This window comes from Streptomyces sp. NPDC018947 (assembly GCF_044390505.1).
In the GTDB taxonomy this organism is placed as follows: Bacteria; Actinomycetota; Actinomycetes; order Streptomycetales; family Streptomycetaceae; genus Streptomyces.
This window is the reverse complement of record NZ_JBIRZD010000011.1, coordinates 221804-273033: the sequence shown is the minus strand read 5'-3', so window position 1 is coordinate 273033 and position 51230 is coordinate 221804. Positions and strand designations below refer to the sequence as shown.

At 73.9% G+C, this 51230-nt stretch carries 37 protein-coding genes and 1 pseudogene (1 of these 38 cut by a window edge); 14 read left to right on the top strand and 24 right to left on the bottom strand.

Going from position 1 to position 51230, the window contains the following annotated elements; all coding sequences use genetic code 11:
* Positions 1-140: 140 nt before the first annotated feature.
* The 5 genes from sucD to ACH499_RS22335 form a co-directional block, all read right to left on the bottom strand.
* On the bottom strand, positions 141-1025 hold the full coding sequence (gene sucD / locus ACH499_RS22355) for a succinate--CoA ligase subunit alpha (protein WP_356197944.1): 885 nt from the start codon (positions 1023-1025) through the stop codon (positions 141-143).
* A gap of 28 nt (positions 1026-1053) precedes the next feature.
* Positions 1054-2235: an ADP-forming succinate--CoA ligase subunit beta gene (sucC, locus tag ACH499_RS22350; protein ID WP_356197942.1), complete on the bottom strand. Its 1182-nt coding sequence runs from the start codon at positions 2233-2235 to the stop codon at positions 1054-1056.
* Positions 2236-2598: 363 nt separating this feature from the next.
* Complete coding sequence (locus tag ACH499_RS22345; RefSeq protein WP_356197939.1) at positions 2599-3768, bottom strand: VWA domain-containing protein; 1170 nt, start codon at positions 3766-3768, stop codon at positions 2599-2601.
* Positions 3765-6122 carry a DUF5682 family protein gene (locus ACH499_RS22340; RefSeq protein ID WP_399017788.1) on the bottom strand — a complete coding sequence of 786 codons (2358 nt, stop codon included), beginning with the start codon at positions 6120-6122 and terminating at the stop codon, positions 3765-3767. Before ACH499_RS22340 ends, ACH499_RS22345 begins: the two co-directional genes overlap by 4 nt.
* A gap of 115 nt (positions 6123-6237) precedes the next feature.
* Positions 6238-7377, bottom strand: a complete 1140-nt coding sequence (locus ACH499_RS22335) for an AAA family ATPase (protein ID WP_356197933.1) — start codon at positions 7375-7377, stop codon at positions 6238-6240.
* Between the two features lie 131 nt (positions 7378-7508).
* On the opposite strand from ACH499_RS22335, the gene ACH499_RS22330 reads away from it, so the two are divergent.
* Entirely contained in the window at positions 7509-8870 is a 1362-nt protein-coding gene (locus tag ACH499_RS22330) for an SWIM zinc finger family protein (RefSeq protein ID WP_399017785.1), read from the top strand.
* Between the two features lie 23 nt (positions 8871-8893).
* Complete coding sequence (locus ACH499_RS22325) at positions 8894-10558, top strand: DUF5691 domain-containing protein (RefSeq protein ID WP_399017783.1); 1665 nt, start codon at positions 8894-8896, stop codon at positions 10556-10558.
* A 150-nt stretch (positions 10559-10708) separates the two neighbouring features.
* On the opposite strand, the gene ACH499_RS22320 is transcribed toward ACH499_RS22325, so the two are convergent.
* A complete protein-coding gene (locus ACH499_RS22320) occupies positions 10709-11125 on the bottom strand; it encodes a cobalamin B12-binding domain-containing protein (protein WP_356197924.1) in 417 nt (138 codons plus the stop codon).
* Between the two features lie 424 nt (positions 11126-11549).
* Between ACH499_RS22320 and ACH499_RS22315 the strand changes: the two genes are divergently transcribed.
* Both ACH499_RS22315 and ACH499_RS22310 read left to right on the top strand, forming a co-directional pair.
* Complete coding sequence (locus ACH499_RS22315; protein ID WP_399017781.1) at positions 11550-12539, top strand: esterase/lipase family protein; 990 nt, start codon at positions 11550-11552, stop codon at positions 12537-12539.
* 251 nt (positions 12540-12790) lie between these two features.
* Positions 12791-14422 carry a M23 family metallopeptidase gene (locus tag ACH499_RS22310; protein WP_399017779.1) on the top strand — a complete coding sequence of 544 codons (1632 nt, stop codon included), beginning with the start codon at positions 12791-12793 and terminating at the stop codon, positions 14420-14422.
* A 58-nt stretch (positions 14423-14480) separates the two neighbouring features.
* On the opposite strand, the gene pcrA is transcribed toward ACH499_RS22310, so the two are convergent.
* Positions 14481-16967, bottom strand: a complete 2487-nt coding sequence (pcrA, locus tag ACH499_RS22305) for a DNA helicase PcrA (RefSeq protein WP_399017777.1) — start codon at positions 16965-16967, stop codon at positions 14481-14483.
* A 145-nt stretch (positions 16968-17112) separates the two neighbouring features.
* On the opposite strand from pcrA, the pseudogene ACH499_RS22300 reads away from it, so the two are divergent.
* Positions 17113-17292, top strand: a pseudogene (locus ACH499_RS22300) (C40 family peptidase); the annotation flags it as partial.
* Between the two features lie 26 nt (positions 17293-17318).
* Positions 17319-18326, top strand: a complete 1008-nt coding sequence (locus ACH499_RS22295; protein WP_399017775.1) for a tellurite resistance/C4-dicarboxylate transporter family protein — start codon at positions 17319-17321, stop codon at positions 18324-18326.
* Here the strand turns inward: ACH499_RS22295 and ACH499_RS22290 are convergent.
* Positions 18304-18657: a hypothetical protein gene (locus ACH499_RS22290; protein WP_356197910.1), complete on the bottom strand. Its 354-nt coding sequence runs from the start codon at positions 18655-18657 to the stop codon at positions 18304-18306. The genes ACH499_RS22295 and ACH499_RS22290 overlap by 23 nt on opposite strands.
* Positions 18658-19001: 344 nt before the next feature.
* Here ACH499_RS22290 and ACH499_RS22285 point away from each other — a divergent pair, with 344 nt between their 5' ends.
* Positions 19002-20051 (top strand): NlpC/P60 family protein, encoded by a 1050-nt coding sequence (locus tag ACH499_RS22285; RefSeq protein ID WP_399017773.1) that lies wholly within the window; start codon positions 19002-19004, stop codon positions 20049-20051.
* A 51-nt stretch (positions 20052-20102) separates the two neighbouring features.
* Here ACH499_RS22285 and ACH499_RS22280 read toward each other — a convergent pair whose 3' ends face one another.
* Positions 20103-20819 (bottom strand): response regulator transcription factor, encoded by a 717-nt coding sequence (locus ACH499_RS22280; protein ID WP_356197905.1) that lies wholly within the window; start codon positions 20817-20819, stop codon positions 20103-20105.
* Positions 20816-22108, bottom strand: a complete 1293-nt coding sequence (locus tag ACH499_RS22275; RefSeq protein ID WP_356197902.1) for a PspC domain-containing protein — start codon at positions 22106-22108, stop codon at positions 20816-20818. The genes ACH499_RS22280 and ACH499_RS22275 overlap by 4 nt, the downstream gene beginning before the upstream one ends.
* A 180-nt stretch (positions 22109-22288) precedes the next feature.
* Here ACH499_RS22275 and ACH499_RS22270 point away from each other — a divergent pair, with 180 nt between their 5' ends.
* Positions 22289-23686 (top strand): PspC domain-containing protein, encoded by a 1398-nt coding sequence (locus ACH499_RS22270; protein ID WP_399017770.1) that lies wholly within the window; start codon positions 22289-22291, stop codon positions 23684-23686.
* Complete coding sequence (locus tag ACH499_RS22265) at positions 23673-23933, top strand: hypothetical protein (RefSeq protein ID WP_399017768.1); 261 nt, start codon at positions 23673-23675, stop codon at positions 23931-23933. The genes ACH499_RS22270 and ACH499_RS22265 overlap by 14 nt, the downstream gene beginning before the upstream one ends.
* A 61-nt stretch (positions 23934-23994) precedes the next feature.
* Here ACH499_RS22265 and ACH499_RS22260 read toward each other — a convergent pair whose 3' ends face one another.
* Both ACH499_RS22260 and ACH499_RS22255 read right to left on the bottom strand, forming a co-directional pair.
* Complete coding sequence (locus tag ACH499_RS22260) at positions 23995-24525, bottom strand: DoxX family protein (RefSeq protein ID WP_399017766.1); 531 nt, start codon at positions 24523-24525, stop codon at positions 23995-23997.
* A 119-nt stretch (positions 24526-24644) separates the two neighbouring features.
* A complete protein-coding gene (locus tag ACH499_RS22255) occupies positions 24645-25940 on the bottom strand; it encodes a hypothetical protein (protein WP_356197895.1) in 1296 nt (431 codons plus the stop codon).
* Between the two features lie 192 nt (positions 25941-26132).
* On the opposite strand from ACH499_RS22255, the gene ACH499_RS22250 reads away from it, so the two are divergent.
* Positions 26133-27065 carry a DUF4429 domain-containing protein gene (locus ACH499_RS22250; protein WP_356197893.1) on the top strand — a complete coding sequence of 311 codons (933 nt, stop codon included), beginning with the start codon at positions 26133-26135 and terminating at the stop codon, positions 27063-27065.
* Positions 27066-27110: 45 nt separating this feature from the next.
* Positions 27111-27599 carry a pyridoxamine 5'-phosphate oxidase family protein gene (locus ACH499_RS22245; protein ID WP_399017763.1) on the top strand — a complete coding sequence of 163 codons (489 nt, stop codon included), beginning with the start codon at positions 27111-27113 and terminating at the stop codon, positions 27597-27599.
* 9 nt (positions 27600-27608) lie between these two features.
* Here the strand turns inward: ACH499_RS22245 and guaA are convergent, their stop codons facing one another.
* A complete protein-coding gene (gene guaA / locus ACH499_RS22240) occupies positions 27609-29189 on the bottom strand; it encodes a glutamine-hydrolyzing GMP synthase (protein WP_356197890.1) in 1581 nt (526 codons plus the stop codon).
* Between the two features lie 345 nt (positions 29190-29534).
* Between guaA and ACH499_RS22235 the strand changes: the two genes are divergently transcribed.
* A complete protein-coding gene (locus ACH499_RS22235; protein ID WP_356197887.1) occupies positions 29535-29828 on the top strand; it encodes a chorismate mutase in 294 nt (97 codons plus the stop codon).
* Between the two features lie 725 nt (positions 29829-30553).
* Complete coding sequence (locus ACH499_RS22230; RefSeq protein WP_356197886.1) at positions 30554-31528, top strand: LAETG motif-containing sortase-dependent surface protein; 975 nt, start codon at positions 30554-30556, stop codon at positions 31526-31528.
* A gap of 91 nt (positions 31529-31619) precedes the next feature.
* On the opposite strand, the gene ACH499_RS22225 is transcribed toward ACH499_RS22230, so the two are convergent.
* From ACH499_RS22225 to ACH499_RS22190, 8 genes are all read right to left on the bottom strand, one after another.
* Complete coding sequence (locus tag ACH499_RS22225) at positions 31620-33437, bottom strand: GMC family oxidoreductase N-terminal domain-containing protein (protein ID WP_399017760.1); 1818 nt, start codon at positions 33435-33437, stop codon at positions 31620-31622.
* A gap of 38 nt (positions 33438-33475) precedes the next feature.
* Positions 33476-35089 (bottom strand): succinic semialdehyde dehydrogenase, encoded by a 1614-nt coding sequence (locus ACH499_RS22220; protein WP_356197880.1) that lies wholly within the window; start codon positions 35087-35089, stop codon positions 33476-33478.
* 129 nt (positions 35090-35218) lie between these two features.
* Entirely contained in the window at positions 35219-36976 is a 1758-nt protein-coding gene (locus tag ACH499_RS22215; RefSeq protein WP_399017757.1) for a serine/threonine-protein kinase, read from the bottom strand.
* Between the two features lie 129 nt (positions 36977-37105).
* Positions 37106-38233 carry a serine/threonine-protein kinase gene (locus ACH499_RS22210; protein ID WP_399017755.1) on the bottom strand — a complete coding sequence of 376 codons (1128 nt, stop codon included), beginning with the start codon at positions 38231-38233 and terminating at the stop codon, positions 37106-37108.
* A 93-nt stretch (positions 38234-38326) separates the two neighbouring features.
* Positions 38327-40018, bottom strand: a complete 1692-nt coding sequence (locus ACH499_RS22205; protein ID WP_399017801.1) for a serine/threonine-protein kinase — start codon at positions 40016-40018, stop codon at positions 38327-38329.
* Between the two features lie 170 nt (positions 40019-40188).
* Entirely contained in the window at positions 40189-42702 is a 2514-nt protein-coding gene (locus tag ACH499_RS22200; protein ID WP_399017753.1) for a protein kinase, read from the bottom strand.
* 168 nt (positions 42703-42870) lie between these two features.
* Positions 42871-44817, bottom strand: a complete 1947-nt coding sequence (locus tag ACH499_RS22195; protein WP_399017751.1) for a serine/threonine-protein kinase — start codon at positions 44815-44817, stop codon at positions 42871-42873.
* A 226-nt stretch (positions 44818-45043) separates the two neighbouring features.
* Positions 45044-46750 (bottom strand): glycerol-3-phosphate dehydrogenase/oxidase, encoded by a 1707-nt coding sequence (locus tag ACH499_RS22190; RefSeq protein ID WP_399017749.1) that lies wholly within the window; start codon positions 46748-46750, stop codon positions 45044-45046.
* 286 nt (positions 46751-47036) lie between these two features.
* On the opposite strand from ACH499_RS22190, the gene ACH499_RS22185 reads away from it, so the two are divergent.
* The gene (locus ACH499_RS22185; RefSeq protein WP_399017747.1) at positions 47037-48245 is read left to right on the top strand and encodes a nucleotide sugar dehydrogenase; all 1209 of its coding nucleotides are present in this window, start codon (positions 47037-47039) and stop codon (positions 48243-48245) included.
* A 68-nt stretch (positions 48246-48313) separates the two neighbouring features.
* Here the strand turns inward: ACH499_RS22185 and ACH499_RS22180 are convergent, their stop codons facing one another.
* The 3 genes from ACH499_RS22180 to ACH499_RS22170 form a co-directional block, all read right to left on the bottom strand.
* Positions 48314-49438 (bottom strand): GuaB3 family IMP dehydrogenase-related protein, encoded by a 1125-nt coding sequence (locus ACH499_RS22180; protein ID WP_356197864.1) that lies wholly within the window; start codon positions 49436-49438, stop codon positions 48314-48316.
* Positions 49439-49544: 106 nt separating this feature from the next.
* Complete coding sequence (gene guaB, locus ACH499_RS22175; RefSeq protein ID WP_356197861.1) at positions 49545-51050, bottom strand: IMP dehydrogenase; 1506 nt, start codon at positions 51048-51050, stop codon at positions 49545-49547.
* A 140-nt stretch (positions 51051-51190) separates the two neighbouring features.
* Positions 51191-51230, bottom strand: partial view of a sigma-70 family RNA polymerase sigma factor gene (locus ACH499_RS22170; RefSeq protein ID WP_019329587.1) — the 3' end only. The gene runs 548 nt beyond the window's last position; only the last 40 of its 588 coding nucleotides appear in the window; its start codon lies off the right edge, out of view; the stop codon is at positions 51191-51193.

The following is a 51230-nucleotide window of genomic DNA, read 5'->3' as shown; positions in this document are numbered from 1 at the left end:
CGGCGGGCCGGGGCCCCGCGGGCGCGGCGGGGGGGGGGCGGGGGGGGCCGCCCCGCCCCCCCCCGGGGGGCCCCCCCCCCCGGGGGGGGCCCCCCCCCGGGGGGGGGGGGGGGGGCCCCCACGCGCCGTGATGCGGCTGCTCAGCCGGCGAGGATCTCGCGGGCGAGCTTGGCCGTCTCGGTCGGCGTCTTGCCGACCTTGACGCCCGCGGCCTCCAGGGCCTCCTTCTTCGCCTGGGCGGTGCCGGACGAACCGGAGACGATGGCGCCGGCGTGGCCCATGGTCTTGCCCTCGGGCGCGGTGAAGCCCGCGACGTAGCCGACGACCGGCTTGGTCACGTTGGCCTTGATGAAGTCGGCCGCACGCTCCTCGGCGTCGCCGCCGATCTCGCCGATCATGACGATCAGGTCGGTGTCGGGGTCGGCCTCGAACGCGGCGAGCGCGTCGATGTGCGTGGTGCCGATGATCGGGTCGCCACCGATGCCGACGGCGGTCGAGAAGCCGATGTCACGCAGCTCGTACATCATCTGGTACGTCAGCGTGCCGGACTTCGAGACCAGGCCGATGCGGCCCGGCTTGGTGATGTCGCCCGGGATGATGCCGACGTTGGACTGGCCCGGCGTGATGATGCCGGGGCAGTTCGGGCCGATGATCCGGGTCTTGTTGCCCTTCTTGCCGGCGTACGCCCAGAAGGCCGCCGAGTCGTGCACGGCGATGCCCTCGGTGATCACGACGGCCAGCGGGATCTCGGCGTCGATGGCCTCGACGACGGCGTCCTTGGTGAACTTCTCCGGCACGAAGATGACGGAGACGTTGGCGCCGGTCTTCTCGATGGCCTCCTTGACGGTGCCGAAGACCGGTACCTCGGTGCCGTCGAAGTCCACGGACTGACCCGCCTTGCGCGGGTTGACGCCGCCCACGACGTTGGTGCCGTCGCCGAGCATGAGCTTGGTGTGCTTCATGCCGGTGGCGCCGGTCATGCCCTGGACGATGACCTTGCTGTCCTTGTTGAGCCAGATAGCCATGGTGTGTTGGTGTCCTCGTCCTGAGTGCTTACTTGGCGGCGTGGGCCAGCTCGGCGGCCTTGTCGGCCGCGCCGTCCATGGTGTCGACGCGCTGGACCAGCGGGTGGTTGGCGTCGGTGAGGATCTTGCGGCCCAGCTCGGCGTTGTTGCCGTCGAGGCGGACGACGAGGGGCTTCTCGACCTTCTCGCCGCGGTCCTCGAGGAGCTTGAGCGCCTGGACGATGCCGTTGGCGACCTCGTCGCAGGCGGTGATGCCGCCGAAGACGTTGACGAAGACGGACTTGACGTCCGGGTCGCCGAGGATGATCTCCAGGCCGTTCGCCATGACCTGGGCGGAGGCACCGCCACCGATGTCCAGGAAGTTGGCGGGCTTGACGTTGCCGTGCTTCTCACCGGCGTACGCGACGACGTCCAGGGTGCTCATGACGAGACCCGCGCCGTTGCCGATGATGCCGACCTGGCCGTCGAGCTTGACGTAGTTGAGGTTCTTCTCCTTGGCAGCGGCCTCGAGCGGGTTGGCCGCGGCCTTGTCGTGAAGCGCCTCGAAGTCGGGGTGACGGAACTCGGCGTTGTCGTCCAGCGACACCTTGCCGTCGAGGGCGATGACCTCGCCGGAGGCGACCTTGGCCAGCGGGTTGACCTCGACCAGGAGGGCGTCCTCCTTGATGAAGGTGTCCCACAGCTTGACCAGGACGTTGACGACCTTGTCGGCGACCTCGGCCGGGAACTTCGCGGCCTCGACGATCTCGCGCGCCTTCTCCGGCGTCACGCCGTCGATCGCGTCGATCGGGGTCTTGGCGACGGCCTCCGGACGGGTGGCGGCCACCTCCTCGATCTCCATGCCGCCCTCGACGGAGGCGATGGAGAGGAACGTGCGGTTGGCACGGTCGAGGAGGAAGGAGACGTAGTACTCCTCGACGATCTCCGGGGCGGTCTCGGCGATCATCACCTTGTGGACCGTGTGGCCCTTGATGTCCATGCCGAGGATGTCCGTCGCGCGGGCGACGGCCTCGTCCGCCGATGCGGCGAGCTTCACGCCACCGGCCTTGCCGCGGCCACCGACCTTCACCTGAGCCTTGACGACGGACTTGCCGCCCAGACGCTCGGTGATCTCGCGCGCCGCCTCAGGCGTGTCGATGACTTCACCGGCCAGCACCGGTACATCGTGCTTGGCGAAGAGGTCCCTCGCCTGGTACTCGAACAGGTCCACGCGCTTCCGTCCCTATCAGTGATCTCGCGGTTCGTTGGATGCGTGGGCGTGCCGCGAAGGGCAACGTGACGTCCGCTGTGTGTCACAAGGGAGGCGCACACGGTGTCCGAGCGCGCGGCATGTCCGTCTCGCAGGTTATCGCCGGTTGCGGGGGGTCTCTAAATCGCGGGTCACACCTGAGCGGTGATACCTGTCACATGATGCCGCGCAGGGGCCCCCTCACTGGCACGGCGTGCCGGGTGCGAGGGCGGGTCGTGCCTGGTGGGAGCCCCGGCGCGGCTCTGACGGGCCCGGCGAGGCCCGTCGCACGCGCCCCGGAAGGACCTCTTCCGGGATGCGGCCGCGCCCGCCTCCGGGGGGCCGTCAGCCGGCGTCCGGTATCGGCAGCGGCCGCTTCTCGATCGCCGCCGCCATCACCTCCGGGAACAGGTCCGGCGTGCAGGCGAAGGCCGGCACGTCCAGCGCGGCGAGCGCTGCCGCGTGCTCCCGGTCGTACGCGGGCGTGCCCTCGTCGGACAGCGCGAGCAGCGCCACGAACGCCACCCCGGCCGCCTTCATCGCGGCGACCCGCTTGAGCATCTCGTCGCGGACGCCTCCCTCGTACAGGTCGCTGATCAGCACGACCACCGTCTCGGCGGGCCGCGTGATCCGCTCCTGGCAGTGGGCGAGGGCCCGGTTGATGTCCGTGCCGCCGCCGAGCCGCGTGCCGAAGAGCACGTCCACCGGGTCGTCGAGCCGGTCGGTGAGGTCGGCGACGGCCGTGTCGAAGACGACCAGCCGGGTGGCGATCGACCGCATGGACGCCAGCACCGCGCCGAAGACGGAGGCGTAGACGACGGACGCGGCCATCGACCCCGACTGGTCGATGCAGAGGACGACCTCCTTCCTCACCGACCGCGACGCGCGCCCGTAGCCGATGAGCCGTTCCGGGACGACGGTCCGGTGCGCGGGCAGGTAGTGCCTGAGGTTGGCCGCGACGGTGCGGTTCCAGTCGATGTCGTGGTGGCGCGGCCTGCTGACACGGGCGCTGCGGTCGAGGGCGCCGGTCAGGGTCGCCCGGGTGCGGTCGGCGAGCCGCTTCTCCAGGTCCTCGACGACCTTGCGCACCACGGCCCGCGCCGTCTCCTTGGTCCGCTCCGGCATCGCCTTGTTCAGGGACAGCAGCGTGCCGACGAGGTGCACGTCGGCCTCCACGGCCTCCAGCAGCTCCGGCTCCAGCAGGAGGGTGGCGAGCCCGAGCCGGTCGACGGCGTCCCGCTGCATGACCTGGACGACGGAGGAGGGGAAGTACGTGCGGATGTCCCCGAGCCAGCGGGCCACCGACGGCGCGGAGGCCCCGAGCCCCGCCGCACGCTCCCCGCGCGCCCCCTGTCTCTCCCCCTGGCCGTAGAGCGCGGTCAGCGTGCCGTCCATCGCGGCGTCCCGCCCGGACAGCGCGTGCCCGGTGCCGTCGGCCGGGTCGCCGCCGAGCACGAGGCGCCAGCGCCGCAGCCGCTCCCGCGCCGCCCCCGCGTCCGTTCGCTCGGTCGTCATGCGCACACCTCCATGTGGTCGTCGTCCGCGTCCGGGCCCAGAAGGAGCCGGACCACCGGCAGCACCGCGTCCGCGCGTGCGGTGTCGATCCCCGCGGCGAAGCCGGGGGGGCCGGCGGCCGCCGTCACGGCGCGGCGCCCTTCGGGGCCGCGCCGCACCAGTTCCCCGAGGGTGCGGCGCACCCCGGGCTCGTAGGCGGAGAAGGTGCGGCGCAGCAGTGGCAGCACGTCGGTGAACGCCTCCACCGGCACCCCGGTCAGCCAGGCGTCGACCAGGGCGAGCAGCCGTTCGTCGTGGACGAGCAGCATGCCTCCCCCGACGCCGCCGCCGACGAAGCCCTCGATCCAGGCCGCCGCGTCCGCCGGGGGCGTCCCCGGGGAGAGCACGAGGCCCATGAGCCGCGCCGCCTCGACCGCCGCCAGGTGGCCGTCGTCCAGCAGGATCCGCACGGCACGGCCCCGGATCACGCCGGGCACGATGTCCCGCGCGGACAGGGTCCGCAGCACCGCCCGCCAGCGGGAGCGCAGGTCGGCGTGGCCCGGCGCGGGCGCGTCGCCGAGCAGGCCCACCGCCCCGTGCACGGCGTCCACCTGGCGCCGCATCTCCTCGGCGGCGTCGGCGTCCAGCGCGGCGCAGGCCGCGGGGAGTCCGACGAAGATCCGCTCGGCAAGGCCCGCGGCCACCCCCGCCAGCGCTCCGGTGTCGGTGCCGCGCACGTCGCCGTAGCGCAGCGAGCGCACCAGGGCGGGCAGTGCCTGGGCCAGGTGGCCGACGTCCGTGTCCAGGGCCGCGCGGTCGGCGAGGACCCGCATCACCGCGGGGAGGGCGTCCGCCAGTCCGGCCTGCAGGCAGCGCTCGGCGAGCGCGGTGACGTCGGCGAGGCCGCGCGCGGTGACGGCGTCCGCCTCGGCCCTGGCCGTCGCGGCGGCGAGCACGGTCGTGCCCCACACCCCGGCCTCGGCGACCCGCACGGCCAGCTCCGGCTCCCACCTGAGCCGCCACGTCTCCCGGAACGTGCCCGTGCTGCCCCGGGAGGCGGCCGGCTCGCCCCAGCCGACGCCGAGCAGCCGCAGCCGGTGCAGCAGCGTGCTGCGCTCCGCGTCCGTCTCCTTGCGCAGGTCGAGTTCCAGCTCCCGCCCGGCCGCCTCCGGCCTCAGCCGCAGTCGCCGCTGGAGCCGGGCCAGGTCGCGCTGCAACGGCACCGCGGGCGCGCCCGCCGGGACCTCGCCGAGGACGTCCCCGACGACCAGCCGGTCCCGCACGAGGGCCAGCGGTACGTCCGAGCCCTCGCACATCACCGCGCGTACGGCGTCCGTCGTCTCGCTCAGCCCGGGCAGCGGACGGCCGCGCAGCGCCGCGAGAGTCTCCGCCAGCCGGACCGCCTCGATGACGTGCGCCGGGGAGACCTGCCGGTCCTCCTCCCGCAGCAGGCCGGCCACCTTGGTCAGCCAGCGTTCGACCGGCCGGTCGGGGGCGCCGAACAGATGGCCGTACCAGCCGGGCGCCTCGACGCCCGCCCCGTATCCGCTCGCGCGGGACAGCCTGCGGTGGGTCCACGGCACCCAGGTCATGTCCGCCTTGACCTTGGGCAGCCCCTTCAGCAGCGCCCGGTCGGCCGCGACGGTGGTCCTGCGGCGCAGCGCGGGCACGTGCCAGGCCCCGCACACCACGGCCACGCCCGCGGCGTACTCGCGCCGCGCGGCCCGCACCTGGAGCCGCATGTACGCCTCCCGGACCAGGTCCCGTCCGGACTCGTCGCCGTCCTCGGTCTCGCGCAGCGCCCCCATGGCCTCCTCCAGCGCGGTGAACGGCGCGAGCGGGTCCCCGCCGGCGGTGCCCCGGTGCTCGACGACGTCCTCCCACCAGCGTTCCGGGTCGTCGTGCCCGGCGGCCCGGGCGAGGGCGGCCAGCGGATCGCTCCGCACGTCGCCGGGCCCGGCGTCCGGGCCGGACCCCTCCCCGGCGTCCGGCGCCTCGTCCCCTCGGGCCTCCCACACGAGGGTGTGGGTGGCCGGGAGGTCGATGAAACGGGCCGGTACGCCGTGCTCCAGCGCCCAGCGGACGGCGACCCACTCCGGGGAGAACTCGGCGAACGGCCAGAACGCCGAGCGGCCGGGTTCGTCCACGGCGTGGGCGAGCAGGGCGACCGGCGGCCGCATGTCCTCGTCGGCCGCCAGCGGGATCAGGGCGTCGGCCTCGGGCGGGCCCTCGATCAGGACGGTGCCCGGCCGGGCCGCCTCCAGCGCGGCCCGCACCGCCCGCGCCGAACCCGGCCCGTGGTGGCGCACGCCGAGCAGCAGCGGCTCTCCCCCGGGCGCCCGCGTCCCGCCCCCGGGCCGGTCGGCTCCCGTCACACCGTCCCCCTTCGCCTTCGCCTCCGGGACCAGGTGGAGTCCTGGTCGTCGTCCCCCGCCGGGCCGGTGACCGCGAGGAGCGGGCAGACGGCCGCGGGAAGCGCCGGTGTCGCGTTCACGCGCTCACCTCCCGGCAGGCCCGGTAGAAGTCCTGCCAGCCGTCGCGTTCGCGGACGACGGTCTCCAGGTACTCCTGCCAGACGACGCGGTCGGCCGCCGGGTCGCGGACGACGGCGCCGAGGATGCCCGCGGCGACGTCCCCGGAGCGCAGTACCCCGTCGCCGAAGTGCGCGGCCAGCGCGAGTCCGCCGGTGACCACCGAGATGGCCTCGGCCGTGGACAGGGTGCCGCTGGGCGACTTCAGCTTCGTGCGCCCGTCGGCCGTCACCCCGTCGCGCAGCTCGCGGAAGACGGTGACGACCCGGCGGATCTCGTCGATGCCGTCGGGCACCGCCGGCAGGTCGAGGGAGCGGCCGATCTGGTCGACGCGGCGCGTGACGATGCCGACCTCCGCCTCGGTGCTCTCCGGCAGCGGCAGCACCACCGTGTTGAAGCGGCGGCGCAGGGCGCTGGACAGCTCGTTGACGCCCCGGTCGCGGTCGTTGGCGGTGGCGATCAGGTTGAAGCCGCGGACCGCCTGCACCTCCTGGCCCAGCTCCGGTATCGGCAGGGTCTTCTCCGACAGGATCGTGATGAGCGTGTCCTGCACGTCCGCCGGGATGCGGGTCAGCTCCTCCACGCGGGCCGTCAGGCCCTCCGCCATGGCCCGCATGACCGGGCTCGGCACGAGGGCGTCGCGGCTGGGGCCGTGGGCGAGCAGCCGGGCGTAGTTCCAGCCGTAGCGGATCGCCTCCTCGGGGGTGCCGGCGGTGCCCTGCACCAGGAGGGTGGAGTCCCCGCTGACCGCGGCGGCCAGATGCTCGGACACCCAGGTCTTGGCCGTCCCCGGCACGCCGAGCAGGAGCAGGGCGCGGTCGGTGGCGAGGGTGGTGACGGCGACCTCGACGATGCGGCGGGGCCCCACGTACTTCGGGGTGATCACCGTGCCGTCGGGCAGGGTGCCGCCGAGCAGGTACGTGGCGACGGCCCACGGCGACAGCTTCCAGCGGGCGGGACGCGGGCGGTCGTCCTGGGCGGCGAGGGCGTCGAGTTCGGCCGCGAAGGCGTGCTCGGCGTGCGGACGCAACGCCCGGGGCGCGGACGCGGACCCGTCCCGGGTCGGATCGGCGGACGTCGGATCTACGGACACAGGCATGGCTCGGTCCCCCTCCAGCTCGGCCGGTTCGGTCTGGCAACAACGGTGCACCACACCACTGACAATCGCTCTGACCTGCACGAACGCGCTCGCAGGGCCGATTGTCAGTGGCAGGGCCTACCTTCGGTGACATGACTCAGCAGGGGGTGCGCTGGACGGCGGACCAGGTGCTGGCACTGGCACCTGACGCCGCGTCGCGCAAAGCGGGGAGCGAACTCGGCACGGCCGGGTGCTGGTCCGGGACGGGGAGCTCGGACGACGGTGCGGTGTGGGGGCTGTGCGGGGGCGGCGCGGGCACGCCGTACCGGACGGTCGTGGACGTGGCGGACGCGTCCGGGCCGGCGTACGGGTGCAGTTGTCCGAGCCGGAAGCTCCCGTGCGCGCACGCGCTCGGGCTGCTGCTCCGGGCGGGCGACGTGAGCGCGGTGCCGAGGGGGGAGGCGCCGGTCTGGGCGCAGGAGTGGATCAGCGGCAGACGCAAGCGGGCGCGGGGGACGGAGGCGGGGGCGGGGGCCTCTTCCGGTTCGGTGTCCGGGGCGGGTGATCCGGCGGCGCGGCGCCGGGCGGAGCGGCGGGCCGAGCGGATCACGGCGGGTGTGACGGAGCTGGAGCAGCGGCTGGGGGACCTGCTCAGGGACGGTCTGGCCGGTGCGGAGCAGGCGGGGTACGGGCTGTGGGAGGAGACGGCGGCCCGCATGGTCGACGCCCAGGCGCCCGGACTGGCGGCGCGCGCACGGGAGTTGGGGGCGGTGCCGTCGTCGGGTCCGGGCTGGCCGGTCCGGCTGCTGGAGGAGTGCGCGCTGCTCCACCTCCTGGACCGGGGCTGGCTGCGCCGCGAGCGGCTGCCGGATCCGCTGGCGGCGACGGTCCGCTCGCGCGTCGGTCTGCCGGCGGCGCCGGACGGGCCGCCGGTGCGGGACCGCTGGCTGGTCCTCGCCCAGTACGACACGGCGGACGCGCGGCTGACGACCCGGCGCCTCTGGCTGTACGGGGCCGAGTCGGACCGCACCGTGCTGGTCCTCTCCTACGGTGCCGGCGGCCGGGCGCCCGAGCCGGCGCTGCCGGTGGGCCTGACGGTGGAGGCCGAGGTGTCCGCCTACCCGGGTGCGGAGACGGGCCGGCGGCGGGTGGCCCTCGGCAAGCGGTTCGCGCCGCCCGCGCCCACCGGTGTGCGCCCCCCGGGCGTGACGACGTCCGGGGCCGCCGTGCGGTACGGCGAGGCCCTCCGCGACGATCCGTGGCTGGAGTCGGTCCCGGTGACCCTGGAACGGGTCGTGCCGGTACCGGACGGCGACTCCTGGCAGCTCGCGGACGCCGACGCGGACTCGGCGCTGCCGCTCGCCCCGGCCGCGCACGGGCGCCCGGGGCTGTGGCGCCTGGTCGCCCTGGCGGGCGGCGCGCCGGTCACGGTCTTCGGCGAATGCGGCCACCGGGGCTTCACCCCGCTGACGGCATGGCCGAGCGGACCGGGACCGGCGGTGCCGCTGTGCTGACCCACTCCACGGAAGGGAACCGCATGACCAGGACGCCCGCTCCCTCGGACGCGCCCGCCCACGAGGTGTGGGAGGAACTCGTCACCTCGGCGCTGCTCGGTACGGAGCGGCGTACTCCCCCGGGCTGCGAGCCGGGCCCGGGCGCACCGGCCGCCCTGCTGGACGCCGCCGCCGTGGAGACCGTCCGCAGACGAGCCGGTCTCCTCCCGGCCCGGGCGGCCCGCCGTCCGGAGCCCGCGCCGGGCGACGACCGCCCTCCGCTGCCGGCCGCGGCGGCACGCCGGCTGATGACGCTGCTCACCGACCGTCCCGGCGCGGCGGGCGGGGGACGCCGGGGCACGGCACCGGACCTGATGGAGCTGCTGCCGCAGTGGCTGGCGTCGGCCAACGCCCGTGGCTTCGCCGCACCGCCCGAGGCTCTTCCGGCCCTGCTGGACGCGGCCCGCGGGCGGACGGATCTGCGCCCGGCGGCGCTGGTCTTCGCGGGACCGCGGGCGCTGTGGCTGGCCCGGCTGAACCCGGACTGGCGGTTCGCGCTGCGGGCGACGCCGGGCAGCGGCGCCGGGCTGCCCGGCCCCGAGGACACGGACCGGGTGCGGGAGTTGTGGGCGGACGGCCTGTTCGCCGAACGCGTCGCCCTGCTGGCGTCGCTGCGTGCCCGCGACCCGGCTGCGGCCCGCGCGCTGCTCGCCTCGACCTGGGCGACGGAGCGGGCCGAGGACCGGTTGATGTTCCTCGACTCGCTGCGCACGGGCCTGGAGCCGGCGGACGAGCCGTTCCTGGAGCAGGCGCTGGCCGACCGCAGCCGCAACGTCCGTGCGACGGCGGCGGAGCTGCTGTCGGCGCTGCCGGGGTCGGCGCTGGCCGGGCGGATGGCGGCACGCGCCCTGACCTGCGTGGCCCTGGACCGCTCGCAGGATCCGCCGCAGATCACCGTGGAGGCGCCGCACGAGTGCGACGCGGCCATGGAACGGGACGGCATCGTGGCCAAGCCGCCCACGGGCCGGGGCGAACGGTCCTGGTGGCTGGGACAGTTGGTGGAGGCGGCGCCGCTCGGCGCCTGGCCGGCCCGGCTCGGCGGGCGCACGCCGGAGGAGATCGCGGCCCTGCCGGTGGCGGACGACTGGCAGGGCGACCTGCACGCCGCGTGGTGCCGGGCGGCGGTACGGCAGCGCGACGCCGCGTGGGCGCGTGCGCTGCTGGGCCCGCCCACGGCACCCGAGGCGGGCGGCCCCGGGGCGGTGTCCCTCGCGGAGCGGGCCAAGCTGCTCGGCACGCTCGGCGCCGGTGAACGGGCCGAGTGGGTCGCCGGGTTCATCTCGACGCACGGCCTGTCCGAGGCGTTCCAGTTGCTCGGAATGTGCGGGGTGCCGTGGGCGCCGGCGCTCGGTCGCGCGGTGGTCGACGCGCTCAACATCGCGCGGGACGCGGGGAGTTACCCGTGGAGTTTCAGCGGCGTCATGGGCCTGGCCGAACGCTGCCTCGACCCCTCGGAGGCGGGCCGGCTGGACGGGCTGCTGGCGGTGCCGGACGAACCGGAGGACGCGTCGCCGGGGGCCGGCGGCTACTGGGCGGAGGCGTTCCAGCGGCTGGTCACGACCCTGCGGTTGCGGGCGGCGATGGCGGAGGAGCTGGGGATGCCCTGCCAGGCACCCGGCGGTGACGCCGGAGGCGGTGAGGCGGGGTGAGGCTCACCGCTCACCTCACCGCCCCTCGTCCCACCGCCGCCGGAAACGCGTGAGGGGCGGCCCCGGGGCCGAGCCCCGAAAGGCCCCGCCGCGCACCGCCCCCGCGCCTCACCGCCGCCCGCCGTGAGCGAGCGGAGGGAGGCCGAGCCCTTACGCCCCCGCCGGTTCGCGCACGTTCGCGCGCACCCAGTCCACGATGGACGCCGTCGTCGCGCCGGGGGTGAAGATCTCCGCGACGCCCTTCTCCTTCAGCGGGGCGATGTCCGCCTCCGGGATGATCCCGCCGCCGAAGACGAGGATGTCCGCCGCGTCCCGCTCCTCGAGCAGGTCGATCACGGCCGCGAAGAGCGTGTTGTGGGCCCCGGAGAGGATGGACAGCCCGATCGCGTCGGCGTCCTCCTGGATCGCGGTGTCCACGATCTGCTCGGGCGTCTGGTGCAGCCCGGTGTAGATCACCTCCATACCGGCGTCGCGCAGGGCCCGCGCGATCACCTTGGCCCCGCGATCGTGGCCGTCGAGCCCCGGCTTGGCCACCACCACGCGGATCGGACCGGCTGCCACACCCATCACTGCCTCCATGAAGCGACTACATCCATATTCCGCACGAAGTGCGCCACGTGCACGCCTCCGCGGTACAGACACCCCGTACCACGCCGTCCGGGGAAGTGAACGAACGTTATCGCCAGCATCCCGCAACCGGCAGTTTCCCGGCGAATACAGAGGGGGAAATCACACGGTGGGACATCTTCGCCGCGCACCGTCACAAGGTCCGCGGCGGCCACACGCGCACGGAGAGCCACGGCGAGGCGGAAGGGGCGGGGCAGCGGGCCTCGTAGCCGTATCCGACGGCATCACAGGGCACCACACCCGCTCACCTGGCACACTTGATTACGCACAACTCGCGAACACCACCATTCACTGGTGTCACGGCTCTCCACGAGGGCACCCGGGGGACAGAGGCGTCCCTCCGCGTGCGACAGGAGGTCGGCCCATGAAGGTCACGACGGCGGCACTGTCTCTTCTTCCGCTCTGCCAGCGTCTCCTGCCCACGCTCCCGGCCTTCCCGGCCCTCCCGGCTCTGCCGACCCTGACCCTGCCGGGCCTGCCCGGCCTCCCGGGGATGGCGGCCCTCCCCGGGAGAGTGACGGGACTGTCCCTGACCCTCCTGAAGGCGACGGCCCTGGAGGCCGCGATCCTCGCCGGACACCTCCTGCTCTACCCCTACGGCATCACCCCGGAGCGCCGCACTGCTCCCGACACCTTCCGCGCGGCCACCCCCGTCCGCACGACCCCGGAGCCCCCCGCGCCGGCCGCCCAGCTCCCGGCCCCCGCGAGCCCCCCGGTCGTCCTGCTGCACGGCTTCATCGACAACCGCTCCGTCTTCCTCCTCCTGCGCCGCAGTCTGGCCCAGCACGGCAGGCAGCAGGTCGAGTCGCTGAACTACTCCCCGCTGACCTGCGACATCCGCTGCGCCGCCGAGTTGCTCGGCCGGCACATCGAGGAGATCTGCGAACGCACGGGCAGTGACCGCGTCGACGTGGTCGGGCACAGCCTCGGCGGACTGATCGCCCGGTACTACGTCCAGCGGCTCGGCGGCGACCGGCGCGTGCGGACCCTGGTGACGCTCGGCACGCCGCACGCGGGCACCCGGGTCGTGCCGCTGGCCAACGCGCACCCGATCGTGCGCCAGATGCGCCCCGGCTCGGCGGTGATCGAGGAGCTGGCCCGCCCGGCGCCCGGCTGCCGCACCCGTTTCGTCAGCTTCTGGAGCGACCTGGACCGGGTGATGGACCCGCTGGAGACGGCCTGCCTCGACCACCCCGACCTGGCCGTACGGAACATACGGGTGACCGGCATCGGCCACCTCGCCCTGCCCGTGCACCCCGCCGTTGCCAACGGGATCCGGGAGGCGCTCGACACGCCCGGCCCCACGACGGACGCGGCGGCCGGCGGTCACGGCGGCGGACTGACCGTCGCCTGAGACCGGGCTTCCCGCCCCGGCGGGCGACCGCGCGGGCGGTGATCAGGGCGTCGACCGCCCGGTCCACCCCGGTCGGCGTCGAACAGACGTCGAACACAAAGCCAAGGTCGCGTGCGCCCGCCCCCAAAACACGGCCGATTGCCCGTTTCCTGTGGGGACGAAACCTGCGGAAGATTGTCGCGCCCGCATACCGACGGGTACAGTCGCCGCACTGCTCTGGCAGCCCTGTTGTCGAGGCGAAAGAGAAGTTGGTGAACAACCGTCACCCGTCGGGGGACATGACCGCCCCGGCCTCGGCTTCCGACGCCGACCCGGCGCACTACGCGCCGTACGGCACCGGTGAAGCCCAGTACGGCGACTTCACCACGTACGGCGCCTATGACGCCACCGGTTTTGCGACCGGCGCGCACCCCACCACGACCTTCACCGCCGACCCGCTGTTCGGGGGATTCCCGGACCAGGCCACCGGCGGCTACGACACGGGGTCGTACGACACGACGGGCGCCTACGACACCACGGGCTCGTACGACGCCGCCCAGTGGTCCACCGGCAGCCACCAGACGCCGGGCCACGACCCGTACGCGGCCCAGCACCACGCCGCCTACGACACCGGTGCCTACGACACGACCGCGTGGACGGCCGGCTACCAGCAGCCCGTCACCCTGCCGTCGCAGGACACGGGCGCCGAGTCGACGGGCCAGTGGGACACGGGCGCCTGGGACCGGGCCGGCCGGCCGGAGAACACCGCCGGGCAGACCCAGCAGTGGGACTGGGGCACGCAGACCTTCGCCACGGACACCTTCGAGGCGGTGGCCTTCGGCACCGGCACGCTGAGCACCGGAACACCGAGCACCGGCACGGCCGACACGGGCAGCCTGGACACCGGCGCCTTCGGCACGAGCGTCTTCGACTCCGGCGCCTACGACGCCACGGAGTGGAACTCGGACGGCGCGGCCCAGGACACCGCCCCCGAGACCGCGACGCCGGCCGCCGCCGGGGAACCGGCCCCGCGCGAGGACGGGTTGGCCGCCACCGGCGAACTGCCCACCGTGACCGCTCTCCTCGAGGACCAGGAGGAGGTCGCCCCGGCCGCCGCCCGGATCCCCGCCGCGCGCACCGCCTCCCGGAGCGCGGGGCGTTCCCGCCGCCGGCAGCCGGCCAGGCGCTCGGCGCTGATGACCATCGCCGTCCCCTCGGCCTGCGTGATGAGCGTCGCCGGCATCGCCGCGGCCTCCGTCGGCGGCCTGAGCGGTGAGGACGGCAAGGAGACCACCGCGTCGGCGGCCGACGCGGCCGACGCCGCCCCGGTGAAGCCGTCCACCGCCAACAACAAGCTGGACACCCAGCTCGCGAGCCTGTCCGCCGGGGCCGACGACTTCGCCGACCGGGCCAGCCGCACCCAGGAGCGCATCGACCTCAAGGCCGAGCAGGCGGCGGAGAAGAGGAGGGCGGCGGAGGAGGCGGCCCGCAAGGAGCGGCTGCGCCCCAAGTTCGCGCTCCCGGTCGCGCAGCACGGGCTCAGTGCCTACTACGGCCAGGCCGGCATCAACTGGATGTCCGCGCACACCGGCATCGACTTCCCCGTGTCGTACGGCACGACGGTGATGGCCGCGACCGACGGCACAGTGCGGACGCAGTACGACACCGCGTACGGGAACATGATGATCGTGACCGCGAAGGACGGCACGGAGACGTGGTACTGCCACCTCTCCAGTTACCAGGTTCCCTCGGGTACGAAGGTCAAGGCCGGGGACGCGATCGCGTTCTCCGGCAACTCGGGCAACTCGACCGGTCCGCACCTGCACTTCGAGGTGCGGCCCTCCGGCGGCTCGGCGATCGACCCGCTCTCGTGGCTGCGCAGCCACGGTCTCAACCCGGTGTGACGCCCTGACCTTCCGGCGATGAGGGCGCGGCCCGAGCCGGCGCCCTCACCCCGTTCTCTCAGAGCTTCTCGACCGGCGCGTACCGCAGCAGCAGGCGCTTCGGCTTGGTGTCCCCGAAGTCGATCGTCGCCTCGGCGTTGCCTCCCGTGCCCTTGACCCCGACGACCGTGCCGAGCCCGAACTGGTCGTGCGTGACACGGTCCCCGACGGCGAGCGACACCGCCGGCTTCTCGGCCGTCCTGCGGGTGGCGAAGCCGGACGCGCCCGACGCCGAGGAACGCGAGCGGGACGAGGACAGCGAGGCCGCCACTCCCGACACCGGCGTGGAGGACGCGGGGCCGCTCGCCCCGGTGCGCTTCCACTCCAGGTGGGGCGCCGGGATCTCCTCCAGGAAGCGCGAGGGCGGGTTGTACGACGGCTGGCCCCAGGCGCTGCGCAGCGTGGAGCGGGTCAGGTAGAGCCGCTCGCGGGCGCGGGTGATGCCGACGTAGGCAAGGCGCCGCTCCTCCTCCAGCTCCTTGGTCTGCCCGAGGGCGCGCATGTGCGGGAAGACGCCGTCCTCCATGCCGGTGAGGAAGACGACCGGGAACTCCAGGCCCTTGGCGGTGTGCAGGGTCATCAGGGTGACGACCCCGTCGCCGTCCTCCTCGTCCGGGATCTGGTCCGAGTCGGCGACGAGCGCGACCCGCTCCAGGAAGTCGGCCAGGGTTCCGGCGCCCTCTCCCTCGCTCTCGGCCCGCTCCTGCTCGAACTCCAGGGCGACGGCGGCGAGTTCCTGGAGGTTCTCGATGCGGGTCTCGTCCTGCGGGTCGGTGGAGGACTGCAACTCGGCGAGGTAGCCGGTGCGTTCGAGGATGGCCTCCAGCACGGTCGCCGGTCCGGCGCCGGACTCCACGATCGTGCGCAGGTCCTCCATGAGCGCGTTGAACCGCTTCACGGCGTTCGCGGAGCGCGCGGCCATGCCGTACGCCTCGTCCACCCGGCGCAGCGCCTGCGGGAAGCTGATCTTCTCCCGTTGGGCGAGCGCGTCGATCATCGCCTCGGCGCGGTCGCCGATGCCGCGCTTGGGGACGTTGAGGATGCGGCGCAGCGGCACCGAGTCCTCGGGGTTCGCCAGGACGCGCAGGTAGGCCAGGACGTCCCGGACCTCCTTGCGCTCGTAGAAGCGGACGCCGCCGACGACCTTGTAGGGCAGGCCGACGCGGATGAAGACCTCCTCGAAGACACGGGACTGGGCGTTGGTGCGGTAGAAGACGGCGACGTCTCCGGCCCTGGCCGCGCCCTCGTCGGTGAGGCGGTCTATCTCGTCGGCGACGAACTGCGCCTCGTCGTGCTCGGTGTCGGCCACGTAGCCCGTGATCCGCGCTCCGGCGCCCTGGTTGGTCCACAGGTTCTTCGGGCGGCGGGACTCGTTGCGCTCGATGACCGCGTTGGCGGCGCTGAGGATCGTCTGGGTGGAGCGGTAGTTCTGCTCCAGGAGGATCGTCGTCGCGTCCGGGTAGTCCTCCTCGAACTGGAGGATGTTGCGGATGGTGGCGCCGCGGAAGGCGTAGATCGACTGGTCGGCGTCGCCCACCACGCACAGCTCGGCGGGCGGGACCTCGGCCTCGGGCGGCACGTCGACGGGGTGTTCGGTGGTGCCGACCAGCTCGCGCACCAGGGCGTACTGGGCGTGGTTGGTGTCCTGGTACTCGTCGACCAGGACGTGCCGGAAGCGGCGGCGGTAGTGCTCGGCGACGTCCGGGAAGGCGCGGAGCAGATGGACCGTCGTCATGATCAGGTCGTCGAAGTCGAGGGCGTTGGCCTCGCGCAGCCGCGACTGGTAGAGCGCGTACGCCTGGGCGAGGGTCTTCTCGAAACCGTCGGCGGCCTGCGCGGCGAAGTCCTCCTCGTCGATCAGCTCGTTCTTCAGGTTGCTGATCTTCGCGCTGAAGGACTTGGGCGGGAAGCGCTTGGGGTCCAGGTCGAGGTCGCGGCAGACCAGGGCCATCAGGCGCTTGGAGTCGGCGGCGTCGTAGATCGAGAACGACGAGGTGAAGCCCAGCTTCTTCGACTCGCGGCGCAGGATGCGCACGCACGCGCTGTGGAACGTCATGACCCACATGGCGTTGGCGCGCGGGCCGACGAGCTGCTCGACGCGCTCCTTCATCTCGCCCGCGGCCTTGTTGGTGAAGGTGATCGCGAGGATCTGGCCCGGGTGGACGTTCCGCGCCCCCAGCAGGTGGGCGATGCGGTGGGTGAGCACGCGGGTCTTGCCGGAGCCGGCACCGGCCACGATGAGCAGCGGGGAGCCGGAGTGGACGACGGCGGCGCGCTGGTTGTCGTTGAGCCCCTCCAGGAGCGCGGCGGGGTCCAGGGCCGGGCGCGGGGCTCCGTCCCGGTAGTGGGTGTCCCGGTCCGGCGGCATGTCGAACCGCCCGCCGAACAGATCGTGGGGAACCGGCTCCGCGGGGTGATCGTCCTCGGGCGGCGGCGGGGGCTCCTCCTCGTGACCGCGCGGGGTCTGGAGGCTCGCCAGGAAGCTTTCGTCAAAGAGGCTGCTCATCGCTCTCCGAGTCTAGGGCGCCCCACCGACAACCGGTTCCCGCCCCGGAAATTGCCCGGACGACCGCGACAGGGGGGCTCCTGCCGGAGGCGTCGGCACGGAGAGTCACGCCCCCACCGGCCCAGCCGGGCGGCAAGGGCGCGAACCCGTCTCCCAGGCGCAACCCGGTGACCTGGTCTTCTTCTACGACGACATCAGCCACGTCGGCGTCTACGTCGGCGACGGCATGATGATCCACGCCCCCAAGCCGGGCGCGTACGTGCGCGAGGAGTCGGTCTACTACGACGGTGAGTCGTCGATCCACAGCGTGGTGCGACCGGCCTGAGGCGCCGCTCTCTCTAGCATCGACGCATGTCAACGGGCACCAGTCACCCCCTGCGCGCCTGGTGGGCGCAGCGTCCGCCGGCGGCCGGGGCCGCGGTGATGGCGACCGGCATCGTGTCGGTCGGTCTGCACCTGACGCGCCACGAGTCCCTGTCCCGCGTCGCGCTGGCCCTGGCCTGCGCCGCCTGGCTGGCCCTCGCGGCCGACTTCTTCTTCCTGCTGCTGTCCGACCGGGCGAAGTGGGTGACGTGGGCGGGGACGCCGGGCGCGCTCACGGCGGTGGCCGCGACGACCGTGGTGGGCACGCGGTTCGCGCTGCTCGGCTGGACGGCCCTGGCGGCGGCGCTGCTGGCGCTGGCCGCGCTGCTGTGGCCGGTGCTGCTGACGCTGGTCGTACCGAACTGGGAGCAGCGGATGCCCGGTGCGGTGTTCCTGGGCTGCGTGGCCACGGAGGGGCTCGCCGTGCTGGGGGCGACGCTGAGCGCGGCCACCTCGACGGCCTGGCCGGCGCACGCGGCGCTGGTGCCGTTCTGGCTGGGGCTCGTGCTCTACGTCGTCGCCCTGTTCCGCTTCGATCCGCGGCAGGTCGCGCACGGCGCCGGGGACCACTGGGTCGCGGGCGGCGCGCTCGCCATCTCCGCGCTCGCGGGGGCCAAGCTGCTCGCCGCGTCCGAGGGCGGCGTGTACCTGTGGAACGGCGACGACGACGCCGCGCTGCACGACGTGACCGTCGGCCTGCTGGTGCTCGGTCTCGCCTGGTGCGTGGCGCTGTTCGTCGGCGAGATCGTGTGGCCGCGGCCGCGTTACGACGTGCGCCGCTGGTCGACCGTCTTCCCCCTCGGCATGACGGCGGCGGCGACGCTGTCCGTCGCCGCCGTCATGGACGTCCCGTGGCTGGACGGACCGGGCCGGGCGCTGGTGTGGATCACGGTGGCGGCGTGGCTGGTGGTCGCCGCGGGCGCGGTCGTCGCGGCCCGGACGGGGCTGCGGTCCGCCGCTCGGGCCGGGGGCGTCAGGTCCACAGCACGGCGATGAAGATGTTCACCAGGGTGAGCAGTCCGACGAGGCCGAACAGCGGCTTGTCCACCTTCTCGTCGTCGCGCTTCACGTAGACCAGGCCGAGGATCACGATCAGCACGGCGAGCTTGACGCCGATCTTGACGTTGTCGACGGAGTAGTCCTGGGCCTGGTTGAGGCCGACCAGCACCGCTCCGGTGACCAGCATCGTCAGCGCGCCGTGCAGCATGGCCGGGGTGAAGCGGGCGGTGCCCCGGCCCATCGCCTTCATCTGGGTCAGGAAGCCCCCGAGGAGGGCCGCGATGCCGATGATGTGCAGTCCGACGAAGAGGTGGATGAGTACGTCCATGGGGCCGGAGCCTAGCCAGCGGCCGGGCGCGCTCCGACACCGGCCCGTGCGGGCCGCGGCAGCCCGGCGCCGGTTTGCCGCGGCCCGGGCGCGGCGGGCGCATATATGCGCTCCATAGCAGCTCACCGACCTCACACGTCCCTGATCAGGCGATTCGGTCATCACCCTGTGTGAAGGCGACGGCCGCACGAGCGGTTCCCGGTCAGTTACGGGCGCTCTCCGGTCCGGTACCGCCAGTTCCGAGCAACCCGTCACCGGACCGTTACCGGCCCGCCTAGCGTCCTCGGCCAGGTGACCGGCACGACCAGCGGCCGGCTCCGGGTACGGAAGGACGTGGATCCCTGGTGGCAGCGCATCGCAGGCCGCGGAAGCGCCACGCGGGCAACGGCACGGCCGCCCGCACGGCCGTCACGCTCACCCTCGCGGGCGCCGCCACGGCCACCGGGCTGGGCGGGACCGGGCACGCCGATCCGGAGCCGACGCCGGCGCAGATCAAGGCCGAGGTCGACGAGCTCTACCGGGAGGCGGAGGCCGCCACCGAGCAGTACAACGGCGCCGAGGAGAAGGCCGACGCCGCCGAGCGGCGCCTGGAGGACCTGCGGGACGAGGTGGCCCGCAAGGAGCAGCGGCTGAACACGACGCGGGAGGCACTGGGGTCGGTCGCGGCGGCGCAGTACCGCGGCGGTGGCCTCGACCCGGCCCTCCAGCTCGTGCTCTCCTCGGACCCCGAGCAGTACCTGCGGGGCGCCGCCCTCGTCGAGCGGGCGGGCAGCCGGCAGACGGCCGCCGTCGGCCGGGCGCGCACGGAGCTGCGGGAGATCGAGCAGCTCCGCGGGGCCGCCCGGATCGAGCTGGCGTCGCTGAGGTCGCGGCGGGCCGAGGCGGAACGGCACCGCGAGACCGTCACCGGCAAGCTGGAAGCGGCCCGCCGCCTGCTGTCCCGGCTGACGGCGGAGGAACGCGCCCGCCTCATCCCCGGCCCGGAGCGCGCCACCCGCGCCTCGGGCGCCCGCGAGGGCCTGGCGGCATCCGCCCAGGCGCCCGGCCCCCGCGCCGCGGCTGCCGTCGCCTACGCCTACCAGAAGCTCGGCAGCCCCTACGTGTGGGGCGCGACCGGGCCGAACGCCTTCGACTGCTCGGGGCTCACCCAGGCCGCCTACCGCGCCGCGGGCGTCTCCCTCCCCCGCACGACCTACGCCCAGATCGGGGCCGGCCACCGCGTCTCCCGCTCCGAGCTGGCTCCGGGGGACCTGGTCTTCTTCTACTCCGGCATCAGCCACGTCGGCATCTACGTCGGCGACGGCATGATGATCCACGCACCGAACCCCTCGGCGCCGGTCCGGCTCGCCCCCGTGGACCAGATGCCGTTCGCGGGCGCCACACGCGTGGTGTGAGGGCGGCGGGCTCCCGCGCCGGAGCACCGGACCGCCCCCGCGGGCACGCCGTCAGACCAGCCGGCGGGCCGTCGCCCAGCGGGTCAGCTCGTGCCGGTTGGAGAGCTGGAGCTTGCGGAGCACCGCGGAGACGTGCGACTCGACCGTCTTGACGGAGATGTAGAGCTGCTTGGCGATCTCCTTGTACGCGTAGCCGCGGGCGATCAGGCGCAGCACCTCGCGTTCGCGCTGGGTGAGGCGGTCGAGGTCCTCGTCGACCGGCGGGGCGTCGGTGGAGGCGAAGGCGTCGAGGACGAACCCGGCCAGGCGCGGCGAGAAGACCGCGTCGCCCTCCTGGACGCGGAAGACCGAGTCGATCAGATCCGTGCCGGTGATCGTCTTGGTGACATAGCCGCGCGCACCGCCGCGGATCACGCCGATCACGTCCTCAGCCGCGTCCGAGACGGACAGGGCGAGGAAGCGGACGGGACGCTCCGCGTCGGCCATCAGGGGGGCGCAGCGGCGCAGCACCTCCACCCCGCCGCCGCCGGGGAGGTGGACGTCGAGGAGGACCACCTCGGGCCGGGTCGCGGTGATGACGGTGACGGCCTGGTCGACGTCGGCGGCCTCCCCGACGACCTCGACGCCGGTCTCGGCGGTCTGGCCGATCTCGGCCTGGACGCCGGTGCGGAACATGCGGTGGTCGTCGACGAGGACCACGCGCACGTGCCGCTCCCCCGCACCGCCCGCCGGTGCCGCCGCTTCGTTGCCCTCGGTCGGGTCGCTCATGACGTCTTCTCCGCCCTCTCCATCTCCAGCTCGACCTCCGTGCCGCCGTCCGGCACCGCGCGCAGCCGCGCCGTGCCGCCGTTGCGCTCCATGCGGCCGATGATCGATTCTCTGACGCCCATGCGGTCGGCGGGTATCGAGTCGAGGTCGAAGCCCGGGCCCCGGTCCCGGACGGACACGAAGACCGTTCTGCCCTCGACCTCGGCGTACACCTGCACCGCGCCGCCCTCGCCACCGTACTTGGCGGCGTTCACCATAGCCTCGCGTGCCGCCTGCATCTGCGCGCCGATCCTCTCGTCGAGCGGGCAGTCGCCGACGACCACGACCTCGATGGGCACGCCGTGCTTGTCCTCGACCTCCGCGGCGTTGCGCTTGACGGCGTCGGCGAGGGTGGTGGGCTCGTCGTCCTCGTCCTTGCCGTTGCCCTCGGGCTTGTAGAGCCAGGCGCGCAGGTCGCGTTCCTGGGCGCGGGCCAGGCGGCGCACCTCGCCCGCGTTCTCCGCGTTGCGCTGTATCAGGGTGAGGGTGTGCAGCACCGAGTCGTGCACATGGGCGGCCACTTCCGCGCGCTCCTGGGCGCGGATGCGCATGAGCCGCTCCTCGGAGAGGTCCTGCGTCATGCGCACCAGGTAGGGGCCGGCGAGGAGCGTGGTGCCGACGAGGACGGCGAGCGCGGCCTGGAGTACGGAGCCCAGGTGGGCGGCGGATCCCTGGAGCACGAAGATGCCGGAGACGCCGGCCGTCACCAGCAGGACGCCCCCCACCGAGCGCAGCAGGGTGACGGTGCGCCGGTCCCGGCCGACCTCGGCCCAGCGGGCCCGGCGGGCGTTGTCCGCCTGGCGCCAGACGAGGGCGACGCCCGCGCCGACGAGCACGGCCGGCCACAGGTAGGCCTTGGCGCCGTTGCCGAGGTCCACGTTGCCGACGAAGACCAGGGCGACGACGACCATGAGGAGCAGGGCGACGATCTGCCCCTTGTCCGGCTTGCGGGCGACCAGTCTGCGCCGGCCGTCCGGCGAGGTCTCGGCCGTGACCAGCGACGGCGGCCTCTGCGCGTCGACACCGCCGACGCCGAGCGGCACGAAGAACCAGAAGGCCGCGTACAGCAGCGCCCCCAGGCCGTCGGCCATGAACAGGCCGACGAAGACGAGCCGTACCCAGATGACGGGCAGCCCGAGATGCCCGGCGAGCCCCCGCGCCACGCCCCCGAGCCAGCGACCGTCGCTGCTGCGGTAGAGCTTGCGCGGCGGCCGCGGTTCGATACGGGGTGGTGCTGCGGCGTCCGGCATGTCAACGATCGTCACACGGCCGGACGGGGCGGGGTATCAGGGTCGGCCCTAAGTTTGTCCCTGATCTTCGGGCCGAGGGGCCCTCGAACGCCTCCCGGGCGCCGGCTCAGGGCCGATATCAGGGTCCGACCAGGGTCGTCCGGCCTGCCGCCGGGACGCCGCGCCCGTCACCATGGACGCATGACAGAGCACGAGCACGCCGCGACGGGCCAGGGACCCGGTTCCGGTCCGCGTCCGTCCGGGGACGGCGGGCCGCCGGACGCCGATCGGGCCATGGGGGCCGCCGGCGGGGGCGGGGTGGCCACGGACGTCTCGGAGCCGCCCGCGCGGTTCCGGCGTGACCGGCGGCACAAGACGCTCGCCGGGGTGTGCGCCGGGCTCGGCCGGCAGTGCGACATGGACCCGGTGATCTTCCGCATCACCCTCGCAGTGCTCGCCGCGACGGGCGGCATCGGCCTGATCTTCTACGGCTTCGCCTGGCTCTTCGTCCCGTACGACGACGAGGACGAGAACGAGGTGCGCAAGCTGCTGACCGGCCGGGTCGACGGCCAGGCGCTGGCGGCCGTGCTGTTCGCCCTGGTCGGCTGCGGTGTGTTCCTGACCCTGCTGAACAACGGCGGGGTGCTGACCTTCGCCGTGGTCCTCTCCCTCGTCCTCGCGGGCGCCGGGTACTGGTCGCACCACCGCGGCGTTCCGGGCCCGGACCCGACGGCCGCCCAGGCCGTCGCCGACGCCCCGCCGGAGGCCAAGGCGCCGCCGGCCGCGGCCACCTCCCCCTCGTGGTGGCGCGACCCCATCGTCAAGGACGGCACCCATGTCGGCGGGACGGGATACCTGTGGGGGCCACGGGACTCCCACGACCGGGACGTCGCGGCGGCCACGGCCGTCGGGCGCGGCGCCCACCGCGACCGCGGCGCCCCGGCCGGGTGGCGCCCGCAGCCGCGCGGCCCCCGCGGCATCGGCGGCTGGATCTTCCTGCTGGCCCTGCTCGCGGGCTTCCTCGGCACCCGCCTGACCTGGGACACGCACCCGCTCGGCACCAGCCTCCAGACCGGCCTCGCCTGTGCGCTGGCGGTCTTCGGCACGGGCATCGCGGTCAGCGCGTTCCTGGGCCGTACGGGTGCCGGCTCGGTCTTCCTGGCGATCGTCACGGCGGCCCTGCTCGCCGGCTCGGCCACCGTGCCCGAGGACGTCGGCACCGAGTGGGTCCGCAGCACCTGGCGGCCCGTCACGGCGGCCGACGTCCGCGAGAAGTACGACGTCGGCACCGGCAGCGGCACCCTCGACCTGACCCGGCTGAAGCTGGCGGAGGGACAGACACTGGCCACGAGGGCCGACGTGGGCGTGGGCCGCATACGGGTCGTCGTCCCCCGGGACGTGACCGTGCGGCTCGAGGTCGAGGTGGGCGTCGGCGACATCCAGCTCCCCGGCGACGACGCGAAGGACGTGGACGTGGCACCCGGCAAGCACAAGGAGGTCACGCTGCCTCCGGCCAAGGGCGTCAAGGGCACCGGCACCCTCGATCTCGACCTCCAGGTCGGCCTCGGACAGGCGGAGGTGACCCGTGCTGCGTCATAGCTTCCAGCCCGGCCGGCTGGTCGCCGGTGTCTTCCTGACCGCGACGGGCGTGATCTACGCAGGCGACGCGGGCGGCCTGTGGGACGTCCCGAGGTTCCTGATCGTCCCGCTCGTCACCGCCGGCCTCTGCCTGGCCGGCGCGGTCGGCACCCTGGCCGGCGCGGTACGCCGCCATCGGCGCAGCCTCCGCCCGGACTCCGGGACGCGCACGGACACGGGCGGGACGAGGGCCGACCTGCCGGGCTGACGGGCACGCACCGAGGCCGGCGACGCCCGCAGGCCCCCCAGCGCCCGCGCGCGGCCCGCGCCTACGCGTATCCGCCGCTCCCGCGGCGCCGCCGGGCACGCAGCAGCGCGTCCAGCGACAGCATCGGTGCCCCGGCGAGGACGAGCGGGAGCCAGGCCATGAGGTAGGCGAGGTCGTTGCCGTAGTAGTAGGGGTCGGAGGCCCAGCTCACCGTCAGCCACAGGCTCAGGGAGATCAGCGCGCCGCCGAGGGCCGCCAGTCGGGACAGCAGGCCGAGGAGGGTGCCGATGCCGACGGCGAGTTCGCCCAGGGCGATGGCGTAGCCGAAGCCGGCCGGGCTCTTCAGCGCCAGGTCGACCAGGGCGGGGACGGCCGAGGAGTCACGGACGGCGCGCATCATGTCGCCGATGGACCCGGCGCCCGCGTCCTTCATGAAGGCGCCGTCGGTGAGTTTGTCCAGGCCCGCGTAGACGAAGGTGACGCCCAGGAAGATCCGCAGGGGCATGAGCGCGTACCGGCCGGCGCCGTCGCGCCAGTCCCGGCCGCCTTCGGGACGGGAGGTCCGCGTGTCCATCCGCATGCCGTACGTCATCGCTGCCAGCCGCCTCTCGCCCTGTGCCTGCCCGGCCCCCTCGTCAGACCATACGTACGACACCGGGGCGCGGCTCAATACTGCCGCGCCCATTTCTCCGCGTCGGGGCGGGCGGGCGGTCATTCGGTCACGTCGATGGCGTAGCGGTTCGTCTCCACGCCCGCGCTGGTGACCACCTGGACCTCCACCCGGCCCGGCTCGACGTCCGCCGGCACGGGCACGGTCAGCAGGGCGTCCGTCGGATTGCTGAAACCGCCCGCCACGGGGACCAGCGGTACGTGGACGTTGACGGCGCCGATGCGGACGACCATCCGCGACAGGCGGTCCGCGCGCTGGGCGCCCGGCGGGACGAAACCGGCGCCGCGGATCTCGATGTCGTCGCCGGTGCGGATCGGGGCGTCCAGGTCACCGGCCTCGCGCGCCCGGACCACGGACAGGACGACGGGCCGGCCGCCCTCCGCGTACTTCCCGGCCACGTAGGTCGCGGCCGACACCAGCACCACCACCGCGAGCCCCCACGGCAGGTCGGGGAGCTGCTCCGGGCGCCGGGCCAGCCGTACCGCCGCGAACACCAGGGCGACGGCGCTGATCACGACGTACTGGATGTCGGCGAACGTCCCGCGTCCCGCGTCGTCCGTCAGCAGGTCGGCCGCACGCGGCCGGTCGGCGCGGACCTTCTGCAGCCGCTGCCCCAGCACCCGCAGCCCGACCACCCGGCGCACCAGCACCGCGATCCCGCACACCACCGCCAGCACCGTCACCACCCCCGCGCCGCGGGCGAGTTCCAGCCCGGAGATCAGCGCGTCCCGCCGGCCGGGTCCCGAGGCCACGGCGAGCTGCCCGGCGAGGACGAGCACCGCGTAGGCGACGAAGAGCACCCAGGCCGCGGCGACGGCCCGGGACGTGGACATGCGGTTGTCCTCGCCGATGACCGGCGCCAGCGCGCCACCCCGCGCCCGGTGGAACCAGGACGCCGCCGTCAGCGCGGCGGCCACCGCCACGGCCGCCGCCAGCCCGGCCGTGCGCGCCGCCGTCCAGCCGGCGCCGGTGGCCGTGAGCGACTGCGCGAGCAGCAGCACCACGACCGCGGCCCACACGGTCAGCGCCGTGCGGCGCCCCAGGCCCGCGAGCCACGCCTCGCCCTCGGCCCGTCCGCGTTCGGCGACGAGTTCGGCGGACTGGGTCAGCTCCTCGGACACCCACTGCCGGGAGGCCGAGGGCGAGTGCGCCACCGCGGCCGGCAGCCCCTGTCCGGACGCGAACTCGTCCCGCCTCGACAGGAACGCGGCGACCGCCCGGCGGTGCCCCTCGCGGGCGCCGTGCGGGCAGTCCCCGCAGGTGCAGCCGCCTTCGTGCGACGCCCCGTACGCGCCCCCGCCCGAGCCGCTCGCGCCTCTCGCCTCCTGCACCGCCACGCCCGACGCCCGCCTTCCCGAAGCCTGCCGAAACACCCGCGGCACACACCCGCGCCGGCACCCGTAAGTCCCCTGTGACGACAGCGAATTGTGCCGTACACCACCCACTGTGCGCCCGGCGCCCCCGGTCCCGTCCGCTCAACGCGGGTGAAGCGCGCAGCGCCGTGTTGACCCGGCTGGAAGAATTTCCTCATGGCCGAGATCATCCAGCGCGACGGGACCTGGACGTTCGACGGCGACACGGTCCGGATCACGCCCGGTCTCCACCGCTCGGTGCCGCTGTTCCGTCAGACGTACGGGGAGGTCTCCGTACCGCTGGAGGCGGTCTCGGGCATCGCCTTCACCCCCGAGCGCCGGCGGGGGCGTCTGCGCCTGCGGCTGCGCGAGGGCGCCGACCCCCTGCTCCAGGCGACCGGCGGACGGCTGCCCGAGGCGGCGGACCCGTACCGGCTCGCGGTGGACGCCGACCGCGGCGGGGTGGCCGAGTACGTCGCCGAGGAGGTCCGCCGCGCGCTGCTGCTCGACCGGGTCCCCCAGGGGCCGACGCGGTCCTACCTGCTGCCCGGGCCGCCGGTGCCGGTGTCGGTGCGGTGCTCCGACGGCACCGTCTCCTTCGACGGCACCCGGGTGCGCATCGACTGGGCCGACACCTCCGCACGGGTCAAACGCGCGACGGGACCGCGCATCGTCTCCGTCGGCGACCTGTCCGGGGTGGAGTGGCTGCCCAACTCGGGTCGCGAGGACGGCTTCCTGCGGTTCGTGACCCGTGAGACGGTGTGCACGAGGCTGCCGCCGGACAAGGACCCGTACGCACTGGACCTGTGGGGCAACGTCAGCCGCGACCTGCTCACCGCCCTGGTCGCCACGGCGGTCACGGCCCGGCTCCCGCACCCCTCGGCACGCCCGGGCACGGAGGCCGACGGTGCCGGGGCCGCGCCCACGACGGTGCCCCGGCCGCGGGATGCGGCGGCGCCCCCGGCCGGCCATCACGACGTCCTGCTGCGCCGGTTGCGCGAACTGGGCGAGCTGCACCGCGACGGCGTCCTCACCGACGAGGAGTTCGCGGCGACGAAGGCGGCCGTCCTCCAGGGCTTCCGCGCCGGACACGACGACGGGACCCGCTGAGGAAATACGACGGGGGATGTCCGGTATCGGCGCCACACTCCCCGTATGACACCGAGCACCGAGGCCCCCGGCTGGGCCCTCTTCACCGCCGCCGAACCCGATCTCGCCGCCCTGGTCGAGGCGCGCTTCGGCGCGTACCGCCACCACGTCCTCGCGACCCTGCGCCGGGACGGGTCGCCCCGCACCACGGGCCTGGAGGTCCGCTTCCTCGGCGGCGAGCTGTGGCTCGGCATGATGCCCGGCTCGCTCAAGGCCCTCGATCTGCGCCGCGACCCGCGCTTCGCGCTCCAGGCGAACCCCGGTGGGGGCACCGGCATGGGCGGCGGCGACGTGCGCATCAGCGGGCGCGCCGTCGAGGTCGAGGACGCGGAGACGAAGAGCGCGTACGTGAAAGAGGTGGAACCGCCGCAGCCGTTCCACCTCTTCCGCACCGAACCGACGGAGGTCGTACGGACCTACGTCGAGGACGAGACGTATCTCGTCTCCCAGGTCTGGAAGCCCGGAGAGCCGGTGCGCACTCTCAGGCGGACGTGACCTTGGGGACTACTCCCACTCGATGGTGCCCGGCGGCTTCGAGGTGACGTCGAGGACGACGCGGTTGACGTCCTTGACCTCGTTGGTGATCCGGGTGGAGATCTTCCCGAGGACGTCGTACGGCAGGCGCGACCAGTCGGCGGTCATGGCGTCCTCGGACGAGACCGGGCGCAGCACGATCGGGTGGCCGTAGGTGCGGCCGTCGCCCTGGACGCCGACGGAGCGGACGTCGGCGAGCAGCACCACGGGGCACTGCCAGATCTCGCGGTCGAGGCCGGCCGCGGTCAGCTCCTCGCGGGCGATGGCGTCGGCCTCGCGGAGCAGGTCGAGCCGGTCCTTGGTGACCTCGCCGACGATGCGGATGCCGAGGCCGGGGCCCGGGAACGGCTGGCGCTGGACGATCTCCTCCGGCAGGCCGAGCTCCTGGCCGACCATGCGGACCTCGTCCTTGAACAGCTTGCGCAGCGGCTCGATGAGCCGGAACTCGAGGTCCTCGGGGAGCCCGCCCACGTTGTGGTGGGACTTGATGTTGGCGGTGCCGGTGCCGCCGCCGGACTCGACCACGTCGGGGTAGAGGGTGCCCTGGACGAGGAACTCCACGGCCGGGCCCTCGTCGGCGATGATCTCGGCCTGGGCCTGCTCGAAGACGCGGATGAACTCGCGGCCGATGATCTTCCGCTTCTCCTCGGGGTCGGAGACCCCGGCGAGCGCGTTCAGGAAGCGCTCGCTCGCGTCCACGACCTTGAGCTGGACGCCGGTCGCGGCGACGAAGTCCTTCTCGACCTGCTCCGTCTCGCCCTTGCGCATCAGGCCGTGGTCGACGTAGACGCAGGTGAGCTGGGAGCCGATGGCCTTCTGGACGAGGGCGGCGGCGACGGCGGAGTCCACGCCGCCGGACAGGCCGCAGATGGCGCGCTTGTCGCCGACCTGCTCGCGGATGGCCGCGACCTGCTCCTCGATCACGTTGCCCGTGGTCCAGTCGGGGGTCAGGCCCGCGCCCCGGTACAGGAAGTGCTCCAGCACCTGCTGTCCGTGCGTGGAGTGCATGACCTCGGGGTGGTACTGGACGCCGTAGAGCTTCTTCTCGTCGTTCTCGAACGCGGCGACCGGGACGACGTCCGTGGAGCCGGTGACGTCGAAGCCCTCGGGGGCGGCGGAGCAGGCGTCGCCGTGGGACATCCACACGGACTGCTCGGCCGGGGTGCCCTCGAAGAGGGTGGAGGACGGCTTGGAGACGGTCAGCTCGGTGCGGCCGTACTCACGGGCGCCGGAGTTGTCGACGGTGCCGCCGAGCGCCTGCGCCATGAGCTGGAAGCCGTAGCACATGCCGAAGACGGGGACGCCGGCCTCGAACAGGGAGCGGTCGACGGTCGGGGCGCCCGGCTCGTACACCGACGAGGGACCGCCGGAGAGGATGATGGCCGCCGGGTTCTTGGCGAGCATCTCCTCGACCGGCATGGAGCTCGGCACGATCTCGCTGTAGACCCGCGCCTCGCGGACACGACGGGCGATGAGCTGGGCGTACTGCGCACCGAAGTCGACGACCAGGACGGTGTCGGGGGCGGCGGCAGCGGGAGTCGCTGATGACACGGGGTGCCTTCCGGCGGTCGGGCGGGCTTGTGCACCCGATTCTACCGAGACGGGCGGGTGAAACGTCCCGCCAGGTGCCCGGGCGGCCCCGCTCCCGTCGTCTCACCATGCGAACCGGGTTGGACCCCGTCCGCGCCCGGGGCATACTGGGGCCCATGCTCACGCACCAGACCTTCGTCTTTACCTATGGCAACCGGCCCACCGGCTGCCATGGTCGTGCTGCTTGAGCAACTGACAAGCGACTTCCCAGGCGCCCCGGGCCGACAAGGTCCGGGGCGCCTGTCGTTTCCGGGTCCTGAGGATTCCGGGGCACCGCCACCCACTCTCCGGCGAGGAGCCCCCGACATGACCGTCACCGTCACCACCGCGGACAAGACCGGCGCCCGCACCACCGAGGCCGCCGACGTGATCACCGGTGCCCGTGAGCGCATCGACGCACTGGACGACCGGATCATCGGCCTGATCCAGGAACGGATGGCCGTCTCCGCCGTGATCCAGGAGGCGAGGATCACCTCCGGCGGCCGGCGTGTGAACCTCTCGCGCGAGATGGAGGTCCTCGGCCGCTACAGCGACGCCCTGGGCAAGCCGGGCACGGCGCTGGCGATGACCCTGCTGGAGCTGTGCCGGGGTCGTATCTGAGTTCGGGCGCGCTCTCACCCGTACGGCGCGTGACCGCCGAGCGGCACGCTTCGTTGCTCCCGGTGTCCGTGCCAGCCAGGGGCGGGCTCGAAAGAACCACGCGTGGCTCGCTGGGGCGATGAGACGTACGGATCGTGCCGTACGTCGTGGGACCTCGCCCCGGGAAGTGACCGGACGGCAGGGGACAGCGGCCCGGTCACCCAGAGAACGGCCGGCCCCGGGGACGCCCGGGGCCGGCCGGCGGAACAGGCCCGGACAGGGCCGGGACGGTGACGGATCCCACCCCCGTCCGTACGACGCCGTACGCGCCCCCGTACGCACCCCTCACCACCGCACCGCCCCGCGCCCGAGGCCACCGCGGCCGCCCCCGGGGCGTCGAAGGCCGGCGGCGCGACCCCCCGGCGCCGCCCCCGGGGCACCGGTGCCGCCCTGCGCCGGTGCCGGCCGAGGAAGGGCCCCGCGGCACACACCGCGGGGCCCTTCGCATGCGCGCGGGCACGCCCTCCCTCTCTGTGGCGCAGACCACATAAAAATTCTGTGAGACCGAGGACAACCATTCACACCCTTCACTGATCAAACACGCCGAACAGATGAACCAAGGGCCGACCCGCGTCCCGCACGCGGAGGCCTCCCTTGACTCGCCCCGTATCGCGTGCGGTACGACCGGACTTTCTGAGGTCTTCATGAAGCTTCGTCGCGCCATGGCAGCAGCGGCTGCTACGGCAGTGATAGCCCCCTTGGCGCTGCTCGCGGCCCCCGCCGCGTACGCGGACGAGGACGCTCCCTCGTCCCAGACCAGCACGAGCACCACCGACCCCAGCTCCTCCACGAGCGAGGAGCCCAGCACCACGCCGTCCGACGACGAGACCACGGGCGAGACGACCGAGCCCGCTCCGTCCGACTCGGTGAGCACCGCCCCGACCGAGACGGACAGCTCGACCCCGGACCCGACCTCGTCGGAGTCCACCCCCGCCACCACCTCCCCGTCGCCGAGCGCCTCCGCGCCGGAGGAGTCGGAGACCCCGGTCCCCGAGCCGTCCGTGTGCGAGGACACCAAGGTCGACGTCAGCATCAGCGGCCTGCCCGGCAAGATCGCGGCGGGCAGCGGCTGGCACAAGTTCTCGCTGAACGTGGCCAACAACTCGGACTCCACGCTCGAGGACCTGGACTACTTCGCCGGCGCCTCCTCCGACGCCGACGGCGAGAACCTGTTCAAGAACAAGCAGGTCAGCCTCCAGGCCTGGAACCCGGACGACAAGGTCTGGGAAGACCTGAACGAGACCGACTACGCGGCCGGGTACGTCGGCTACACCGACGTCCTCGAGCCCGACTACGAGGTCAACATCCCGATGCGCGTCAACGTGAAGGCGAACGCCCCGGTCGGCGCCGGCTTCACCCTCGGCGCGACCATCTACGGCGACTCCGACGGCGAGTGCTTCGGCTACGGCGACGTGGCGTACAAGTTCCAGATCGTCGCCGCGGGCACGAACACGGACGGCACCAAGCCGACCGAGGGCGGCAAGGCTCCCGTCACCAACGAGAAGCCGGCCGCCACCACGCCGGAGGTCACCGGCAGCCTCGCCGAGACCGGTTCCAGCTCCGCCCTGCCGATGATCGGCCTGGCCGGCGGTCTCGCCGTCCTCGTCGGCGGCGGCGCGGTGTTCGTCGTGCGGCGCCGCAAGACCGGTGCCGAGGCGTAGCCGCTGAGCCACACGGCCTGACGTGACAACGGGAAGGACCTGCGCTCGGAGGGGGGCGCAGGTCCTTCTTGTCGTCGGGGACGGGCCGCCGCTACTTCTTCGGCGGCACCGCCGGGATCCCGAGGAACGGCAGCCGCAGCGCGCCGAACGCCTCCGCCGGGACCACCGGGGACTTGGGCTCCACCGGGGCCAGGCGCTCGTACGCCGTGCCCTGGGCCGGACGCGGGTCCTCCTCGCCCTTGTTGGGCCAGTACGACATCGCCCGCTCGGCCTGGGCCGTGATGGTGAGGGACGGGTTGACGCCCAGGTTCGCGGAGACCGCGGCGCCGTCGACGACGGAGATGCCGGGATGGCCGTAGAGCCGGTGGTACGGGTCGATGACGCCGCTCTCCCGGGAGGCGCCGATCGGGCAGCCGCCGAGGAAGTGCGCGGTGAGCGGCATTCCCATCAGCTCGCCGACGTTGGAGCCGGCGAAGCCGTTGATCTCGGCGGCCAGGACCGAGGCGCCCTCGGTCGCGGCCTTGATCTGCTTCGGGTTGGGCGAGCCGTGCCCCTGGCGGGCGGTGAGCAGGCCCTTGCCGACGCCCTTGGCCTTCAGGTGCGTCGTCAGGGAGTTGTCCAGGGACTGCATCACCAGGCCGATAATGGTCCGCTCCGACCACTTGCGGTTGGACAGGGAGCGCAGCACCAGGGCCGGGTGCCTGGCCGCGTGGCCCAGGAAGCCCAGGACGCGGGCGGCACCGGACGCGTCGGGTCCGGCGTAGGGGACCTGGAGGATCGACAGGCCGCCCATCGCGTTGGAGCCCTTGCCGTAACGGACCGGCTCGATGTGGGTGTTGGCGTCCGGGTGGATGGACGAGGTGATGGCGACGCCGCGCGTGAAGTCGGCGCGGGCCTCGCCGGTGGCCCTGCGGTAGCGCCGGTCGTCGGTCTGGGCGCCGACCAGGGCCTCGGAGTTGGTGCGGGTCAGCTCGCCGAGCCGGTCGGACAGGTGCGGCAACTGGCCGTGGGCCTTCATGCGGTGCAGCAGCGTCTGGGTGCCGTAGGTGCCGGCCGCGAGGACGACCCGGCGGGCGGTGAAGGTGCGGCCCGCGCCCTTCTTCCGGCGGTCGGTGGGGAGCGTGGCGAGGGCGAAGCCGCCGCGTGAGTCCTCGGTGACCGACACGACCGTGGTCATCGGGTGCACCACCGCGCCCGCCTTCTCGGCGAGGTACAGGTAGTTCTCGTTCAGGGTGTTCTTCGCGCCGTGCCGGCAGCCGGTCATGCACTCGCCGCACTCGTGGCAGGCCCTGCGGTCGGGCCCGGCGCCGCCGAAGTACGGGTCGGGGACCCGCTCGCCGGGCTTCGCCCGCGCGGTGCCGTCGGCGTCCTCGCCGTCGCCGAAGAAGACGCCGACCGGTGCCATGTGGAAGGTGTCGCCGACACCCATCCGTTCGGCGGCGGCCTTCAGGTGCCGGTCGGAGGGGGTCGTCGTCGGGTTGAGGCGGACGCCGAGCATCCGGCGGGCCTGGTCGTAGTACGGCGACAGTTCCTCGTGCCAGTCGGTGATGTCCCGCCACTGGGGGTCCTCGAAGAAGGGCTTCGGCGGCACGTAGAGGGTGTTGGCGTAGTTGAGGGAGCCGCCGCCGACCCCGGCACCTGCCAGGACCATGACATTCCCGAGCAGGTGTATGCGCTGGATGCCGAAGAGGCCGAGCCTGGGGGCCCAGAGGTAGTTCTTCAGGTCCCAGGAGTTCTTCGGCAGGGTGCCGCGGGTGAAGCGGCGCCCCGCCTCCAGGACGCCGACGCGGTAGCCCTTCTCGGTGAGGCGCAGGGCGGACACGGACCCGCCGAACCCCGACCCCACGACGACGACGTCGTAGTCGTACCCGTTCTCGTCCCGGGTCTGGACGGACTTCTCCTGCGACACGTGCTCTCCTCGGTGAGAACGGGTACGGGCGGGGTGGCTCAGCGGAAGCGGAAGGCCTTCATCAGGCGCAGGCTTCGGCTCATGAACTGCGCGTACTTCTCGTCGTCCATGCCCAGCGAGGGCGCCATGGGCAGCAGCCGCTGATGGGCGACCGTCTGCGCCTCGGTGTACTTGAGGATGCCCTCGGAGCCGTGCCGGCGGCCGAGACCCGAGTCCTTCATGCCGCCCATCGGCGACTGGACGCTGCCGTAGGCGGGCGCGTACCCCTCGTTGATGTTGACGGTGCCGGTGCGCAGCCGGGCGGCGACCTCGCGGCCGCGCCGGGCGTCCTTCGTCCACACCGAGGAGTTCAGGCCGTACGGCGTGGAGTTGGCCCGCTCCACGGCCTCGTCCTCGGTGGCGAAGCGGTAGACGGAGACGACCGGGCCGAAGGTCTCCTCGGTGCACACGGTCATGGGGGCGGACACGCCGTCGAGGATGGTCGGCTCGTAGAAGTACGGGCCGATGTCCGGGCGGGCGACTCCGCCGGCGACGATCCTCGCCCCGCCCGCGACCGCGTCCTCGACGTGCCGCTCGACCGTCTCCAGTTGCCGCGGGCCCACCAGCGAGCCCATGTCGGCGCCGTAGGCGAGACAGGTGCCGAGCCGCATGGCCCTGGTGCGGGCGGCGAAGCGCTCCAGGAAGGCGTCGGCGACGGACTCGTGGACGTAGAGCCGCTCGATGGAGATGCAGAGCTGGCCGGCAGAGGAGAAGCAGGCGCGGACGGCACCGGCGGCCGCCTTCTCGACGTCGGCGTCCTCCAGGACCAGCATGGCGTTCTTCCCGCCGAGTTCGAGGGAGACGCCGACGAGGCGGGCGGCGGCACCCTGGGCGACCTCGCGGCCGGTGCGGGTGGAGCCGGTGAAGGAGACGTAGTCGGCGTGCCTGACGACCTCGGGGCCGACGACCGGGCCGTCGCCGAGGACGACCTGGAAGACCTCCGCGGGCAGCCCGGCCTCGACGAGGAGGTCGCGGGCCCACAGGGCGGTCAGGCAGGTCTCGGTGTCGGGCTTCATCACGACCGCGTTGCCCGCGGCGAACGCGGGGAGCGCGTCGCCGACGGAGAGTTCCAGCGGGTAGTTCCAGGGCGCGATCTGGCCGACGACGCCGCGCGGGTGGCGCAGCTCGGTGACCTTCGTCAGCGTCGGGATGGCGCCGGTGTGCCGCTTGGGCCTCAGGTACGCGGCGGCGCGCCGGCCGTAGTGCCGGGCGGCGACGGCGACCGCCTGGACCTCCTCGTGGGCGTGCAGCCGGGCCTTGCCGGTCTCGAGCTGGATGAGGTCGAGGACCTCGGCCTGCCGCTCGAGGACCAGGTCGTGGAAGCGCAGCAGGACGGCGGCGCGCTGCCGTACCGATGTCCGGGCCCACACGGACTGGGCGGCGCGGGCCCGCTCGAAGGCGTGCGCCACGTCCTCGGGCGTCGAGGCGGGCAGGTCGGCCAGCTTCTCACCGGTGAACGGCGTGTGGTTGGCGGTGCGTCCGGAGCCGGTGACGCCCTTGGTGAGCTGGGCGACCAGCTCGGGCGTCACCACGTCGGCTGCGGTGCGGGCGCCCTCGGGGGCGGGGGCGAGGGGGTTGGTGCCGGTGGTTTCCGGGGCCTGCGCGTCCGTCATGAGCCGCAGGGTATGCCGCCGCGCGCACTTTGTGTACCCGTCGGTAACGGGGATTCACCGAGTGCTCACACGCCGCCAGCGATCACTGGCAGCAAACGTCCTGATCAGGGCGTTGTGTGGAGACGGACGTCATGTCCCGTCGATGTCGAGATTGGCGATCGCGGTCTCGGCCACCTCGCGTCCCCGCGCGGTGAAGTCGCCCTTGCCGGGGTAGCTGACGGTGAGCTTGTACATGTCGCCGGCGGAGGTGCGGTAGTAGAAGATCCGCAGCTCGCGCGGGCGGGGGTCCTGGCTGTCGGTGGTCGTGTACCGGATCGTGTTCTCGGCGGACTTCTGGCCCCGGTACCGGGTCTCCTCGGGGTCGGTCCGCGGGTTCTCCGGCATGGAGAGCCGGTACTCGCCGGTCCGCTTGAAATCGCCGTCGTCGTCGTACATCTCGGCCGCGGCGGAGCCCGCGATGTCGCCGGTGGTGTCCTCCGCCTTCCGGTCCACGGTCAGGCCGACCCAGATGCCGCCGCTCCAGTCGGTGTAGGTGACCCCGTGCTCCCCGGCCTCGTCGGACACGGTGCGCTGGTACTCCTCGGGCACCGCCAGCCTGGCGCCGACCTCCTTCTCGTGCGGGGTCTTCCAGCCCTCGGGCAGCGGCCCGGCGAACGGGTCCGCGATCACCAGGTACGCGCCCGCCGCCGCGGCGACGACGGCCGCGGCGAGGCCGGCCCGGGCCAGGCGGCCGAACCGGAACCGGCGCCCGCCCGGCGCGGGCGCCGGCACCACCTGGGTGGGCCTCGACGCGGGCGGCGCGGGCGGGTTCGCCGCGGCCTCCAGCAGGGCGCGCACCCGGGCGGCGTCCGGACGGCGCGCCGGGTCCTTCTCCAGCAGGCCCGTGATCACCTCGGCCAGCGGCCCCCGCGCGGAGGCGGGCGGCGCGGGCACCGCGTTGAGCACCGACTGGAGCGTGGCGGGGGTGTTGCTGCGGCGGAACGGCGAGACGCCCTCCGTCGCCGCGTACAGCACCACGCCCAGCGACCACAGGTCGCTCGCCGGGCCGGGGCGCTGGCCCAGCACCCGCTCGGGGGCGATGTACTCCGGCGAGCCGACGAAGCCGCCGGTGTCGGTCAGATTGGTCTCGCCCTCGATCTGGGCGATGCCGAAGTCGGTGAGGACGACCCGGTCGTACCGGCCCAGCAGGACGTTGTCGGGCTTCACGTCCCGGTGCAGGATGCCCGCCGCGTGCGCGGCCTCCAGGGCGCCGAGCACCTGAAGGCCGATCCGGGCGGCGTCGCGCGCGCCGAGGGTGCCCTCGCGGAGCACGTCACCGAGCGAGCGGCCCCGCACCAGCTCCATCACGATCCAGGGCCGGCCGTCCACCACGGCCACGTCGTGCACGTCGACCACGGCCGGGTGGTCGAGCCGGGCCGCGGCGCGCGCCTCGCGGCGCATCCGCTCGTAGGCGTTGGCCCGTTCACGTTCGGGAAGGTGGTCGGGGAGGCGGGGTTCCTTGACGGCGACCTCGCGGTCCACGGTCTCGTCCTCGGCCCGCCACACCGTGCCCATGCCGCCGTGCCCGAGCTTGGCGATCAGCCGGTAGCGGCCCGCGATCAGCCGTCCGGCGCCCGGCTCCCCCGCGGGCGTGTGCGCCGGGTCGGGCGTGTGCGCGGGGCCGGGTCCCTGCGGCGGCGGCGCGTACCCGGCTTCGGGCGCGTGAGACGGGGCCTGCGCGGGCACGTGCCCGGGCGCGGCGGGGGCCGGTGCGTGCGGGGGGACGGCCTGGGCGGGGGTCGCGTACGGGTTGCCGGGGTGGGGTACGGCGGCGGCCGGGTTCGGCGGTTGCAGGGCAAAACTCGTCGGCTCGTCCGACCCCCCGCGGGGTCCCCCGTTGTTGCTCATGGTCCATCCATATCGCGCCGGACGTACCGGTATCCACCGCCCGTCGGCCGTGGTCACAGACCCGTGACGCACGCTGACGCTTATCTCCTGTTTGGGCGTGTTCGCGGTCGCCGGCCGCGTGTGCGTGGCCTACGGCGTGGACGCGGGGCGGGTCACGGTGACCGTCGCGGTCGGCGCCTCGCCGGATCCGCCGGGCTCCGCGGAGGGGGACGCGGGCTCCCCGGACGTCGACGGCGTCGCGGGCGGCGGCGCCAGCGGCGGTGTGACGGAGACCGTCGGCGTACCGCCTCCCCCGCCGCCGTCGCCGTCCGCGAGCAGCACCGCCGCCGACACGCCCGCCCCGGCCGCCGCCGCGACCAGCAGCGCGCCCAGGAGGACGCCGCGCGTGGAGTACCGCGGCGCGCCGGTGCCGGACGCGGGCGGGGTGCGGCCCGTGGTGAGGAAGGCGCGCAGCATCCGTTCCGCCTGAGCGGCGTCCAGCCGCCGCGCGGGGTCGCGCTCCAGCAGGCCCCTTACGACGGGCAGGATCGGCGCCGCCTGCGCGGGCGGGCGGATCTCCTCGGAGACCACGGCGTGCAGGATGCCGCCGAGCGAGTCCCGGTGGAAGGGCGAGGCGCCGCTGAGCACCGCGCACAGCAGCACGCCCAGCGACCACAGGTCGGACTCCGGCCCGGTCCCGGCGCCGGACATCCGCTCGGGGGCGGTGTACTCGGGCGAGCCGACGAAGGTGCCGCTCTCGGTGAGGGTGGTGGCGCCCGCGACCTGGGCGACGCCGAAGTCGGTGAGGACGACCCGGCCGTCCTCGGCGACCAGCACGTTGGAGGGCTTCACGTCCCGGTGCAGGATCCCGGCCTCGTGCGCGGTGCGCAGGGCGGCGAGCAGGGCGACACCGATCCGGGCGGCCTCCCGCGCGTCGACCGGCCCGTGCGACAGGACCCGGTCGGCGAGGGAACCGCCCTCGACCAGCTCCATGACCATGTAGGCACGTTCCTCGTCCTCGACCACGTCGTGGACGACGATGACGTGCGGATGCCGCAGTTGGGCGACGGCGCGGGCCTCGCGCAGGGTGCGCTCGCGGCGGCGCCGGGCCTGCGCCTCGGACAGGGTCTCGTCGCGCGGCAGCGCCTTGACGGCCACCTGACGGCCCAGGAGCTGGTCGGTCGCCCGCCACACGATGCCCATGCCGCCGCGGCCGAGCCGCTCGTGGAGCCGGTAACGGCCCGCGATGACACGCCCGCCCGCCCCCTCGGTCACCATGCGTCCATCATGCCTCACCGGACGCACCTGCTCCGGACCGCCGGACGGGTGGTGGCCGACAACCGACGGGCGTGCGGACGGCGCCGCGCCGGGTCAGGCCGTCTTCTCCTGCCAGCTCCGCAGCACGGCCGCGAACCGGGCGTCGGCGCTCTCCCAGTCCCGCGCGGGCGCGGACATGTAGATCGCGTACTCGACGCCGTCCCGCGACATGTACATCTCCTCGACGGCGCGCCTCGGGCCGGGGAAGGGCGTGTCCTTCGCCAGGGCCGTCCAGGTGTACTCCCACCGGGCGCTGTCGCGGTCGCGGTAGGTGGAGTGCTCCAGCGTCACGCGCCGGTAGCCGACGAGGCGTTGGAGCTGCTGCTCCAGGTCGAGCTGGTGGGCGTAGGGATCGTCGAAGTCGGGTGCGGTGTCCACGGCTATGCGGACGAAGTGCTCACCGCCGTCGGGCGTGTAGTCGACCTGCTGGAGGCCGTCGCCGCCCTCCAGCTCCTCGCGCTCCCAGCCCGGGGGCAGGGAGAGGCTGAAACCCAGCGGGTCGTCGTGGCGTACCCAGTCGGCCGGCACGGACCCGGTGCGGACCTTCTCCGGCGACGCGGACGGCGAGGCGGAGACCGAGGGGTTCTGCGACTCGCCCGCCACGGTGTCCCGGTCCTTGTCGTTCCCCCTGTCCGACGTCTGCAGCAGCACGGCGGTGCCGCCGCCGACCAGGGCGGCGACGGCGACCACCAGGGCGAGGTTGCGCAGGCGGCGGCGACGCGGCCGGACCGGTGCGGCGCCCGCGGGCGGGTAGCCCATGGGCGGCGTGCCCCCGGGCGGCATCGCCGCCGGGTGTCCGACGGCCGTCGGGGCGGTCACCGGCGGGTACGGCGTCCGCCCGGCCGGGCCGGGCACTCCCGCGTGGGCCGCGGCGGCCGCGTGTCCGGCGGGCGAGTACTGCGTCGGCACGTACAGCTGGGCCGAGTCGGGGCGCCGTCCCTCGGCGGCCTCGGCGAGCATCTGCTCGGTCTCGGTCACGCCCGGACGATCGGCCGGATCCTTGCGCAGCAGGGCGCTGATGACGGGCCCGAGCGGCCCGGCGTGCACGGGCTCGGACGCCTCCTCCTCGACGACCGCCTGCATGGTGGTCAGGGGCGAGGTGCGGCGGAACGGCGATCTGCCCTCCACGGCCGTGTAGAGCGTCGCGCCCAGCGCCCACAGGTCGGAGGCGGGGCCGGGATCGTGGCCGCGCACCCGCTCGGGCGCCAGGTAGTCGACGGAGCCGACGACCTCGCCGGTGCGGGTGATGGTGCTGTCGCCCTCTATCTGCGCGATGCCGAAGTCGGTGAGCAGCACCCGCCCGTCGTCGGCGAGCAGGACGTTGCCCGGTTTGACGTCGCGGTGCAGGACCCCGGCGGTGTGCGCGGCGCGCAGGGCGCGCAGCACCCACAGGCCGACGCGGGCCGCCTCGCGCGGCTCGACGCGCTCGTCCTCCTTGACCGCGTCCGCCAGCGACCGGCCCTCGACCAGCTCCATCACGATCCACGGACGGCCGTCGTGTTCGAGGACGTCGTGCACGGTGACGACGGCCGAGTGGTTGATCCGCGCGGCCGCGCGCGCCTCGCCCCGGGTGCGCGCCAGCAGGATGGCCTGGTCGCTCTCGGAGACGTAGTGCGCGGCGGTCAACTCCTTGATGGCGACGGCCCGGTGGAGAACCTCGTCGTGCGCCCGCCACACCCGGCCCATGCCGCCGCTGCCGATGGACTCGCCGAGCCGGTAACGGCCCGCGACGAGCCGGCCCTGCATCTGATTCACGTTGCCCCGCAATGGTCTTGTCAGGGGCCAGACTAGGGACCCGTCCCCGTTCGGGGAACGGGTGGGGGGATTCGACGGCCGCTCTGTGACGGTTGTCGCTTCCCGCGCCGAGAGGGAACCATCGGGCGGGTCGGTGCGTCGCCCGCGGTCCCCAACTGCCGTCAGCGCGTGTACTGGTAGGTCGACGAGGCCTGTTCGTACAGCCGGGTGACCTCGTCGCGCTCCGCCTCCGGGCCGCGGACCTGGAGCACGTGGTAGCGCCCGTCGATGAGCATGGCGAGGTTGCGCACGTACCGCTCGCCGCCGTCGCCGCCGGTCCAGGTGAACTGCCCCTCGGCCATGGACCGTCCGCCCACCTCGATGGTCTTCAGCCCGCTGGAGGTGGCCCAGCTCGACGCGCGGTACGGCTCCAACTCCCGTTCGCGGTCGCGCTGGTAGGCCATCGGGTCGCTGCCGAACTCGTCCGCGCCGTCCCGGCCGGGGACGACGAGCAGCTCGAAGTCGCCCTTGGCGTAGACGACCTGGCCGATGCCGTTGCGCGGGGTGCGGGTGAAGCCCTCGGCCACGGCGACCCGGAAGCCCTCGGGGTCCTCGCGCAGGACGAATCCGTCGGCCGCGCCGGGTGCGGTGGTCTGCGTCTCGGCGGAACGGCTCGCCTCCGCGGGGCCGGTCCCGCCGTCGTCGGACGACTGCTCCGGCCGGGGATCCCCGCCCGCGTCCGTGGAGCCCTCGGTCGGCGCCCGGCTCGCCCCGGCGGCGGCGCCCGTGCGGTCGGGGGGGCCGGCCGTGCCGGTGTCGTTCCTCGGCATGAAGAACATGGCGTACGCGACCGCCGCGGCGAGGCCGAGCAGGATCACCAGGAGCAGGGTCCGGCCGAGGCTGCGCGGTGAGCGGTCCGGTTCCTGCCGGGCCCTCTTGTGCCGGCCGTGGTGCGCGGGCAGCGTGGCGCGCCTTCTGCGCACCAGTTCGCCCCGGCGGCGCACGATGGGCAGGCGGCCGGTGTCGGCGGGCGGTGCCGAGACCACGTGCAGTCCGGCCTCCGGCTCGGGCGCGGACCGCACCAGGGAGCGCAGCCAGCCGCTCAGCTCCTCGAAGTCGATGCGCTCGGTGGGGTCCTGACGCAGCAGCGACTCCACGACCGGCCGCAGCGGTCCGCACTCCTCGGCGAACGCGGGCGGCTCCGCGCACACGATCTGCACCAGCTCGGCGGTCGACTCCTCCGGGTAGGGCGCGTGGCCCTGTACGGCGCGGAAGAGCAGGGCGCCGAGCGCCCACAGGTCGGTGGCGGGGCCGATGGGCGCGGCGAGCTGCCAGTTCTCGTGCACCGGTCCGGCCTGCTCCGGTGCCCAGCGTTCGGTGACGGGTCCGACGACGGCCATCCGGGCCTGCCGGGCCCGCTCGGCGGCGAGTGCCGTGGCGGGGCCGCGCCGCGCGGGGTGGCGGGCGTCCGGGTCGTCCCAGCCGCCGGCGGTCCGGGCGGCGGGAGGTGTCTCCTGCCGGGGGACGCCGTGCTCGGCCGACGGCGCGGTGGCGGCGGGTGCCTGGTCGCCGCTCGTGCGGGGCGCGGCGCCGTGCCAGGAGGCGGTGCGGACGCCGTAGGGGTCGGCGATCCGGCCGGGCGGTGACGTGCCGGGCCCGGTGGTCCGGCCGTCCTCGTGGTCGGGGGCGGGGCGGGCGCCGGGCAGGGACGCGCGTCCGTTCTGCGTCTCCTGGACGCGGGCGGCGGCACGGGCGCCGGCGCGGTAGGCGGCGATGGCTCCGGCGCGGGCGGCGCGGATGTCGCCGCCGGTGTCGAGCGAGGCCGGGACGAACCCGGACGGCAGCCCTCGGGGCCCCTCCGGGCCGGTCGCCGGCAGCCCGCGTTCGTCGCGCGCCTCTATGGCGGCGCGCCGGGCGGCCTCGGGATGGTCACCGGGGCCCGCTCCGCCGGGCCCGAACACGGCCGTCGCGGGACCGGACGGCCCGGCGCCCGGGGAGCCGGAGCCGCGCGCGTCCCCGTCACCGCCGGCTCCCGAGCCCGGCCCGAACCCGGTGCCGCCCTCGTCCGCCTCGCCCTCCGGCCCGGGAACGGGGTCGTACCCGCACAGCGCCTCCTCCGCCGCGCCGACCGCGAGGCCGGTCAGCATCACGCGTCCGTCGTCGCAGACGAGCACCGTGCGGGCGGTGATGTTCCGGTGCACCCAGCCGTGGCCGTGCAGCACCCGCAGCGCCATGAGGACGTCGGAGGCGACCTCGGCCGCCCGGTACGGGGTCAGCGGCTGCTCGGCGAGCAGGGCGGCCAGCGGCCTGGCCGCCACCAGCTCGCTGACGATCCACAGCGAGCCGCCCTCGGCGAAGACGTCGAAGACCTGGTCCAGGCGCGGATGGTCGGGTACGGCGGCGGCCGCCTGCGCGGCCTCGACGGCGCGCAGGACCACCGGGTCGGCCGGGCGCCGCGGGCCGCCCGGGGGGACCGGGGACCGCGCGCCCGGGCGCCGGGCGGTGAAGCCGTCGGGCAGACCGTCCGCGTCGAGCACCTCGGCCTCGACGACCTCGGGCAGCGGCACCTGCCGGACGAGGACCTCCTGGCCGCTGTAGGTGTCGAAGGCCCGGCTCTCGGTCGGTTCGTACGCGTCGGACGGCGGTAGCGGCAGGCGGTAGCGGTCGGCGAGGACCCGTCCCGCGTAGTCGTCCACGTTGCCTCCCCCGGCAGCCCGGTGCTTCGGTACCGGTCGGTCAATTCCGTTCGCCCAGCGGGCCGTTCCGGCTGCGTACGGTCCGCGGTCATTCACGATACGTGCCGGAGGCAACCCGCAAAGAGGGGATGCCGGATATCGGAGCGCTCAAACCCGGGGCGGGCGGGGTCAGGGCTTGGGCGTGAAGGTCCTCGTCAGGGTCTGCCAGGTGCCCCGGCGCAGGTCACTGCCCCAGTCGGCCGCCTTGGCGGTGTACATGAGCGCGTAGCCCTGGTGGTCGTTGACCACGAAACCCCGGTCGACGGTCCGGTACCTGGTACCGCCGTCGGAGTAGCTGAACTCCCAGTCGGCCGCGTTCCAGCCCCGGTAGCCCACCTTCTCGATGCGGATCTGCTTGTACTGCGAGCGGACCATGTACCGCTCCTGGTTGCGCCAGTCGGCGACCGGGTCGTCCTTGGGCGTGGACGTCCAGCCGATCAGCAGCTTCTGCCCGCCGGGGCCGGTGAACCGGTCGCCCGCGGCACCCGTGGACGTGAACTTCCAGCCCTCGGGGAGCCCGATGGAGTAGCCCTGGCCGCCCCGGTGGGTGGCGGCCACCGGCGCGTCGCCGCCCTTGCCGGCCCCGGCGCCGGCGGAGGCGCCGGGGGTGTCCGGGGAGGCCGGGGAGGCGTCCGTGGCCGGCTTCGAGGCGGCGCCGTCGGTACGGGTCCCCTCGCCGTCCTCCCCGGCGCCGTCCGGCGAGGTGCCGTCGCTCGCCGTGGCGGTGGCAGCGGTGCCGCTCGCGCCCTCGGCTCCGTCGTCGTCCCCGCCGCCGAGGGTGAGGGCGAGCACCGTGCCGAGCACGGCGAGGGCGACGATCACCGCGATGATGGCCAGCGTCCGCTTCGGCACCACGTCGGTGAGCGGGGCGCGGGGCACGGACCGGGGCGGCAGGTCCGGCGGCGGCACCACGGGCCAGCCCGAACTCCGGCCGGTCACCGGGGTGTTCGGAGCGCCGGGGCCTCCGGCCGAGGCCGGTGCGTGGGCCGGCGGGGCGGCGGCGTGCGAGGCGGCGGCCCCCGCGCCCGCCCGGTGGCCGGCTCCCTGCTCGGTGCGGGCCGCGGCGCCGGTGCCGACGGCGGCCTTGCGCACGGAGCGCAGTGCCCCGCGCAGCCGCTCCCCGGCCTCCTCGGCCCGCTTGCCCGCGGCGCGCTCGTCCGGCTGGGCCGGCAGCGGCACGAGCTTGGTGGCGTCCAGCGGCTCGGCGTCCGCCGTGCGGCCGGCGGGCGCGTGGATGACCTTGTTGAGCATCGCGCGGGCGCCCGCGTCGTCGAGCCGCTGGGCGGGGTCCTTGGTGAGCAGGCCGTAGATGACGTCCCGCAGCGGGCCGGCGTTCTTCGGCTCCTCCAGGTTCTCGGTCATCACCGCGGTGAGCGTGGCGATCGCCGAGCCCTTGTCGTACGGCGGGGTGCCCTCGACCGCCGCGTACAGCAGGCCGCCGAGCGACCACAGGTCGGCCGCCGGTCCGGGCTTGTGGCCGCGGGCGCGCTCCGGGGAGATGTACGAGGGGGCGCCGACGAGCATGCCGGTGGAGGTGATGGACGGGTCGCCCTCGACCTGGGCGATGCCGAAGTCGGTGAGCACGACCCGGCCGTCCTCGGCGATCAGCACGTTCGACGGCTTCACGTCACGGTGCAGGATGCCCTCGCGGTGCGCGGAGCGCAGCACGTCGAGGATGGCGAGACCGACCTCCGCGGCGCGCTTCGGCTCCAGCAGGCCGTCCTCGCGGATGGCCTCGGCGAGCGACTTGCCCTCGACGAGTTCCATCACGATCCACGGCCGGTCGTCCTCCTCGACCACGTCGTAGACCGTCACGGCGCTGTTGTTGCGGATCCGCGCGATCGCCTTGGCCTCGCGCAGCGTGCGCGTGATCAGGCGCCGCTTCTCCTCCTCGTCGATGTTCGACGGGAACCGCAGCTCCTTGACGGCGACCGTGCGCCCCAGCGTCTCGTCCTCGGCGCGCCACACCGTCCCCATGCCGCCGCGGCCGAGCACGTCTCCCAGCCGGTACCGCCCGGCGAGGAGACGTGCGCTCTTGTCCGTACGGGATGTTCCCGCCCGCTCCGCCTCCGACATGCGTCCCCTCATGCAACCCGCCCTGACAGAGCCTTCATTGTCCCTCACCCGACAAGTGCTCGACGCCCAGGGTGCCCCTCCCGCCGCGGCCGGCCCCCGCGCGCGGCGGGGCCCGGTGAACGGCGCAGCGGTGACACGGGGGGCGGGGGCCGGCCTCGCGTCACCCGCGGGCTGACCCTGCGTCACCGGGGGACTGACCCTGCGTCACCGCGGGCCGGGCGGCCGGCTAGCGCGGCACGATGTCGGGCGCCCCCAGCCGGGCCGCGTCGGCCGTCAGGTCGTCGGGCTGGCGCTGCGACTCCCGCTCGGCCTCGACCCGCTTCTCGTAGTGCTCGACCTCGCGGTCGACCTGGTCCCGGCCCCAGCCGAGGACCGGCGCCATCAGCTCGGCGGCCTCGCGGGCGCTGCGGGTGCCCCGGTCGAAGGTCTCGATGGAGATGCGGGTGCGCCGGGTGAGCACGTCGTCCAGGTGCCGCGCGCCCTCGTGCGAGGCGGCGTAGACGATCTCGGCGCGCAGATAGTCGTCGGCGGCCTCCAGCGGCTCGCCGAGCGCGGGGTCGGCGGCGATGAGGTCCAGCAGTTCCTCGGTGAGGGTGCCGTACCGGTTGAGCAGGTGCTCCACGCGCACCACGTGCAGGCCGGTGCGCGCGGCGATCCTCGCCCGCGCGTTCCACAGCGCCGGGTACCCCTCGGCGCCCAGCAGCGGGACGTCCTCGGTGACGCAGTCGGCGACCCGCATGTCGAGCCCGTGCACCGCCTCGTCCACGGCGTCCTTGGCCATCACCCGGTACGTCGTGTACTTGCCGCCCGCCACGACGACGAGCCCGGGCACCGGGTGGGCGACGGTGTGCTCGCGCGAGAGCTTGCTGGTGGCGTCCGACTCCCCGGCCAGCAGCGGGCGCAGGCCGGCGTAGACGCCCTCGACGTCGTCGCGGGTGAGCGGCACGGAGAGCACCGAGTTGACGTGCTCCAGCAGGTAGTCGATGTCGGCGCTGGAGGCGGCCGGGTGCGCCTTGTCCAGGTCCCAGTCGGTGTCGGTGGTGCCGATGATCCAGTGCCGGCCCCACGGGATGACGAACAGCACGGACTTCTCGGTGCGCAGGATCAGCCCGGTCGTGGAGTGGATGCGGTCCTTCGGCACGACCAGGTGGATGCCCTTGGACGCCCGGACGTGGAACTGGCCGCGCTCGCCGACCATCGCCTGGGTGTCGTCCGTCCACACACCGGTCGCGTTCACGACCTGCTTGGCGCGGATCTCGTACTCGCCGCCCGCCTCGACGTCCTGCACGCGGGCACCGACCACGCGTTCGCCCTCGCGCAGGAAGCCGGTCACCCGCGCCCGGTTGGCGGCGAAGGCCCCGTACGCCGCCGCGGTGCGCACCAGCGTGGCGGTGAACCGGGCGTCGTCCATCTGCGCGTCGTAGTACTGGAGCGCGCCGACCAGGGCGTCCTTGCGCAACGCGGGTGCCACCCGCAGGGCGTGACGGCGGCTCAGGTGCCGGTGCAGCGGCAGACCCCGGCCGTGTCCGCGCGCCATCGACATCGCGTCGTACAGCGCCACGCCCGAGCCGGCGTACAGCCGCTCCCAGCCCTTGTGCTGCAGCGGGTACAGGAACGGCACGGGCCTGACCAGGTGCGGCGCGATCCGCTCCAGCAGCAGCCCGCGCTCCTTCAGCGCCTCCCGGACGAGGGCGAAGTCGAGCATCTCCAGATAGCGCAGACCGCCGTGGATCAGCTTGCTGGACCTGCTGGAGGTGCCCGACGCCCAGTCCCGCGCCTCGACCAGCCCGGTGGACAGGCCGCGCGTCACGGCGTCCAGCGCGGTGCCCGCGCCGACCACGCCCGCGCCCACCACCAGGACGTCCAGTTCCCGCTCGGCCATGGACGCGAGTGCCTCGGCGCGCTGCGCCGGCCCCAGTGTCGCTGTCCTCACTGCTGCCTCCCGCTGTCAGTCGCGTCGGCCGCACCCGTCGGGCGAAGCCCGGTTCCGTGTACCCCCCATGCCCAGATTCTGACCGGGTTGCCCTGCTTCAGCCACCACGGGCCCCGGCCTGTGGACAACTCTCCCCGCGGCCGTCCGTCGACACTCGCGGAAACCCGGCCGATCAATACCGCATATCGGTCATATTTACTCCTAGTGTGACGTTGTGCTCGCCCATCCTGTCCACCGGGCTTGCGCACCTGTCCCGCTCCGGCTACTGGGAAGGACGGCCCACGCCATGCCCGCAGATCTCGCCGTCATCGGACTCGGCCCATACGGCCTGCCCCTGGCCCAGGCCGCCGTCGCCGCCGGCATCTCCACGCTCGGCTACAAGACCGGCCCCGAGCCCGGCCCCCTCACCCCCGCCGAGGTGCGCCGGATGCTCTCGGGGGGCTTCCGGACCGCGGCGGGCCCGGCCGAGCTGGGCCGGGTACGCACCGCCGTCATCTGCGCGCCGACCCCACAGGCGGCCGACGGCGGGCTCGACCTCACCCAGGTCGAGGCCGCGGCCCGCACCCTCGCCGCCCACATGCGCCCGCACACCACGGTGATCCTGGAGTCGCCGGTGCGGCCGGGGACGACGGAGGACTTCCTGCGCCCCCTGCTCGAAGAGGGCTCCGGGCTGCGAGCGGGGCGCGACTTCCACCTCGCCTACTCCCCCAGCCGCGTCGACCCGGGCAACCGCGACGCCGCACCGACCGGCACCCCCAAGGTCATCGGCGGCCTCACCCCCGCCTGCACCGAGTCGGCCGCCGCCTTCTACGGCCGCCTCACCGACAAGGTGGTCCGCGCCCGCGGCCCCCGCGAGGCGGAGACGGTCCAGCTCCTGGAGACCAATTTCCGGCACGTCAACATCGCCCTGGTCAACGAGATGGCCGTCCTCTGCCACGACCTCGGCGTGGACCTGTGGGACGTCATCCGCTGCGCGGAGACCAAGCCGTTCGGCTTCCAGGCCTTCCGCCCCGGCCCCGGCGTCGGCGGCCACTCCGTGCCCCAGGACCTGGCCGGCCAGGCCCCCCGCAGCCTGCGCATGGTCGAACTGGCCCAGCAGGTCAACGCCCAGATGCCCCGCTACGTCGTGCGGCGCGCCGCCGCCCTTCTCAACGAGCACGGCAAGTCCGCGCGCGGCGCCCGCGTGCTCCTCCTCGGCGTCACCTACAAGGCCGACCTCGCCGACCAGCAGGCGACCCCCGCCGTGGAGATCGCCACCCGCCTGATGTCGATGGGCGCCGCGGTCAGCTACCACGACCCGCACGTCCCGTCCTGGAACGTCCTGGACCGCCCCGTCCCCCGCGCCGACTCCCTCTACGAGGCCGCCGCCGACGCCGACCTGACGATCCTGCTCCAGCAGCACCGCACGTACGACCTCCAGGGCCTGTCGGTGAAGGCCCAGCTCCTGCTCGACACCCGGGGCGCCACGCCCACGGGGGCGGCGCACCGGCTCTGAACGGCGCCGGGGTACGCACGGGGGCCCGGAGCGATCGCTCCGGGCCCCCGTGTACGCCGTCCGGGTGATTACCGCCGGTGCTGCGAGTCCGCGACCGTCACCTCGACGCGCTGGAACTCCTTCAGCTCGCTGTAGCCGGTCGTGGCCATGGCCCGCCGCAGCGCGCCGAAGAAGTTCATCGAGCCGTCCGGGGTGTGGGACGGGCCGGTGAGGACCTCCTCGATGGTGCCGACCGTGCCGAGGTCGACCTTCATGCCGCGGGGCAGCTCCTCGTTGACGGCCTCCATGCCCCAGTGGTTGCCCTTGCCCGGCGCGTCGGTGGCGCGGGCCAGCGGGGAGCCCATCATCACGGCGTCCGCGCCGCAGGCGATCGCCTTGGGCAGGTCGCCGGACCAGCCGACCCCGCCGTCCGCGATGACGTGCACGTACCGGCCGCCGGACTCGTCCATGTAGTCCCGGCGGGCGGCGGCCACGTCGGCGACCGCGGTGGCCATCGGGACCTGGATGCCGAGGACGTTGCGCGTGGTGTGCGCGGCGCCGCCGCCGAAGCCGACGAGGACGCCGGCCGCGCCGGTGCGCATCAGGTGCAGGGCGGCGGTGTAGGTGGCGCAGCCGCCGACGATCACCGGGACGTCGAGCTCGTAGATGAACTGCTTCAGGTTCAGCGGCTCGTGCGAGGACGAGACGTGCTCCGCGGAGACGGTGGTGCCGCGGATGACGAAGATGTCGACGCCGGCGTCCACGACCGTCTTGGAGAACTCGGCGGTGCGCTGCGGGGAGAGCGCGGCGGCGGTGACCACGCCCGAGTCGCGCACCTCCTTGATGCGCTGCCCGATCAGCTCTTCCTTGATCGGGGCGGCGTAGACCTCCTGGAGGCGGCGGGTCGCGGCCTCGGCCGGCAGCTCGGCGATCTCGTCCAGCAGCGGCTGCGGGTCCTCGTACCGGGTCCACAGGCCCTCGAGGTTCAGCACGCCGAGGCCGCCCAGCTCGCCGATGCGGATGGCGGTGGCCGGCGAGACGACGGAGTCCATGGGAGCGGCCAGGAACGGCAGCTCGAAACGGTAGGCGTCGATCTGCCAGGCGATCGAGACCTCCTTCGGGTCCCGCGTACGGCGGCTGGGGACGACGGCGATGTCGTCGAAGGCGTACGCCCGGCGGCCGCGCTTGCCGCGCCCGATCTCGATCTCAGTCACGTCTGTGGCCTTTCCCTGATGCGTTGCAGCGCCTTCCAGTATCCCCGACGGACACGCCGAGGGCGGCCCCGGATGCGCTCCGGGGCCGCCCAGGAAGGCTGTGCGCCTACTTGCGGCTGTAGTTCGGTGCCTCGACCGTCATCTGGATGTCGTGCGGGTGGCTCTCCTTGAGACCGGCGGAGGTGATCCGCACGAACCGCCCGTTGTCCTGGAGCTCGGGCACGGTCCGGCCGCCGACGTAGAACATCGACTGGCGCAGGCCGCCGACGAGCTGGTGGACGACGGAGGAGAGCGGGCCGCGGTAGGGCACCTGGCCCTCGATGCCCTCGGGGACGAGCTGCTCGTCGGAGGCGACGCCCTCCTGGAAGTAGCGGTCCTTGGAGAACGACTTGCGGTCGCCGCGGGACTGCATGGCGCCCAGCGAGCCCATGCCGCGGTACGACTTGAACTGCTTGCCGTTGATGAACAGCAGCTCGCCCGGCGACTCCTCGCAGCCCGCGAGCAGGGAGCCCAGCATCACCGTGTCGGCGCCGGCGACCAGGGCCTTGGCGATGTCGCCGGAGTACTGGAGGCCACCGTCGCCGATGACCGGGACACCGGCCTCCTTGGCGGCGAGCGACGCCTCGTAGATGGCCGTGACCTGCGGGACGCCGATGCCGGCGACGACGCGGGTGGTGCAGATGGAGCCGGGGCCCACGCCGACCTTGATGCCGTCGGCGCCCGCGTCGATGAGCGCCTTGGCGCCGTCGCGGGTGGCGATGTTGCCGCCGATGACGTCCACGCCGGACGAGTTCGACTTGATCTTGGCGACCATGTCGCCGACCAGGCGGGAGTGGCCGTGCGCGGTGTCGACGACGATGAAGTCGACGCCCTTCTCGATCAGGGCCTGGGCCCGCTCGAAGGCGTCACCGGCGACACCGACCGCGGCGCCGACCAGCAGGCGGCCCTCGGCGTCCTTGGCGGCGTGCGGGTACTTCTCCGCCTTGACGAAGTCCTTGACCGTGATCAGGCCCTTGAGGACGCCCTCGTCGTCGACGAGCGGCAGCTTCTCGATCTTGTGGCGGCGCAGCAGCTCCATGGCGTCCACGCCGGAGATGCCGACCTTGCCGGTGACCAGCGGCATCGGCGTCATGACCTCGCGCACCCGGCGGGAGCGGTCGGTCTCGAAGGCCATGTCGCGGTTGGTGACGATGCCGAGCAGCTTCTTGCCGCCGTCGGTGACCGGGACGCCGCTGATGCGGAACTTCGCGCACAGCGCGTCGGCCTCGGCGAGGGTGGCGTCCGGGTGGATGGTGATCGGGTCGGCCACCATGCCGGACTCGGAGCGCTTGACCAGGTCGACCTGGTTGGCCTGGTCCTCGATGGACAGGTTGCGGTGCAGCACGCCGACACCGCCCTGGCGGGCCATCGCGATCGCCATGCGCGACTCGGTGACCTTGTCCATGGCGGCGGACAGCAGCGGGATGTTCACCCGCACGTTCTTGGAGACGTACGAGGCGGTGTCGATCTCGTCGGGTGCCATGTCCGACGGGCCCGGCAGCAGCAGCACGTCGTCGTAGGTCAGCCCGAGTGTCGCGAATTTCTCGGGCACTCCGTCGACGTTGGCAGTCATGACACCTTCCCCAAATGGCCTTGATCGGTGCGGATGTCCATGCTAACGGGCCGCGGACCCGTCTCATTCCACGATCAAGGAACCTGGGACGTTCGTCGTTTCCTACGAAACGGACGGCTCGCGACCGTCCGTCCGTACGACTACTGCTCCGCCAGGGCCCTCAGCCGGCTGAGCGCCCGG

Excerpts from the sequence above, each read along its gene's own strand:
- ACH499_RS22235 (WP_356197887.1), top strand. The coding sequence starts at position 29,535 with ATGACCGTCACCGTCACCACCGCGGACAAGACCGGCGCCCGCACCACC.
- ACH499_RS22330 (WP_399017785.1), top strand. The coding sequence starts at position 7,509 with ATGACTCAGCAGGGGGTGCGCTGGACGGCGGACCAGGTGCTGGCACTG.
- ACH499_RS22315 (WP_399017781.1), top strand. The coding sequence starts at position 11,550 with ATGAAGGTCACGACGGCGGCACTGTCTCTTCTTCCGCTCTGCCAGCGT.
- ACH499_RS22280 (WP_356197905.1), bottom strand. The coding sequence starts at position 20,819 with ATGAGCGACCCGACCGAGGGCAACGAAGCGGCGGCACCGGCGGGCGGT.
- sucD (WP_356197944.1), bottom strand. The coding sequence starts at position 1,025 with ATGGCTATCTGGCTCAACAAGGACAGCAAGGTCATCGTCCAGGGCATG.
- ACH499_RS22320 (WP_356197924.1), bottom strand. The coding sequence starts at position 11,125 with ATGGGTGTGGCAGCCGGTCCGATCCGCGTGGTGGTGGCCAAGCCGGGG.
- ACH499_RS22205 (WP_399017801.1), bottom strand. The coding sequence starts at position 40,018 with ATGCAGGGCCGGCTCGTCGCGGGCCGTTACCGGCTCGGCGAGTCCATC.
- ACH499_RS22335 (WP_356197933.1), bottom strand. The coding sequence starts at position 7,377 with ATGCCTGTGTCCGTAGATCCGACGTCCGCCGATCCGACCCGGGACGGG.
- ACH499_RS22345 (WP_356197939.1), bottom strand. The coding sequence starts at position 3,768 with ATGACGACCGAGCGAACGGACGCGGGGGCGGCGCGGGAGCGGCTGCGG.
- ACH499_RS22185 (WP_399017747.1), top strand. The coding sequence starts at position 47,037 with ATGCCCGCAGATCTCGCCGTCATCGGACTCGGCCCATACGGCCTGCCC.
- ACH499_RS22210 (WP_399017755.1), bottom strand. The coding sequence starts at position 38,233 with ATGGTGACCGAGGGGGCGGGCGGGCGTGTCATCGCGGGCCGTTACCGG.
- ACH499_RS22250 (WP_356197893.1), top strand. The coding sequence starts at position 26,133 with ATGGCCGAGATCATCCAGCGCGACGGGACCTGGACGTTCGACGGCGAC.
- ACH499_RS22270 (WP_399017770.1), top strand. The coding sequence starts at position 22,289 with ATGACAGAGCACGAGCACGCCGCGACGGGCCAGGGACCCGGTTCCGGT.
- ACH499_RS22245 (WP_399017763.1), top strand. The coding sequence starts at position 27,111 with ATGACACCGAGCACCGAGGCCCCCGGCTGGGCCCTCTTCACCGCCGCC.
- ACH499_RS22260 (WP_399017766.1), bottom strand. The coding sequence starts at position 24,525 with ATGACGTACGGCATGCGGATGGACACGCGGACCTCCCGTCCCGAAGGC.
- ACH499_RS22295 (WP_399017775.1), top strand. The coding sequence starts at position 17,319 with ATGTCAACGGGCACCAGTCACCCCCTGCGCGCCTGGTGGGCGCAGCGT.
- ACH499_RS22290 (WP_356197910.1), bottom strand. The coding sequence starts at position 18,657 with ATGGACGTACTCATCCACCTCTTCGTCGGACTGCACATCATCGGCATC.
- ACH499_RS22325 (WP_399017783.1), top strand. The coding sequence starts at position 8,894 with ATGACCAGGACGCCCGCTCCCTCGGACGCGCCCGCCCACGAGGTGTGG.
- ACH499_RS22220 (WP_356197880.1), bottom strand. The coding sequence starts at position 35,089 with ATGACGGACGCGCAGGCCCCGGAAACCACCGGCACCAACCCCCTCGCC.
- ACH499_RS22215 (WP_399017757.1), bottom strand. The coding sequence starts at position 36,976 with ATGAGCAACAACGGGGGACCCCGCGGGGGGTCGGACGAGCCGACGAGT.
- ACH499_RS22275 (WP_356197902.1), bottom strand. The coding sequence starts at position 22,108 with ATGCCGGACGCCGCAGCACCACCCCGTATCGAACCGCGGCCGCCGCGC.
- ACH499_RS22195 (WP_399017751.1), bottom strand. The coding sequence starts at position 44,817 with ATGTCGGAGGCGGAGCGGGCGGGAACATCCCGTACGGACAAGAGCGCA.
- guaB (WP_356197861.1), bottom strand. The coding sequence starts at position 51,050 with ATGACTGCCAACGTCGACGGAGTGCCCGAGAAATTCGCGACACTCGGG.
- pcrA (WP_399017777.1), bottom strand. The coding sequence starts at position 16,967 with ATGAGCAGCCTCTTTGACGAAAGCTTCCTGGCGAGCCTCCAGACCCCG.